The sequence below is a fragment of the Streptomyces sp. NPDC047042 genome (genome assembly GCF_040644035.1).
GTDB lineage: Bacteria > Actinomycetota > Actinomycetes > Streptomycetales > Streptomycetaceae > Streptomyces.
This window is the reverse complement of sequence record NZ_JBEYVP010000003.1, coordinates 114,868-172,538: the sequence shown is the minus strand read 5'-3', so window position 1 is coordinate 172,538 and position 57,671 is coordinate 114,868. Positions and strand designations below refer to the sequence as shown.

General features: G+C 70.6%; 48 protein-coding genes and 1 pseudogene (1 of these 49 running past the window's edge). 28 read left to right on the top strand and 21 right to left on the bottom strand.

Going from position 1 to position 57,671, the window contains the following annotated elements; all coding sequences use genetic code 11:
- Together ABZ855_RS04425 and ABZ855_RS04420 are read right to left on the bottom strand one after the other, a co-directional pair.
- Window positions 1-624, bottom strand: the 5' portion of a protein-coding gene (locus ABZ855_RS04425) for a DUF4231 domain-containing protein (RefSeq protein ID WP_360800696.1). The gene continues 291 nt to the left of window position 1, outside the view; only the first 624 of its 915 coding nucleotides appear in the window; its start codon is at window positions 622-624; its stop codon lies off the left edge, out of view.
- 279 nt (window positions 625-903) lie between these two features.
- Window positions 904-1,337 (bottom strand): annotated as a pseudogene (locus tag ABZ855_RS04420) (alpha/beta fold hydrolase); the annotation flags it as partial.
- 138 nt (window positions 1,338-1,475) lie between these two features.
- Between ABZ855_RS04420 and ABZ855_RS04415 the strand changes: the two are divergent.
- Window positions 1,476-2,573: a magnesium and cobalt transport protein CorA gene (locus tag ABZ855_RS04415; RefSeq protein WP_360800693.1), complete on the top strand. Its 1,098-nt coding sequence runs from the start codon at window positions 1,476-1,478 to the stop codon at window positions 2,571-2,573.
- A 73-nt stretch (window positions 2,574-2,646) separates the two neighbouring features.
- Complete coding sequence (locus ABZ855_RS04410) at window positions 2,647-3,132, top strand: hypothetical protein (protein ID WP_360800690.1); 486 nt, start codon at window positions 2,647-2,649, stop codon at window positions 3,130-3,132.
- A gap of 36 nt (window positions 3,133-3,168) precedes the next feature.
- On the opposite strand, the gene ABZ855_RS04405 is transcribed toward ABZ855_RS04410, so the two are convergent.
- The 4 genes from ABZ855_RS04405 to ABZ855_RS04390 all read right to left on the bottom strand — a co-directional run bounded on the left by ABZ855_RS04405 (window position 3,169) and on the right by ABZ855_RS04390 (window position 6,239).
- Entirely contained in the window at window positions 3,169-3,672 is a 504-nt protein-coding gene (locus tag ABZ855_RS04405; RefSeq protein WP_360800687.1) for a DUF6174 domain-containing protein, read from the bottom strand.
- Between the two features lie 137 nt (window positions 3,673-3,809).
- Window positions 3,810-4,562 carry a type 1 glutamine amidotransferase gene (locus ABZ855_RS04400; protein WP_360800684.1) on the bottom strand — a complete coding sequence of 251 codons (753 nt, stop codon included), beginning with the start codon at window positions 4,560-4,562 and terminating at the stop codon, window positions 3,810-3,812.
- A gap of 73 nt (window positions 4,563-4,635) precedes the next feature.
- On the bottom strand, window positions 4,636-5,205 hold the full coding sequence (locus ABZ855_RS04395; protein WP_319205006.1) for a MarR family winged helix-turn-helix transcriptional regulator: 570 nt from the start codon (window positions 5,203-5,205) through the stop codon (window positions 4,636-4,638).
- A 101-nt stretch (window positions 5,206-5,306) separates the two neighbouring features.
- On the bottom strand, window positions 5,307-6,239 hold the full coding sequence (locus ABZ855_RS04390; protein WP_360800680.1) for a TIGR03619 family F420-dependent LLM class oxidoreductase: 933 nt from the start codon (window positions 6,237-6,239) through the stop codon (window positions 5,307-5,309).
- A 309-nt stretch (window positions 6,240-6,548) separates the two neighbouring features.
- Here ABZ855_RS04390 and ABZ855_RS04385 point away from each other — a divergent pair, with 309 nt between their 5' ends.
- On the top strand, window positions 6,549-7,316 hold the full coding sequence (locus ABZ855_RS04385; RefSeq protein WP_360800677.1) for an NPP1 family protein: 768 nt from the start codon (window positions 6,549-6,551) through the stop codon (window positions 7,314-7,316).
- 373 nt (window positions 7,317-7,689) lie between these two features.
- Here ABZ855_RS04385 and ABZ855_RS04380 read toward each other — a convergent pair whose 3' ends face one another.
- The gene (locus tag ABZ855_RS04380) at window positions 7,690-7,875 is read right to left on the bottom strand and encodes a hypothetical protein (protein WP_360800674.1); all 186 of its coding nucleotides are present in this window, start codon (window positions 7,873-7,875) and stop codon (window positions 7,690-7,692) included.
- 416 nt (window positions 7,876-8,291) lie between these two features.
- Entirely contained in the window at window positions 8,292-9,338 is a 1,047-nt protein-coding gene (locus tag ABZ855_RS04375) for a LacI family DNA-binding transcriptional regulator (RefSeq protein ID WP_360800671.1), read from the bottom strand.
- Between the two features lie 200 nt (window positions 9,339-9,538).
- Between ABZ855_RS04375 and ABZ855_RS04370 the strand changes: the two genes are divergently transcribed.
- A complete protein-coding gene (locus ABZ855_RS04370; RefSeq protein WP_360800668.1) occupies window positions 9,539-10,651 on the top strand; it encodes a cellulase family glycosylhydrolase in 1,113 nt (370 codons plus the stop codon).
- Between the two features lie 30 nt (window positions 10,652-10,681).
- On the top strand, window positions 10,682-11,557 hold the full coding sequence (locus ABZ855_RS04365) for an LLM class flavin-dependent oxidoreductase (protein WP_360801136.1): 876 nt from the start codon (window positions 10,682-10,684) through the stop codon (window positions 11,555-11,557).
- An 8-nt stretch (window positions 11,558-11,565) separates the two neighbouring features.
- Here ABZ855_RS04365 and ABZ855_RS04360 read toward each other — a convergent pair whose 3' ends face one another.
- The gene (locus ABZ855_RS04360; RefSeq protein ID WP_360800665.1) at window positions 11,566-12,621 is read right to left on the bottom strand and encodes an expansin EXLX1 family cellulose-binding protein; all 1,056 of its coding nucleotides are present in this window, start codon (window positions 12,619-12,621) and stop codon (window positions 11,566-11,568) included.
- 158 nt (window positions 12,622-12,779) lie between these two features.
- On the opposite strand from ABZ855_RS04360, the gene ABZ855_RS04355 reads away from it, so the two are divergent.
- The gene (locus ABZ855_RS04355) at window positions 12,780-13,217 is read left to right on the top strand and encodes an Lrp/AsnC family transcriptional regulator (protein ID WP_360800662.1); all 438 of its coding nucleotides are present in this window, start codon (window positions 12,780-12,782) and stop codon (window positions 13,215-13,217) included.
- Between the two features lie 10 nt (window positions 13,218-13,227).
- On the opposite strand, the gene ABZ855_RS04350 is transcribed toward ABZ855_RS04355, so the two are convergent.
- Entirely contained in the window at window positions 13,228-14,019 is a 792-nt protein-coding gene (locus tag ABZ855_RS04350; protein WP_360800659.1) for a BTAD domain-containing putative transcriptional regulator, read from the bottom strand.
- Between the two features lie 251 nt (window positions 14,020-14,270).
- Between ABZ855_RS04350 and ABZ855_RS04345 the strand changes: the two genes are divergently transcribed.
- The gene (locus ABZ855_RS04345; RefSeq protein ID WP_360800655.1) at window positions 14,271-14,960 is read left to right on the top strand and encodes a precorrin-8X methylmutase; all 690 of its coding nucleotides are present in this window, start codon (window positions 14,271-14,273) and stop codon (window positions 14,958-14,960) included.
- Here ABZ855_RS04345 and ABZ855_RS04340 read toward each other — a convergent pair.
- Window positions 14,932-16,029: a HoxN/HupN/NixA family nickel/cobalt transporter gene (locus tag ABZ855_RS04340; protein ID WP_360801133.1), complete on the bottom strand. Its 1,098-nt coding sequence runs from the start codon at window positions 16,027-16,029 to the stop codon at window positions 14,932-14,934. The genes ABZ855_RS04345 and ABZ855_RS04340 overlap by 29 nt on opposite strands.
- A 109-nt stretch (window positions 16,030-16,138) precedes the next feature.
- Complete coding sequence (locus ABZ855_RS04335) at window positions 16,139-16,912, bottom strand: cobalt-precorrin-6A reductase (protein ID WP_360800653.1); 774 nt, start codon at window positions 16,910-16,912, stop codon at window positions 16,139-16,141.
- A 22-nt stretch (window positions 16,913-16,934) separates the two neighbouring features.
- On the opposite strand from ABZ855_RS04335, the gene ABZ855_RS04330 reads away from it, so the two are divergent.
- Window positions 16,935-18,077 carry a cobalt-precorrin-5B (C(1))-methyltransferase gene (locus tag ABZ855_RS04330; protein WP_360800650.1) on the top strand — a complete coding sequence of 381 codons (1,143 nt, stop codon included), beginning with the start codon at window positions 16,935-16,937 and terminating at the stop codon, window positions 18,075-18,077.
- 21 nt (window positions 18,078-18,098) lie between these two features.
- Here the strand turns inward: ABZ855_RS04330 and ABZ855_RS04325 are convergent, their stop codons facing one another.
- The 3 genes from ABZ855_RS04325 to ABZ855_RS04315 form a co-directional block, all read right to left on the bottom strand.
- Entirely contained in the window at window positions 18,099-18,743 is a 645-nt protein-coding gene (locus ABZ855_RS04325) for a sigma-70 family RNA polymerase sigma factor (protein WP_360800647.1), read from the bottom strand.
- Between the two features lie 214 nt (window positions 18,744-18,957).
- The gene (locus ABZ855_RS04320) at window positions 18,958-19,650 is read right to left on the bottom strand and encodes a hypothetical protein (RefSeq protein WP_360800644.1); all 693 of its coding nucleotides are present in this window, start codon (window positions 19,648-19,650) and stop codon (window positions 18,958-18,960) included.
- 103 nt (window positions 19,651-19,753) lie between these two features.
- On the bottom strand, window positions 19,754-20,308 hold the full coding sequence (locus ABZ855_RS04315) for a hypothetical protein (protein WP_360800641.1): 555 nt from the start codon (window positions 20,306-20,308) through the stop codon (window positions 19,754-19,756).
- Window positions 20,309-20,726: 418 nt separating this feature from the next.
- Here ABZ855_RS04315 and ABZ855_RS04310 point away from each other — a divergent pair, with 418 nt between their 5' ends.
- From ABZ855_RS04310 to ABZ855_RS04300, 3 genes are all read left to right on the top strand, one after another.
- Window positions 20,727-26,951 carry a DNRLRE domain-containing protein gene (locus ABZ855_RS04310; RefSeq protein ID WP_360800638.1) on the top strand — a complete coding sequence of 2,075 codons (6,225 nt, stop codon included), beginning with the start codon at window positions 20,727-20,729 and terminating at the stop codon, window positions 26,949-26,951.
- Window positions 26,952-27,038: 87 nt separating this feature from the next.
- Window positions 27,039-27,314 (top strand): hypothetical protein, encoded by a 276-nt coding sequence (locus ABZ855_RS04305; protein ID WP_360800635.1) that lies wholly within the window; start codon window positions 27,039-27,041, stop codon window positions 27,312-27,314.
- A 66-nt stretch (window positions 27,315-27,380) separates the two neighbouring features.
- Window positions 27,381-28,436: a LacI family DNA-binding transcriptional regulator gene (locus ABZ855_RS04300; RefSeq protein WP_360800632.1), complete on the top strand. Its 1,056-nt coding sequence runs from the start codon at window positions 27,381-27,383 to the stop codon at window positions 28,434-28,436.
- 82 nt (window positions 28,437-28,518) lie between these two features.
- On the opposite strand, the gene ABZ855_RS04295 is transcribed toward ABZ855_RS04300, so the two are convergent.
- Both ABZ855_RS04295 and ABZ855_RS04290 read right to left on the bottom strand, forming a co-directional pair.
- Window positions 28,519-30,006: a ricin-type beta-trefoil lectin domain protein gene (locus ABZ855_RS04295; protein WP_360800629.1), complete on the bottom strand. Its 1,488-nt coding sequence runs from the start codon at window positions 30,004-30,006 to the stop codon at window positions 28,519-28,521.
- Between the two features lie 263 nt (window positions 30,007-30,269).
- Entirely contained in the window at window positions 30,270-31,709 is a 1,440-nt protein-coding gene (locus ABZ855_RS04290; protein ID WP_360800625.1) for an amino acid permease, read from the bottom strand.
- A 554-nt stretch (window positions 31,710-32,263) separates the two neighbouring features.
- Between ABZ855_RS04290 and ABZ855_RS04285 the strand changes: the two genes are divergently transcribed.
- The 11 genes from ABZ855_RS04285 (at window position 32,264) to ABZ855_RS04235 (ending at window position 44,725) form a co-directional block, all read left to right on the top strand.
- Window positions 32,264-32,998 carry an FCD domain-containing protein gene (locus ABZ855_RS04285; protein ID WP_360800621.1) on the top strand — a complete coding sequence of 245 codons (735 nt, stop codon included), beginning with the start codon at window positions 32,264-32,266 and terminating at the stop codon, window positions 32,996-32,998.
- Window positions 32,999-33,108: 110 nt separating this feature from the next.
- Window positions 33,109-34,578, top strand: a complete 1,470-nt coding sequence (locus tag ABZ855_RS04280; protein ID WP_360800618.1) for an APC family permease — start codon at window positions 33,109-33,111, stop codon at window positions 34,576-34,578.
- A gap of 94 nt (window positions 34,579-34,672) precedes the next feature.
- Window positions 34,673-36,016 carry an amidohydrolase gene (locus tag ABZ855_RS04275; protein ID WP_360800616.1) on the top strand — a complete coding sequence of 448 codons (1,344 nt, stop codon included), beginning with the start codon at window positions 34,673-34,675 and terminating at the stop codon, window positions 36,014-36,016.
- The gene (locus ABZ855_RS04270) at window positions 36,006-37,064 is read left to right on the top strand and encodes a LacI family DNA-binding transcriptional regulator (RefSeq protein WP_360800614.1); all 1,059 of its coding nucleotides are present in this window, start codon (window positions 36,006-36,008) and stop codon (window positions 37,062-37,064) included. Before ABZ855_RS04275 ends, ABZ855_RS04270 begins: the two co-directional genes overlap by 11 nt.
- A 67-nt stretch (window positions 37,065-37,131) precedes the next feature.
- The gene (locus ABZ855_RS04265; RefSeq protein WP_360800612.1) at window positions 37,132-37,911 is read left to right on the top strand and encodes a glutamine amidotransferase; all 780 of its coding nucleotides are present in this window, start codon (window positions 37,132-37,134) and stop codon (window positions 37,909-37,911) included.
- Window positions 37,911-38,639: a purine-nucleoside phosphorylase gene (gene deoD, locus ABZ855_RS04260; RefSeq protein WP_360800609.1), complete on the top strand. Its 729-nt coding sequence runs from the start codon at window positions 37,911-37,913 to the stop codon at window positions 38,637-38,639. The genes ABZ855_RS04265 and deoD overlap by 1 nt, the downstream gene beginning before the upstream one ends.
- Before the next feature lie 100 nt (window positions 38,640-38,739).
- Complete coding sequence (locus ABZ855_RS04255; protein ID WP_360800606.1) at window positions 38,740-39,834, top strand: BMP family ABC transporter substrate-binding protein; 1,095 nt, start codon at window positions 38,740-38,742, stop codon at window positions 39,832-39,834.
- A 16-nt stretch (window positions 39,835-39,850) separates the two neighbouring features.
- Window positions 39,851-41,431, top strand: a complete 1,581-nt coding sequence (locus ABZ855_RS04250) for an ABC transporter ATP-binding protein (protein WP_360800602.1) — start codon at window positions 39,851-39,853, stop codon at window positions 41,429-41,431.
- A complete protein-coding gene (locus tag ABZ855_RS04245; protein WP_360800599.1) occupies window positions 41,428-42,567 on the top strand; it encodes an ABC transporter permease in 1,140 nt (379 codons plus the stop codon). Before ABZ855_RS04250 ends, ABZ855_RS04245 begins: the two co-directional genes overlap by 4 nt.
- The gene (locus ABZ855_RS04240; protein ID WP_360800597.1) at window positions 42,567-43,532 is read left to right on the top strand and encodes an ABC transporter permease; all 966 of its coding nucleotides are present in this window, start codon (window positions 42,567-42,569) and stop codon (window positions 43,530-43,532) included. Before ABZ855_RS04245 ends, ABZ855_RS04240 begins: the two co-directional genes overlap by 1 nt.
- Entirely contained in the window at window positions 43,529-44,725 is a 1,197-nt protein-coding gene (locus tag ABZ855_RS04235) for an esterase-like activity of phytase family protein (RefSeq protein WP_360800594.1), read from the top strand. Before ABZ855_RS04240 ends, ABZ855_RS04235 begins: the two co-directional genes overlap by 4 nt.
- Window positions 44,726-44,814: 89 nt before the next feature.
- On the opposite strand, the gene ABZ855_RS04230 is transcribed toward ABZ855_RS04235, so the two are convergent.
- The 4 genes from ABZ855_RS04230 to ABZ855_RS04215 all read right to left on the bottom strand — a co-directional run bounded on the left by ABZ855_RS04230 (window position 44,815) and on the right by ABZ855_RS04215 (window position 48,516).
- A complete protein-coding gene (locus tag ABZ855_RS04230) occupies window positions 44,815-45,285 on the bottom strand; it encodes an SPW repeat protein (RefSeq protein ID WP_360800590.1) in 471 nt (156 codons plus the stop codon).
- 82 nt (window positions 45,286-45,367) lie between these two features.
- Window positions 45,368-46,408, bottom strand: coding sequence for a LacI family DNA-binding transcriptional regulator (locus ABZ855_RS04225; RefSeq protein ID WP_360801130.1), 1,041 nt, complete (start codon window positions 46,406-46,408; stop codon window positions 45,368-45,370).
- A gap of 2 nt (window positions 46,409-46,410) precedes the next feature.
- On the bottom strand, window positions 46,411-47,463 hold the full coding sequence (locus ABZ855_RS04220) for a LacI family DNA-binding transcriptional regulator (RefSeq protein WP_360800587.1): 1,053 nt from the start codon (window positions 47,461-47,463) through the stop codon (window positions 46,411-46,413).
- Window positions 47,464-47,472: 9 nt separating this feature from the next.
- Entirely contained in the window at window positions 47,473-48,516 is a 1,044-nt protein-coding gene (locus ABZ855_RS04215; RefSeq protein WP_360800584.1) for a glycoside hydrolase family 43 protein, read from the bottom strand.
- A gap of 385 nt (window positions 48,517-48,901) precedes the next feature.
- On the opposite strand from ABZ855_RS04215, the gene ABZ855_RS04210 reads away from it, so the two are divergent.
- From ABZ855_RS04210 to ABZ855_RS04185, 6 genes are all read left to right on the top strand, one after another.
- The gene (locus ABZ855_RS04210) at window positions 48,902-49,867 is read left to right on the top strand and encodes a family 43 glycosylhydrolase (protein WP_360800581.1); all 966 of its coding nucleotides are present in this window, start codon (window positions 48,902-48,904) and stop codon (window positions 49,865-49,867) included.
- A gap of 813 nt (window positions 49,868-50,680) precedes the next feature.
- Window positions 50,681-51,973: an extracellular solute-binding protein gene (locus ABZ855_RS04205; RefSeq protein WP_360800578.1), complete on the top strand. Its 1,293-nt coding sequence runs from the start codon at window positions 50,681-50,683 to the stop codon at window positions 51,971-51,973.
- 19 nt (window positions 51,974-51,992) lie between these two features.
- Window positions 51,993-52,952: a sugar ABC transporter permease gene (locus ABZ855_RS04200; protein WP_360800575.1), complete on the top strand. Its 960-nt coding sequence runs from the start codon at window positions 51,993-51,995 to the stop codon at window positions 52,950-52,952.
- Window positions 52,949-53,785, top strand: coding sequence for a carbohydrate ABC transporter permease (locus ABZ855_RS04195; RefSeq protein ID WP_360800572.1), 837 nt, complete (start codon window positions 52,949-52,951; stop codon window positions 53,783-53,785). The genes ABZ855_RS04200 and ABZ855_RS04195 overlap by 4 nt, the downstream gene beginning before the upstream one ends.
- A 141-nt stretch (window positions 53,786-53,926) precedes the next feature.
- A complete protein-coding gene (locus ABZ855_RS04190) occupies window positions 53,927-56,728 on the top strand; it encodes a LamG-like jellyroll fold domain-containing protein (protein WP_360800569.1) in 2,802 nt (933 codons plus the stop codon).
- 79 nt (window positions 56,729-56,807) lie between these two features.
- Window positions 56,808-57,647 carry a hypothetical protein gene (locus ABZ855_RS04185; protein ID WP_360800566.1) on the top strand — a complete coding sequence of 280 codons (840 nt, stop codon included), beginning with the start codon at window positions 56,808-56,810 and terminating at the stop codon, window positions 57,645-57,647.
- Window positions 57,648-57,671 lie beyond the last annotated feature (24 nt).

Sequence of the window (57,671 nt, the reverse complement as noted above, 5' to 3'; positions counted from 1 at the left end):
CACGGCGGTGACGGACGACCACTGCACGGAGGACCGATGGGTCTGCGCGGTCTTGTTGCGGTACCAGACGAACTGTTCCAGGAGCCGGTCGCGGAGATAGATGTCCCGTCGCGCCTCGAAGGGCTTGGCGCGTACGGCCCGCATGGCCGGAGTGATCTGTCCCGCGCCCCGCGCCCGTGCCCCGCTGCGCGGGTCGACCCACCCCACCTTTCTCAGCTCCGCGAGCCGCCCTTCCAGCCGCTCCGCGAACAGCCCGTCGGGATCGACGACCCCGGCGTGGAAGGGCCCGCCGTGCACCATGTACTGCCAGGCCAGCGACTTGAGCAGCTCGGCGACGTCACGGTGGGCGCGCCAGTGGGCGCGGGCCCGGCGGCGTGCGATGCGCAGGCCGAAGCCGATGGTGAGGGCGTACAGCAGGGCCGCCAGTCCCGCCAGGACATGGTTGTCGAGGCGTTCGGCGACCATGGCGGCCCCGGTGGCGAAGAGCAGGGTGACGAGCTGTGTACGGACAGAGCGAAACGATTCGCCCTGGCGGGCCAGCGCGGACCGGTCGCTGTCCTGGAACAGCCGGGGCAGTTCCCGGTCGCTCACCGTCGTACTGGGTCCCGGCATCACACCTGACATGGCCCCTCCCCCGGTACCGTCAGTATCCGACCGGTTTCACCACTGCACCAGCCCCGCGCGCTATGGTCCGCGTGCCCAGATGCGCGCCGACCAGGCGCAGCACCTTCTCATCGCCCAAGGTCAGGTGCTTGAGACGGGTCCGGACGGCCACACCGGACGGACCGGACGCGACGAATGGCACCGCGATACTCCGCAGCTCACCCACCCCGCCACCCCCGGCGACGAAGCGACCGAGACCAGCAGCACTCACTCCCACTCACCAGAACGCCCTTGCGACGCCGCCATGCCGGCGAACCAGTCCAGCCCCTCTGCGTCCCGTGGGGCGAGACCCACCAGAGCGGCCGCGCGGGTCACCCGGCCGGGCAGCAGTGCGGCGCAGGCAAGGGCGTGCGGGGCGCCGCCCGAGCGGCCCACGACCGCGAACCGTTCCGGTCCGAGGGCGTCGGCGACATTGGTGACGTCCTGGACGACGTCCGCCACCTGACGGCCGGCCGGCGGTCCGAACCGCCGTATCCGGGGCGGTCGTAACTGATCAGACACGCACCGCGCTGGAACAGGAACATCGACCGGGGGCGCGGGCCGACGCGGCTGCCGGGCGTGCCGTGGAGCAGGAACGCGGCCCGCCCGCGCGGATCCCCGGACACTTCGAACCGCAGCCGCCGTCCGTCCGCCGTCCGCCGTCCGCCGTCCGCCGTCCGCACATGGTCAGGCACCACAGCGCCTCCCCTTCCCTGGCCCGTGGACCGGCACCACGAGACCACGAAACGAGTTCGCAGCTCAGACCAGGTGCACCCAACCGTCCGCTTACCACCACCTGGCACACTGTCCGCACCCGGAAAAGGAGCAACCGCATGTCGATGGTCGGCAGCCTGCGCAAAGTGGCACGCCTGGCTCGGCGTGGGCGGCGGCGGGTGGATCTCAGTCATCCCGCCCGTTCACCGCTCGGCTCGACCGTCGTCAACTGCGTCATCTACCGCGACGGGGTACGCCAGCCCACCGCCCCCACCGTCGAGGAGTCCCTCGCCCGGGTGCGCAAGCACGACCGCGGTTTCGTCTGGCTCGGGCTGCACGAACCCTCCGAGAGTGAGTTCGCCCACGTCGCCGAATTGTTCGGGCTGCATCCGCTGGCCGTGGAGAACGCCGTCCAGGCCCATCAGCGGCCCAAGGTGGAGCGGTACGGCGATGTCCTGTTCGCCGTGTTCAAGACGGTCTGCTACGTCGAGCACGAGGAGCTCACCGCGACCAGCGAGGTCGTCACCACCGGCGAGATCATGGTGTTCGCCGGCCCCGACTTCGTCGTCACCGTCCGGCACGGCCGGCACGGCTCGCTCGGCCCCCTGCGGGAGGATCTGGAGGCCGACCCGGAGCAGCTGCGCAGGGGCCCGGCCGCGGTGCTGCACGGGATCGCCGACCATGTCGTCGACGACTACCTGAACGTCACGGATTCCGTCCAGGACGACCTCGACCAGGTCGAGTCGGACGTGTTCTCGCCGCAGAGCCCGCGCACCGCCGACGCCGGCCGTATCTACCAGCTCAAGCGCGAGCTGCTCGAGCTGAAGCGGGCGGTGGTGCCGCTCGGCCGTCCCCTCCAGCAGCTGGCCACCGAGCCGATGCCGTCCGTCGAGCCGTCGATACAGGCCTACTTCCGGGACGTGTCCGACCATCTGATCCGCGCGACCGAGCAGATCCACGCCTTCGACGCCCTGCTCGACTCGATCCTGCAGGCCCACCTCGCACAGGTCACCGTCGGCCAGAACGAGGACATGCGGAAGATCACGGCATGGGCCGCGATCGTCGCCGTACCGACGATGGTCTGCGGGATCTACGGCATGAACTTCCAGCACATGCCCGAACTGCACTGGCGCTACGGCTATCCGCTGATCCTCTCCGTGATCGGCGCCGCCTGCTTCTTCGTGCACCGCGGTTTCAAACGCAACGGCTGGCTGTGAACGCGGCCCGGCGCCCGTCCGTACCTCCAGGCGAGTCGTACGTCCGCCGTGCCACCCGACCTGGAGCAGCTCAGTGTCCCAGCAGCAACCCCAGCGATCGTCCTCCCGCCGGGGCGTCGCACTCGCCGCGCTCCTGACGGCCCTCGCCCTGCCCCTGGCCACGGCGTGCACCTCGGACTCGGACCCGGCCTCGGACAAGGGGCAGAAGGCGTCGCCGTCCGCTTCCGAGTCCATGCCGCCCGCCCCCGTGGCCGCCGTGGTCGCGCCGGCCAAGGTCGAGGTGATCGCCAAGCTGACGGGCTGCGACGTGACGATCCGTACCGACGCGAAGGAACTGCGCGAGGGCATCTGCCACACCGCTGACGGCGACTACCTGATCACGACGTTCCCCGAGGAGAAGTACAAGCTCGTCTGGCTGGACAGCGCTGCCGTCTACGGCGGCAAGTACCTGGTCGGCAACAAGTGGGTCATCAGCGCGCCCCCGAAGCTCCAGGAGTCGCTGCGCCAGAAGGTCGGCGGCACGTTCGAGGACCTCAACGACCACGACGCCCAGAACTGACGCCCCAGAACTCACACCCGACACTGACGCCCGGAACTAGGGTCTCGGCTTCCGGATCTCGTAGCCGCTGATGACGTACGACTGCTCGTCGTCGACCGCGTCCTTCTCCGGGTCCAGGGTGATGCGTACGGGGTGTCCGTCGGGCGCGTACTCCGCCTCGGCCGTGTCCGCGCCCTCGTCGTGCGCCCGGGCCAGCTGGTCCAGCAGGCCCTTGATGGTGGGCACCTCCTCGGGCGCGCGTTCCACGGCCCACCGCGCGCTGTCGTCGAGCCCGACCGCCTTGGCCACCTTGCCGTCCCTGACCGTCACCCGGAACGTGCCGAGCAGGCTGCGCTCCCCCTCGCTCGACGTCAACGTGTAGACGTACGAGGCTGGTTCCTTCCAGGACTCCGCGAACGACGAGAACGACGAGGAGGGCGTCGGGGAGGACTTCGACGAGCCCTGCCCCGGTTCGGAGGACCCGGAATCCCCACAGCCCACGGCCGCGCACATCAGCCCCCCGGCCAGCACGACGGACGACAGCAATCGGACCGAAGCCATGGTGATCCCCCTGAACAAGTGAACGAGTACCGACTACTGCCAGGGCGTGTCCGTCGGACACGCCCAACCGGTACGACGCGGCTCCGCCGGAAAACGTTCACTCGAGAGCCGGAAGGTCCAGCAGCCCCCCGAAGCTCTCAGGCCGCGCGTCCCGGATCGTCGGCGGTCTCGGCCGCCGTCCCCACCCCGGCGATTTGCTCGAGGAACGCGTCCACGAGGTCGTACGCCCGCTGCCGTGACTCCTCGTGCCGGGCGCGGGTCTCCGCGAGCAGCCGGTCCGGGTCCTCGCCGTGGGCCCTCGCCTCGCGTCGGCCGCCCGAGTCCAGCCACTGGAGCAGCGTCTTCTCGTCGAGCTCGGGGTGGAACTGGACTCCGAGCGCCCGCCCGGCCCGGAACGCCTGCGGGCCGACCGCGCTGCGGGCCAGCTCGACGGCGCTTGGCGGGACCACGAACCGGTCGAAGTGCCACTGGAACCACGGCCCGGCGCCGATCAGTTCCGGCACGTCCGACTCGACGGCGCTCCAGCCGATCTCGTGCCGGGGCGCCGCCTCCACGCTGCCCCCGAGGGCGGTGGCGAGGGCCTGCGCCCCGAAACAGATGCCGAGCACGGGCAGTTCGGCGGCGTGCGCGGTGCGCAGCAGTTCCAGTTCGCCGTCGATCCAGGGCCCGACCGAGGCCCTGTCGTAGACCGACCAGGGCGCGCCGAGCAGCACGATCAGGTCGTAGCCGGCGCCGACCGGGTCGGGGAAGTCGAACTCCACCCCCGGGCGGTCGTACCGCTCGGCCGGCACGACGGTCAACTCGTCGATCTCATAGCCGAGTTGGGCTATCCGGTCACCGACGGGACCGGACAGCGAGAGATGGTCGTGACGTATGACGAGGGCGCGCACGTGGTTCTCCACTTCTCCGACGAGACTTTTCCGACGAGGCTTCTCCGACGAGACTTCTCCGACGAGGCTGGGGTCAGCTTTTGGGGCGGCGGCCGCTGCGGCGCGGGGCGGGGGCGGCGCCGTCGAGGAGTTCCAGGCGGCGGTCCTCGCCATGGGTCTCGACCTGGACGACGATCCTGCGCAGCGCGTCCGCCGTGGCCCGGCACTCCTCGGCGCTCAGCGGCGCGGCGACGAACGCCTCCTCCGCGTTGAAGTCGGGGAACAGCGTCCGCATCAGCGTCTCGCCCTCGTCCGTGAGGCCGAGCAGCACTCGCCGCCCGTCCGAGGGGTGCTCGCTGCGCCGGACCAGACCGCGCGACTCCAGCGTCCGGGCCACGCCGGTGAGCGTCCCCTTGGAGATCCCGGCCTCCTCGGCCACGAGGCGGGTCTCGGTCTCCCCCGAGATCCACACGACCCACAGCACGACGAACCCGGTCCAGGTCAGATCCGCGCCGCGCAGCACGGAGTTCTCGACGTGCTGGCGCACGGCGGAGGCGGCCCGGTGGATGTTCGCGACGACGGCCATCTGGTCGTGCCGGATCGAGATGTCCCCGAGCTTGGCCTTGACCAACTGCTCGGTCTCGGCAATCGGTCGCTGCGTCACCGGTGGTTCTCCCTCCACATGCCTGGTGTCGTTCGGCACCGAATTGTACGGAGGGTGCGGCGGGTCCCCCTTCACCCTTCGGGGGCGCGGGGTCCGTCCTGTCAGGCGGACACCCGCCGCATGACGTCCCGGCAGAACCCGCCGACCCCCGCCGGGTCGTCGATGAACTGGGAGGGTTTCACGCAGAAGGTCGTGAACCCCGCCTCCAGCTGCTCCGGGATCGTGGCCAGCGCCGCCCCGAGGTCGGCGCAGGACCGGTCGTCGGGGAACACCGCGCGCGTTCCGCCGATCATCTCCAGTTCGGAGAGGTCCCGGCCCGCCTCCTTCATCGCCTCGCCGAGCACCCGCAGCTCCTCGGTGGTCGGCCGCCCCAGCGGATTGAAGGCATGCCCGTACCGCACCAGGCGTCGCACCATCGCGGGATGCATGCCGGCGCCGCCGAAGCACAGGCGGGGGCCGTCCGCCCGATACGCCTTGGGTTCGAAGTACACGTCCTCGAACCGGTAGTGCTCGCCCTTGTGGGACACCGGCGACGGCCCCCACAACTTGGCCCAGACCTCGAGGTGTTCGTCCAGCAGCCGGCCGCGTCGGGTGAAGGGCACGCCGAGCGCGTCGTACTCGTCCCGGCTCCAGCTGACGTTGGGCAGCACCATCAGCCGCCCCTCGCTGAGGAGGTCGAGCGTGCCCAACTCCCTTGCCAGCAGCAGGGGATGACGCAGCGGAGCGATCACAGCCGAGGCGGCCAGCCGGACCCGTTCGGTGACCGAGGCGATCGCGGCGAGCAGGATCAGGGAGTTGGGCCAGGGCATGTACGGGTCCTGGTTGCCCGGCAGGGCCCAGTCGCGCGGGTTGCCCATGACGCCGTTCACGCCCGCGTCGGGGCCGAGCACGATGTGCTCGCTGAGCATCACCGAGTCGAATCCGGCGTCCTCGGCCTCCCGGGCCCAGCGCACCAGCAGCGGCAGGTCGACGCGCCCGCCGGTCATGGTCCAGTTCTCGCTGAGGACCAGTTGCATACGAGGAGTCGCGGTCATGGTCGTACGCACTCCGTTCTTTTATTTGATGCCAAACGATAAACGGATCGACGGCGAACGACAAGGGGCTCCGTCGGCACCGGCCGACCCGCCGAACCCCTGCGACCCCAACTCCCCCACGCGCACTGTTGGTTGAGTTTTCATCACAGTGACACCCGCCGACGATCGAACCGTCGGGCCGCGGGGCAACGTTGATCCGAGCACGCCAACCGGACCGTCACCTTCCGCACGCCCACATCTCTCCCCCCCTCTCCACCCCCCACGCGCACTTCCCCCTTCACCTCACCCCCATGGTCAACAGGAGCCGCAGTGAAGATCACCTCGCGTGTCCGCAGAGCCTCTCTGGTTCTCGGCAGCGCCGTCGCGCTGGTCGTCGCCGTTCCCGGCAGCGCCTTCGCCGCCCCGCCGACCGCGCTGCCCGCCAACGCGGACGACCTCGAGAAGACCTGGCAGCCGGCCTACGACTACGACACCGACGGCTGCTACCCCACTCCGGCCATCGGCCCCGACGGAACCATCAACGGCGGTCTCAACCCGACCGGTTCGCTCAGCGGGGAGTGCCACGACACCTCGGACCTCGACAACACCAACGGCTACTCGCGCGAGAAGTGCAACAACGGCTGGTGCGCGATCATGTACGGCCTCTACTTCGAGAAGGACCAGGCCGTCGCGGGCAGCAGCATCGGCGGGCACCGGCACGACTGGGAGCATGTCGTGGTGTGGGTGCAGGACGGCCAGGCCAAGTACGTGTCCACGTCCAACCACGGCGAGTTCACCGTCCACGCGGCCGCCGACGTCCGCTGGGACGGCAACCACCCCAAGATCGTCTACCACAAGGACGGCGTGGCCACGCACGACTTCCGCCTCGCGAACGCGAACGACGAGCCGCCGGAGAACGCCTACGGCACCTGGCGGTACCCGGCCCTGGTCGGCTGGAACGGCTACCCGGCGGGGCTGCGCGACAAGTTGAGCGCGTACGACTTCGGCAGCGCCAACTTCGGCCTCAAGGACGCCAACTTCGCCGCCCACCTCACCAAGGCGCTGCCGTCGGGCATCTCGTTCAACCCGAACGCCTGACCGCCCGGGCGGACGCGTACGGTGACCGTCCCGGGACCGAGCAGCCAGGGCTCACAAGGTCTCGCGGACGGTGACCGTCCCGGCCCCCAGCAGCAGACGCGCACCGCGTCACGCCAGGGGCCCGCCACAGCCAACGCCGAAGATCTCGCGAACGGTGACCGTCCCGGTCCCCAGCAACCGACGCCCGCCGCGTCACGCCCGGGGCCCACCACAGCCAACGCCGAGGGGACACGTCCAGGCGGGCAGACGCCAACGCCCGGCGCGCCACATCCCGGGCCCGCCACAGCCAACGCCCGCAAGGTCGGGCACATCCGGGCCGCCGCCCGGGCCCGCATGGTCACCTCCGGGTGCCGCCAACGCCCGCAAGGCCGCGTCACACCCGGGCCGCCACCCAGCCCCGCAAGGCCACCTCCGGCTCCCAGCCGCCGGCCGTCGAGGCCCGCAAGGCCACCTCCAGCACCGAGCCGCCAACGCCCGCAGGGCCGGGGCACACCCGGGCCGCCGCCCGGGCCCGCAAGGCCACCTCCGGGTCCCAGCCACCGGCCACCCAGGCCTGCATGGCCACCTCCAGCTCCGAGCCGCCAACGCCCGCAAGGCCGCGTCACACCCGGGCCGCCACCCAAGCCCACAAGGCCACCTCCAGGTCCCAGCCGCCAACGCCCACACGGCCGCGTCACACCCGGGCCACCACGCAGGCCCACAAGGCCACCCCCGGCTCCCAGCCACCGGCCACCCAGGCCCGCAAGGCCACCCCCGGCTCCCAGCCACCGGCCACCCAGGCCCACAAGGCCACATCCAGGTCCCAGCCGCCAACGCCCGCAGGGCCGGGGCACATCCGGGCCGCCGCGCGTGCCCGCAAGGCCACCCCCGGATCCCAGCCAACGCCCACACGGCCGCGTCACACCCGGGCCGCACCCCCCCCCAACCCCGCAAAGTCACCCCCGGCTCCCAGCCGCCAACAACCGGACGGTCAGGTCACACCCGGGGCGGGCAGCCGCACGACCCCCGGATCACCAGGCTGGACGGGAAGCGCCGGGTGCGGTTCCCGTCCAGTACAGGTGTGCCCGGGGCGGCCCCGCTCGGCTCCCCGTCGAGCGCGAGGTCTACGGCCGTGCGGGCCATGGCCTCGCGGTCGGAGGCGACCGTCGTCAGCGGTGGGTCGGTCATCGCCGCCTCCTTGACGTCGTCGAAGCCCGCCACCGCGAGTTCGCCGGGGACGTCGACGCCCAGTTCACGGGCGGCCCGCAGCAGTCCGATGGCCTGGTCGTCGGTCGCGCAGAAGACGGCGGTCGGACGGTCGGGGGCGGCGAGCATGCGCAGGGCCGCCTCGTAGGAGTCGTAACGGTTGTACGGGGCGTGAAAGAGGAGCCCCTCGGTGGAGCGGCCGGCATCCGCCATCGCCTTGCGCCAGCCCTCGACGTGGTCGGCGACGGGATCGCCCGCCAGGAGAGCCGACTCCGGTCCGCCGACGCAGGCCACGGCGGTGTGGCCGTGCTGGAGGAGATGCCGGGTGGCGAGCCGCGCGCCCTCGACGTCGTCCGTGACGACGGCGAACTTCCGTGGGGACGCGGACCGTTCGTGCATCAGCACCACCCGGGTGTCCGTGGTGTCGAGTTCGGCGGCGATCCGGTCGCCGAGCCCCAGACTGACCAGGATCAGCGCCGACACCCGCATCCCCAAAAAGGCGTGCAGGTAATGGATTTCGCGCTCCTCCTGGTAATCGGAGTTGCCGACGAGCACCATTTTCCCGCGGTCGGCGGCGGCACGTTCCAACGCGTGGGTGATTTCCCCGAAGAACGGCTGCCGGGCGTCCGGAACGATCAGCCCCAGCAGATCCGTACGGCGGCCGGCCATGGCCTGGGCCACCCGGTCGGGCCGGTATCCGAGTTCGCTGACGGCTTCGAGAACGCGTCTGCGTTTCTCCGCGGAAACAGGCCGGGGGCCGTTGTTGACGACGTAACTGACAACCGCGCTGGAAGTTCCCGCGCGCCTGGCGACGTCGTCCCGTGTCACCTTTGTCACCGGGGGAGTCTACGGGCGTCAACTCCCCTTCCGGGAAGGGATGTTGGCTTTCGGCCAGGCCGGACGTCCGGCCCGTCGTCGCTCGTCCCGTCCGGCGGACGCGTTACGCGTCGGAAACCTTGACGATCTCTGTGGGGGCTGCAACGATTCCGGCGCCGCGATGTTTACGTAAACATCGCCCCCCTCGGACCCCGTCCGGCATGCGAAAGGGCAAGTTGATGCGCAACGTCCTCGGCGGCACCCGCCCCTCCTCCCGGCTGCGCGCCACCCTCGTGGCGCTCGCGATCGCCGCGACCAGCGGTACGGCGGTCGCCGCCGGCCCCGCCTCCGCCTCCACCCCCGCCCAGGCCCTCGCCCCCACCGCCCACAGCGGACTGGCCAAGGACACGACCCAGTTCAAGGGGGTCAACTGGGCGGACCCGCGCGACAACTTCGCCGACGACCTGCTCCAGCTGTCCGGTCTGTCGACCTCCGACAACTACCGGCAGACCTACGCCAAGGCGACCCGGATCATCTCGGCGTTCCGCGCGAACCTCGGCGCCAACACCGTGCGGCTGCCGATCAACCCGTACACGGTCAACGGCGCCTACTGGAAGTCGTACCGCGGGGTCATCGACGCGGCGTCCGACAAGGGCTTCAAGGTGATCGTCTCCTACTGGGAGGGCACCGGCGCCCAGAAGGACGGCTTCATCGACGACCAGGCCACCTACTGGCCCATGTGGGACAGGGTCGTCAAGGCCTACAAGAACGACCGGCACGTCTACTTCGAGCCGATGAACGAGCCGCACGGCTACACCGACACCGAGTGGGCCGACATCGCGGCGAAGTGGCTCGCGACGTACAAGTCCGTGCCGCGCAACCAGGTGTTCGTCAGCGGCGCCGGGTACAACGACCACGTCACGTCCGTCTGCGCCGACCCGCGGCTGAAGGGCACCTACCTGTCGCTGCACCACTACGGCTTCTGGAAGGACTACGCGACCTACGACCAGTGGGTGGCCGACCTGAAGGTGCGCATCGGCGACTGCGCGAGCCGGACCGTCGCGGACGAGTTCGGGGCGTTCATGACCACGGGCCTCGACTACAACAAGAAGACCCCCGACAACAACTTCATCAACTTCATGCAGGCCGTCACCGACACCTTCCGCGAGCTGAAGATGGGCTCCGTGTACTGGCCCGGGCTGCGCACCGACGACATGTACTCGATCCAGAAGCTGACGGGCACCCCCGACCGCCCCTGGCTGGCCACCACCAACCAGTCCGGCGCCGACCGTCTCGCCTGGGGCTGGGGCCGCGGCAAGCCCGTCAAGGGCTGAGCCGGCGCCGGCTCGCGTAGGTTCATGACCATGACGAACCTACGGATCGGTGTGATGTACGACCGCGACTGGGCCCCGGAAGGGCTGCCCGGATTCGCACGGCAGGCCGAGGCCCTCGGCGTCGACGACCTGTGGGTGGTCGAGGACCTCGGCTGGAACGGCGGTGTGTCGGCGGCGGCCGTGGCGCTCGGCGCGACGGAACGCCTGCGGGTGGGCATCGGGATCACCCCCGCTCCCCTGCGCAGCCCGGCCCTGCTGGCGATGGAACTGGCCACGCTGGCCCGGGTGTTCCCGGGCCGGCTCGTGGCCGGGATCGGGCACGGGGTGCGCGACTGGATGGTCTCGGTCGGTGTCGCGCCCCGTTCCCCGCTGGCCCTCCTCGAGGAGACGATCACCTCCGTACGCGCCCTGCTGCGCGGCGAGCGGGTCGAACTGGAGGGCCGCGAAGTACGCCTGGACGGCGTCCAGTTGGTGCACCCGCCGACGGAAGTGCCGCCGGTGGTCGCCGGTGTGGTGCGCGCCCGCTCGCTGGAACTGTCCGGCCGGGTCGCGGACGGCACCCTGATCGCCGAGGGCCACGGTCCGCGCGACCTGGAGAACACCCGGGTGCTGACCGCGAAGGGCGGTGCGGGACCCGACCACATCCTGACGGTGTTCGCCTTCGCCTGTGTGGGCGACGACCCCGGCGAGGTCGCACGGACCCTGCACCCGCACACCGAGGGGCACGGCGAGTGGCTGGGCCGCCCGCAGGAGGACGTGTTCACCGTGTCCGGCAGCGCCCCGGAGGCTGCCGCGAACATCGGCGCCCTGTCGGCGGCCGGCGCGGACACGGTCGTACTCCGGATCGTGGGCGCCGAGCCGCTGCGTCAACTCGAGGCCGTGCTGGGGGCCTTGGGGCGTCGCTGACCGGTGGGTCAGTGTGCGGCGAACTGGACACGGGTGGGCTGTGCGACGTCCGGCCGTACCGCGATGCCGTCGACGGTCAGCTGCTCCCCGTAGATGTCGCTGATCCTGATCGCGCCGCCGCAACCGCTGCCCTGCTCGGAGAGGAAGTAGTTGAAGCTGGTGCGCGCCAGCCGGACCCATCCACTGCCGGTACGGACTTCGAGGCGCGCCAGCGGATTGCGGTGGCCGATGACCTGGATGCCACACCAGTACTGGCTGGACCCGGTCTTGTAGCGGATCGAGATCGGGTCGGCCGAGGCGGGGCTCAGCAGGCTCCAGGTGATCGGGATACGGCCGGTCACGGGGGCGGCGAGTTTGGCGAACGCCTGGGGACTGAGGTCGAGTTGGCCGGGGAGGCAGTCCCCGGGGCATTCGTTGGTGATCCGGACCGTGACGGTGGCCCCGCTCGCCGCGCGGACGAGGATGTACGCCCCGCACGCCATGGACGTCTCGTAGTCGGCGGTGTTCATCGCGGCGGTCATGGTGTCGGAGGTCGGTCCGTACAGACAGGCGCCGTCGCCGTTTCCGGTGTCGTAGAAGGTGGCGACGCCCTGGTAGGTCGCGCCGGGCCGGATCCGCCCCGCCAGGGGCGCCGTGCCGGAGGCAGGCCGGGCGGCCGAGCCGCTCCCGCCGCCACTCCCGCTACTCCCGCCACTCCTATCGCCCTCGCCGCCGCTCGCGGCCGTGGGCTTGGGCGTCGGTTCGGTCGCCGGTTGCCTGGGCTTGCCCTTCGGCGCGGTCGAGACGGTCGGGGTGGCCGTCGGCGTCGGGGACGGGCCGGCCGAGGGCTTCGCCGGGGACGGTGTCGGCTCCGGTGACGTGGTCGGGGCTGCCGTCCGGGCACCGGCGGCGGACGTGGCCACCTCCTGCCCGTCCCCGGTCTGGTCGTTGGGCCGCAGAGCCATGACCAGGGATATGACGAGGGCGACGGCCGCCACGGAGGCAGCGACGAGAACGCCCCGCCGCTGACGGAGCGGGCGGCGGGGAGAACGGCGCGGGGAACGGCGCGGGGAACGGGACGCCACGACAGAGGTCCTTACCTGGTCCGAAAACCATGTGCTCGACTGCTCGATACGAAACTCCGGTTGAGGCAGCTTCCGGCCCATAGTCTCCACGGCGCCCCAGAAGGTTGCCGGAACTCTGAAAATTGCCTGCCGGCGCCACCGCATGCAATCTTCTGTCTGTGGACGCGATCGATCTGGCAATCATTGCCGAGCTCGAGCAGGACGGGCGGCTGACCAACGTCGAGCTGGCGCAGCGGGTCGGGCTGACGACCGGGCCGTGTCTGCGGCGCGTTCAGCGGCTGGAGGCCGACGGTGTCATCCGCGGTTATCGGGCCGTCATCGACCCCGCCTCCGTGGGCCGTTCCTTCGAGGTGCTCATCGATCTCGGTCTCGAGGCGCAGGACGCGGAGACCGTCGAGCTTTTCGAGCAGACCCTCGCGCAGGCCGACGAGGTCGTCGAACTGCGGCGGATGTTCGGGAACCCGGACTACTTCGTGCGGGTGGCCGTCGCCGACCTGGCCGCCTACGAGGCCTTCCTCAGCCGGCGGGTCATGACCATCCCGCGGATCAAGAAAGTGACGTCCCACTTCACGATGAAGACCGTGAAACCGGCGTGACCGCTCGCCGTCACGTCCCCCTGCGCGGCAGCATCCCCGCGAACCGTGCCGAGGGTTCCAGGCCCAGTTCCTCGTTGATCAGCATCCGGAACGTCTCGTAGCGCCGGACGACCTCGACCATGTTGTTCTCGGCCAGATGAACGGCGGCCACCGCGCGGTGCGCGCTCTCGCGCAGCGGCTCCACGGTGACGCACATCAGGGCCGCCTCCAGGGCGAGCGCGTACCGGCCGTGCTCGGTCAGGAGGGCGCTCAGCGACTCCAGCGCGTGCAGACGGAGCTGACGCAGTCGCTCCCGCTCGAACAGGACCCATTCCTCGTCCCAACCGCACAGCAGTTCCCCGCCGTCGAGGACGACGGGCAGCGGCAGGTCGTCGCCGGGAGCGTGATCGGAGTTCGCGAGGCCCAGGGCGGCCCCGGTGAAGGCGTCGACGTCGACGCTCACCCCGTCCGCCAGACAGAGGGTGTCCCCGTGGGCCCCGACGATCGGCTGCCTCCCGCGGCGGAGCCGCCACAGTGCCGTACGCAGGCTGCCGTGCGCGTGTTCCTCCGTGACGTCGGGCCACAGGGCGCCCGCGACGACGGTTCGGGTGGCGCGCTTGTGCAGGCCGAGGAAGGCCAGCAGCCGCTGTGCGTTCGCCGGGACGGTGACGGTTCCGTCAGCGCCCTCCAACTGGAAGGTGCCGAGCAGACGTAACCGGGAATGGGCGCGCCCCGGCCCCGGCCCCGCCCCCGCTCCCGTCCCCGTCCCTGTCCTCGTCGTGCCGTTCGTCCGGGCAGCCGCGGTCGCCTCGTGCTGAGCCATCGTCGTGCACCATTCCCCCCGTGCGACGACCGCCCTGGACGGCGGTCCCCCTGCGCCGGACGCTCGGACCTGGCCGGCGGACAGCCAGAGTGGATCCGGCGGGAGCCGCCTGTCACGTGCCGTTCCGCTCAGCGGACCGGGATGCCTCCATGGCCGCCCCACGGCAGTCGTACGGCAGTCGTACGGAAGCTCCGGGAGCGTGTGAACCGCCATGTCCAGCGTCCTCGGTCGGGGGTGGGGAGGCGGTGGGTATGCTCGCCGCCGTGTCCGCGCCGGCCCGGCGGCGGCCCGCACCTCCGACCAGTAGGAGCACGGTGTTCGAGTACGAGAAGGACGGCGCGGCCATCTACCGCCAGTCCTTTGCCACCATCCGCGCCGAGGCCGATCTCACGGGTCTGCCCGCCGACGTCAGCCAGGTCGCGGTGCGGATGATCCACGCCTGCGGGATGGTCGACCTCGTACGGGACCTGGCCTACACGCCCGCCGTGGTGTCCCGCGCCCGCGAGGCGCTGCGCGCGGGAGCGCCGGTCTTCACCGACGTGAGCATGGTCGCCAGCGGGGTGACCCGGAAACGGCTGCCCGCCGGCAACGACGTGCTCTGCACGCTCTCCGACCCGTCCGTCCCGGACCTGGCGGCGAAGCTGGGCACCACGCGCAGCGCCGCCGCGCTGGAGCTGTGGCGGGACCGTCTCGAGGGCGCGGTGGTGGCGGTCGGCAACGCGCCGACGGCCCTCTTCCGCCTCCTGGAGATGATCGAGGAGGGGGGACCCCGCCCGGCGGCCGTCATCGGCGCCCCGGTCGGCTTCGTCGGAGCGGCGGAGTCCAAGGAGGCCTTGGCCGCACACCCATCGGGGCTCGAGTACCTGGTCGTACACGGCCGCCGCGGGGGCAGCGCGATCGCCGCCGCAGCGGTCAACGCGATCGCGAGCGAGAAGGAGTAGGAGTCGGAGTAGGGGTTAGGGCCAGGCCCGCTGTCCATTTCTCCTCGATTCGGCCGAACCGCCACACCAGCAGGGCGACGGCCCAGGTCGCGAAGAACAGGCCGACGATGACATAGCCGATGATGTTGAGGTCGAGGCCCGAGACCCAGTCCCAGAACGTGCCGTGCAGGTCCGCCTTCTCAGCGACCAGGCCCAGTAGTTCGACCGTACCGATGATGAGCGCGACGGCGACGGACAGGCCCGTGATGGTGAGGTTGTAGTAGACCTTGCGGACCGGCTTGGAGAACGCCCAGCCGTAGGCGAAGTTCATGAACGAACCGTCGATCGTGTCCAGCAGCGACATGCCGGCGGCGAACAGGACCGGCAGGCACAGGATCGCGTACCAGGGCAGCCCGGAGGCCGCGCCCGAGCCGGCCAGGACGAGGAGCGCGACCTCGGTGGCCGTGTCGAACCCGAGGCCGAACAGGACGCCCAGCGGATACATCTGCCACGGCTTGGTGATCGACTTCATGAGGCGGCCCAGGAGCCGGTTCATGAAGCCGCGCTTGTCGAGCTGTTCCTCCAGGGCGGCCTCGTCGAAGTGGCCCGAGCGCATCTGCCGGAAGACCTTCCAGATCCCGGCGAGGATCACGAGGTTGATGCCGGCGATGAGGTAGAGGAACGTCCCGGAGACGGTCGTACCGATCCAGCCGGTGATGCTGTGCAGGGTCGAGTCGTCGTTCTGGACCGGGCCCGCGAGCGCCTTGACGCCCAGGGAGAGCAGGAAGGTGAGCCCGAAGACGACGCTGGAGTGGCCGAGGGAGAACCAGAAGCCGACGGACAGGGGCCGTTGGTCCTCGTTCATGAGCTTGCGGGTCGTGTTGTCGATGGCGGCTATGTGGTCGGCGTCGAAGGCGTGCCGCATGCCCAGGGTGTAGGCGGTGACGCCGATGCCGATGCCGAAGGTCTTGGTGCCCAGGCTGTAGTGCTCGGGCGCGACGATCGCGACGAGGACGAACCAGCCGACGACGTGCAGCGCCAGGATGAACGCGGCCATCCCGCCGAGGCTCGCCCACTCCTTGCGGGTCATCGACGTACGGACGCGGTGCCATCTCGAATGATTGTTCTCAGCCACCCGCCCAGCTTGCTGCAAGCTATTTGCAGGTAGTAGCCAGACGCAGCAAAACTGAGGTCAGGATTCAGCCAGCGTCTGGAAAAGTGGGCTGGTGGAGGCGCCGGAGCCGTTTCCCGAGCCACTCGGCGGCCTCCTCGGGCCCCGCCACCACCGGCACCCCCTCGGGCACCGGCGGCCGGCGCACCACGACCACGGGCAGTCCGGCCTCGCGGGCCGCGGTCAGTTTCGGGGCGGTGGCCGCTCCCCCGCTGTCCTTCGTCACCACGACGTCCACGCGGTGGCGCCGCAGCAGCTCCCGCTCCCCTTCGAGCGTGAAGGGCCCCCGGTCGAGCAGGACCTCCGTGCGGGCCGGGACCGGTCCGTCCGGTGCCTCCACGGACCGTACGAGGAACCACAGGTCGTCGAGGGCGGCGAAGGCCGCCAGGCCCGTCCGGCCGGTGGTGAGGAACACCCGGCGGCCGAGCGAGGGCAGCAGTTCGGCGGCCTCCGCCGGCGAGCCCGCGTCGTACCAGACGTCACCCTCGACCGGGGCCCAGCCCGGGCGCCGCAGCGCGAGCAGGGGCACATGGGCGGTGGTGGCGGCCCGCGCCGCGTGGAAGCTGATCGTCGCGGCGAAGGGATGGGTGGCGTCGACGAGCACGTCCACGGCGTGCTCGCGCAGCCAGCCGGCCAGCCCCTCGGCGCCGCCGAAACCGCCGACGCGTACGGCGCCCGGGGGCAGCCGGGGGCCGGCCGTCCGCCCGGCCAGGGAGCTCGTCACTCGCAGGCCGGAGGTACCGTGCAGCAGTTCGGCCAGGCGCCGGGCTTCCGTCGTTCCGCCGAGTATCAGTACGTGCATCGCTTGGAGATCCGATCCGTTCATGAGCAGCGAAACGCAGGGCACCCCAGAGGCCGGGGCCGAGGGCGGTCGCGGCGCCCAACTCAAGCACACCGGCCTGCGGCCCGGCTGGACCACCGGTGCCTGTGCGACCGCGGCCACCACCGCCGCGTACACCGCCCTGCTGTCCGGCGAGTTCCCCGACCCGGTGACCATCACGCTGCCCAAGGGGCAGACGCCGTCCTTCGCGCTCGCGGCCGAGGAGCTGACCGGCGCGTACGCGATGGCGGGGATCGTGAAGGACGCCGGCGACGACCCGGACGTCACGCACGGCGCGCTGGTACGGGCGACGGTACGGAGGCTGCCCGCCGGGTCCGGGGTGGTCTTCAGGGCGGGGCCCGGCGTCGGGACGGTCACCCGCCCCGGGCTGCCCCTGCCGGTCGGCGAACCGGCCGTCAATCCCGTCCCGCGCCGGATGATGCGCGAACACGTCGCCCGGGTCGCCGAGCTGCACGGCGGCACCGGTGACGTCGAGATCACCCTCTCCGTCGACCACGGCGAGGAGATCGCCCGCTCCACCTGGAACCCCCGGCTCGGTATCCTCGGCGGGCTGTCCATCCTGGGCACGACGGGGATCGTCGTCCCGTACTCGTGCTCGGCGTGGATCGACTCGATCCGGCGGGGGGTGGACGTGGCCCGCGCGGCGGGTCGTACGCATGTCGCCGGGTGCACCGGCTCGACGTCGGAGAGGACCGTCGTCGCCGAGTACGGGCTTCCGCTGGACGCCCTGCTCGACATGGGCGACTTCGCGGGCGCGGTCCTGAAGTACGTCCGACGCCACCCCGTCGACCGGCTGACGATCTGCGGCGGCTTCGCCAAGCTCTCCAAGCTCGCCGTCGGCCATCTCGACCTGCACTCGGCCCGTTCCCAGGTGGACAAGGGGTTCCTCGCCGAACTGGCCCGGCGCGGCGGCGCGGACGAGACGCTGGCGGCCGGTGTCGCCGCCGCCAACACCGGCCTGGCCGCACTCCAGCTCTGCGAGGCCGCCGGGGTACCCCTCGGCGACCTGGTCGCGACGGCCGCCCGCGACGAGGCGCTGACCGTGCTGCGGGGCGCGCCGGTCGCCGTGGACGTCATCTGCATCGACCGGGCGGGCCGGGTCGTGGGGCGCAGCGAGGTCCGGTAGGCCCCCGACCCGGCCCGCACCTCACGCGGCCACGGCCTCCCGAGCCCCGGTCGGTCCCGCCCCTTCGGTTGCCTCTGCCTCGTCGAGGAGTTCGACGAGGGTCGCCCGGGCGCGTGCGACCCGGGAGCGGATCGTGCCGACCGGGCAGCCCCCGGCCTCGGCGGCCTCCTCGTAGGGCAGGCCGGTCAGTTGGGTGAGGACGAACGCCTCGCGGCGTTCGACGGGCAGCGCGTCCAGCAGGTCGAGCAGGGCCACGCCGTCGTCGAAGCCGGGCAGGCCTCGGGGTTGGGCACGTTCGGCGCAGGTCGTCCAGTCGTCCACGTCGGCCGAGCGCGGCCGGGTGGCGGCGTACCGCAGGTTGTCGATGACCGTACGGCGTGCGATCGACAGCAGCCAGGTGCGGGCCGAGGAGCGGCCCTCGAAGCGGTGCAGGCTGCCGAGCGCCCGCAGGAACGTGTCCTGCGCGAGGTCGTCGGCCAGTTGGCGGTCGGCGGAGAGATGGGTGACGTAGCGGACGACGTCCGGGTGCAGGGCCCGCACGAAGCGGTCCACGGCGTCGCGGTCGCCGGTGCGCGCGGCGAGGGCCCAGACAGTGGCCGGGTCGTCGGGCGCCTCGCGCTCCGCGTCGCGTTTCCTGGACGGCAGGGGGAGGACAGGAGTGATCACCTGATGTCCTTCTCGGGTGGTCCGGGACCGGCCGGCGCGTGAACTCAGGCGCTGCGGAAGGAAGGTCCCGGTACGGGAGGGCGGGAGAGGGAAGGGAAGGGAGCGGAACGGCGCGTACGTCGTACTCGTCCCGTGCCCGAAGCCGCGTACCTCGCGTACCCCGCGGAACCGGCAGACGCGGTACCGGCGGGACGGCCTCGGGAAGCCTGCTGTCTCAGCTGACAGCGGTCCCGGCCGGAGGCCCCCGAGAGATGATCGTGTGAGTGAGCGTCAGCCGCGGGATCCGCTCGGCGCGCTCGCGCGTCGGCCGCAGACGGGGGCGACGCGGTGGAACGGGCAGGGCGACAAGGGGCAGCCGCAGCGGGGCGGCCAGCCATCCGGCGACGGCCCGCAGGAGGCGGAAGGCGGCCCGCTCGCCGTACGCCAGCCACAGCCCGGTCAGCAGAGCGGCCAGCGTGTGGGCGGCGAGCATGCCGAGCGACGCCGTGACGCCACCACCATGGGACATGGTTCCCAAATGGGCCATGGGGTCCACAGGGTCCGCGTGCGCGGCATGCCCCATGTCCATGGAACCCATGGAACCCATGTCCATCGCATCCATGGACATGCCGCCCATGTCCCGCGCCTGGGCGCCCGCGCCCGATCCGGAAGACGCCTGCCCCGCCCACGAGAACGCCGAGTGCAGCGCCCCCTGGGCGACGACCACGACGGACACCACCAGCGGGAGTCCGCGCTCACGGCCCGCCAGGGTCCAGCCGACGGCGCTCGTGGCGGCGAAGCCGGCGGACAGGGTCCACCAGGACACCTTGGAGCCGGACATGAGGACGTGTCCGAGGGCAGCGAGCAGCACACACACGGCCGCGAACACCGCGGCTCGTATCGTGCGCGTTCCCCACCCGGCAGTCATGACGGCCTCATCCTCGCATCCGGGCTCCGCTCGTCATGGGTGAGTACGCGCAGGGCCCCGGTCCGCAACTCACCTCGAGGGAAGTGATACAGAACACACCCGGCTAGACGGTCACATGGGCGTACACCAGCGGCGCGCCCCGCTCGCTCTCGTCGACGGTCACCCGGGCCGAGCCGGCCCGGTCACCCTTCTCCGGGATGTCCGCGTAGAGACCCGCGAGGTGGTCCTCGGGTCCGATCCGCCAGGGAAGCCCGACGGAGTCGATGTCGTCCTGGTCCAGGACGGCTCTGCCGGTTGCCAGGTCCCTCGTCGTCTCGTCCAGGGAGGTCAGGAACTCCTTGAGGCCCTCGGGTGTGGTGCGGAAGCGGAGATAGAGGTCCTGGCCGCTCTCCGCGCTGCCGTCGCCCGGGACCACCAGATACGAGGTCTCCCCGGCCTTCGGCGGCACCGCGAGCCGGAAGGTGCGCTGGAGCACGGCACCCGGAACGCCCTGGCGCTCGCGCGGAGTCGCGGGCAGGGAGTCGTCCTCGAACCCCACAGGCCACAGCGGCCTCAGCAGGAGCGCCCCGCCGAACAGCAGCATGGCGCCGCACGCCACCACGAGAAGTACGCCGGACAGTCCGCGCCGTACGCGCTCCGGGCGGGTCGTGTCCCCCATCGGATTCTCTTCCTCTTCCTGAAGTGCCCTGATGACACCTCAAAAAAGAGTGACATCAGTTGATCATCGAATCCACACACCCTTTCCATGAATTGGAAAAGACAATGAACCTCTCCCGGACCCCGGTCCGCCGCTGATTCTCACGATCAGTAGCGACTTCACGGAACAAATACGGATGTCTGCACAGAAAGCATGCGCACACCCGCCGAACTGTTGAGCCCGGGTTGGTGATCGCTTTGCATTCATGGCGATCTGTCCGATCTGGTGCCCGTCACCCGGCGCGTCGATACTCACCTCCGGCTCCGGACGATCTTGCGTTCGGCCATCGAGAAGAGGGGGTGCTTCTGTGCGGAGCGATCGTGTTGGCGACCTTCGAAGAAGGCCGGGAAGCGGGTCGTCGCCAGGGCGGATCAGACCGGTGGGGGGTGCGCTCGCGCTGCTCATGGTGGCCGAGGCGGCGGTCATGCTCGCCTCGACCGGCCAGGCGCTCGCCCTTCCCGCGCGGCACCACGTCGCCGCGCCGTCCAAGGCTTCCCCGTCCGGTCCCCTGACCGCGCCCGATCTCGCGTCGGCGATCGCCACGGCCCGGTTGCGGGGACGCAGGGTCGAGGTGCTGGACGAGCGGACCGACCGGTCGACGACATGGGCGAACCCGAAGGGCACTCTCACCACCGACTCCTACGCGGCGCCGGTCCGCTTCAGGCGGGGCGGGGCGTGGGTGAACGTCGACACCACGTTGCGGGCCGCCTCCGGCGGAGCGGTGGCCCCGAAGGCGCAGCCGCAGGGTCTCGTACTCGCCCCGGGCGGCGGGAAGGCGTCCCTCGCGGCGGAGGGCACCGGCGCGCACCGGGTGGCCGTCGGCTGGAAGGGCACCCTGCCCAGGCCGAGGCTGAAGGGGAGCACCGCCACCTACGCGAACGTCTCCCCCGGCACGGATGTGACCGTGCAGGCCACGCGCACCGGATTCGAGGAGAACGTCGTCCTGCGCACGCGGCCCTCGGCCGGTTACCGGGTCGTCGTCCCGATCAGCGCGAAGGGCCTGACCGCCAAGCAGGCGAAGAACGGCTCGATCACCTTCACCGACTCCCACGGCAAGGTCGCGGGCACCATACCGGCCCCGGTCATGTGGGACGCCAGGGTCGACCCGGCGTCGCTGGAGCACACCCACCGCGCCCGGGTGAGGATGACCATGTCCCAGTCCGGTGACACGGTCGACCTCACCCTGACGCCGGACGCGAGGTTCCTCGCCGACCCCAGGACGAGTTACCCGGTCACCGTCGATCCCTCCACCAGCCTGTCCAGCGTGCTGGACACCTTCGTGGAGAACACCGACTCCACCGCGGAGTACACCTCCACGGACCTCAAGCTGGGCACCTACGACGCGGGCACCGACGTCGCCCGCTCCTTCCTCCAGTTCCCGGTCTCCCAGCTGGTCAACGCCCACGTCCTGTCCTCCTCGCTGAACCTCTACGAGTACTGGTCGGCCGACTGCGCCCCGGCCTCGTGGGAGCTGTGGCAGACCGGCGCCGCCTCCACCTCCACGGTCTGGTCCAACCAGCCGTCGTGGACGACGAAGTACGTCACGACGACACAGACGAAGGGCTATCCCTCCTCCTGCGGGGGATCCGTCCCGGAGGGCTGGGTGTCCGTCGACCCCAGTTCGTTCCTGCAGTACGCGGGTGACCACGGCTACACCTACGCCAACCTCGGGCTGCGGGCCACGGACGAGACCGACTCCGGCTCCTGGAAGCGGTTCTACTCCGCCAACGCGTCCTCCGACGTGCCCTATCTGTCGGTGACGTACAACTCGTACCCCATGACCTCGGCGCCCACGGTCGCGCCCGGCGTCTCCTCGGTCTCCGGGTCGACGACCACGCTGTACACGAACACGGCGACCCCGCAGCTGCAGGCGACGGTCACCGACGCCGACGGCGGCAACGTGATGGCGCAGTGGAACGTCTACGACACCACCGGCGGCGCCAACACCCAGGTCATCGCCAATCTGAACGGCTCCTGGACCGCCTCGGGCGGTACCTCCAGTGCCTCCGTACCCAGCGGGAAACTCGTGGACGGGCACACCTACACCGCCTGGCCGTGGGGGTACGACGGTTCGCTGTGGGCCCGTCAGACCGTGCCCAGCGGGCTGGTGTTCACCGTCGACACGACCCGGCCCAACGCTCCCTCCGTCGCCTCCACCGACTACCCGTCGGGCGGCTGGGCCAAGGGCGCGGGCCAGAGCGGCGCCTTCACCCTCACCCCGCCCGCCGGCGGCACCGGCACGGCCGGCGTCGTGTGGCAGCTCGACTCCGGTCAGCAGACCTTCGTGGCCACCACCGGCGCGGCCGTGACCGCCCAGGTGACCCCGGCCGCGGACGGCCCGCACACGCTGACCGTCTACACCCGGGACCTCGCGGGCAACCTCTCGGACGCGGCCACCTACCAGTTCGACGCGGGCGCCGGCGCCATCACCTCGCCGAAGGACGGCGGCCGCAGCGCGCGAAGGGCGACCCTGACCGCCGCAGGCCCCGCCACCGCCCAGTCCGTGCGACTCCAGTACCGCCGTGCCGGAGCGGACAGCTGGTCCGACATTCCCGTCGCGCAGGTCACCAACGGCGGCAGTGCCCTGGCCGCCTGGCCGGTGACGATGTCGAGCGGTGTCTCGCCGGATCTGGTGTGGGACGTCGCCGCCACCCTGGGGGACGACGGTTCCGTACAGGTCCGCGGTCACTTCACCGACTCGTCCGGCAGCGTCTACGACTCGTCGGCGGTGACCTTCACCCTGGACCGGAATTCCACCGACGCGGCGACCGAGCAGGTGGGCCCGGGTTCGGTGAATCTGTCCACCGGCGATTACGCCCTCTCCGCGACCGACACCTCCGGGCTCGGTCTGACGCTGGCCCGCAGCGCCTCCTCCCGCAATCCCGCCGGGGGCGCGCCGACCGGGCAGGCGGCGCCGTTCGGCCCGCAGTGGACCCTCGGCGAGCTCTCGGACACGGCCTCCACCGGCTACACCGAGATCCGGCCCGTGACCTCCAGCGCCGTCCAGCTCGTCACCTCCGACGGCAGCGAGGTGGCGTTCACCAAGGACGGCAGCGGAACCTGGAGCCCCGAGCCCGGCGCGGAGGACTACTCCCTCGCCTACAGCTCCTCGGCCGACCAGTACACGCTCACCGACACCGACGGCACGGTCACCGTGTTCGCCAAGTCCGCCGCGAACGCCGGGGTGTGGACGATCTCCTCCACGGCCCCCTCCGGCTCGGGGAACACCACCCGCTACCGGTTCGACACCGTCACCTCCGGCGGCACCACCACGGTGCGGCTGGCCCGGATGGTCGCCCCGACCTCGGCGATCTCGGATCTGAACGCCTCCTGCGTGACGCCGAGCACCCCGGCGACGGGCTGCCGGGCCCTGCAGTTCGACTACGCCACCGCCACCACCGCGACCGGCACCACGACGGGTGCGTTCGGCACCTACGCCGGCCGCGTCGCCTCCGTCACCCGGTGGGCGATCGACCCGGCCACCGGCACCGAGACCGCGACGGTGGTCGCCCAGTACTCGTACGACACCAACGGCATGCTCCGCGAGGAGTGGGACCCGCGCATCAGCCCGACCCTGGTCACGGCCTACGCCTACGACGCGGCCGGCCGGGTCACCTCGCTGACCCCGCCCGGTCAGCTGCCGTGGACCTTCGCCTACGGCACCGCGGGCACGGACGGCGACACCAACGCCGGACGCCTGCTCAGTGCCGGCCGCGCCACCCTCACTCCGGGGTCGGCCTCCACCACCAACGGCACCGCCACCACCAAGGTGGTCTACGACGTACCGCTGACCACCGGCTCCGGGGGCCCGTACGCCCTGGGCAGCAGTGATGTCGCCACCTGGGCGCAGAGCGACAGGCCCACCGACGCCACGGCCGTCTTCCCGGCCGACCAGGTGCCGTCGTCCAACACGGGCAGCGGACACCTGGCCTCCGGCGACTACAGCCGTGCCACCGTGCACTACCTGGACGTCAACGGGCGCGAGGTCGACACGGCGGTGCCGGGCGGGCACATCACGACCACCGAGTACGACACCTCGGGCAACACCGTCCGGGAACTCACCGCGGGCAACCGCGAACTGGCCCTGGCCGCGGGCTCCAACAGCGAGCTCAACGCGCTGGGCCTGGCCTCGGCGACCACCGCGCAGCGGGCGACCCAGCTGTCCACCCTGCACGTTTACGACAGCACCGGCCAGCAGGAGAAGGACACTTACGGGCCGCTGCACCAGGTCACCCTGGAGCACGCCCTGGCGGCCTCGGGCACGTCGGCCGCCCTGCCCGCCGGTTCGGTGGTCGCCGCACGGACCCACACGCACAACACCTTCGACGAGAACCGGCCCACGGACGGCTCCGCGAAGGTCTCCGACCAGATCACGACGTCGGTGATCGGAGCGGCCGTCACCGGGTACGCCGCCGACGCGGACGCCCGTACCAGCAAGACCTACTACGACTGGACCCTCGGGAAGCCGACCAAGACGGTCATCGACCCCTCGGGTTCGGCCATCACCACCCTCACCGGCTACAACACGGCCGGCCAGGTCACCAGCAGTTCCCAGCCCGCGTCGAACGGCTCGGACGCGGCCACCACCATCACCACCTACTACACCGCCGGCGGCTCGGCGCCCTGCGGCGGCCACCCCGAGTGGGCCGACATGGTCTGCCGGACCGCCCCCGCGGCCGACATCACCGGCGGCGGCTCCAACCCGGCGCAGCGGGTCACCTCCACGACCACCTACACGGCCTCGGGGCTGCCCCGCCAGGTCACCGACACGGCGGGCGGCGTCACCCGCACCACCACGACGACGTACGACAGCGCCGACCGCACGACCCAGACGGCGGTCTCCGGCGGTAGCGGCCAGGCCGTTCAGACCACCACCGTCTCCTACTCCTCCGGCACCGGTCTCGCGGCCGGGGCCTCGACTCCCGACGGGAAGGCCGTCGCCCAGACCTACGACCAGCTCGGCCGTCAGCTGTCCTACACCGACGCCGACGGCAACACGGCCACCACCCAGTACGACAGCCTCAACCGGCCCGTCAAGATCAGCGACTCGGCGCCGTCGACCCTGACGTACACCTATGACACGGCGAAGGACCCGCGAGGTGTGGTGACCTCCGAGACCGACTCCAACGCGGGAACCTTCAGCGCCACCTACGACGCGAACGGCACCCTGGCCACCGAGTCGCTGCCCGGCTCGGTCACCCTGACCGCGACCACGGACGAGGCCGGCCAGAACACCTCACGCACCTACACCGGCGCCTCCGGCAACGTCCTGCTCTCCGACCAGGCGGGCCACTCCGCCGCCGGTCAGGAAACCGGCAGGGCCCTGTCGACCTCCGGTGGTCTCGGTGTCGACGACACCTACACGTACGACAACGACAGCAGGCTCACCCACACCAACGAGACCGTCATCCAGGGGCAGGCGCAGAGCTGCACCGCCCGTACGTACACCTTCGACCAGGACAGCAACCGCAAGAGCCTGACCACGTCGACCGGCGCCACCACCACCGACGGCACCACCCCCAGCTGCCCGACCAGCGGAGGCACCACCACCAGCCACACCTACGACAGCGCGGACCGTCTGGTCGACAGCGGGTACACCTACGACGCCTTCGGCCGCCTCACCGGCGAGCCCGGCGGCATCAGCACCGCGTACTACGTCGACGACCTCGCCCGTCAGCAGACGAGCGGAAGTCAGCGCACCACCTGGCAGCTGGACCCCGCCGGACGTTTCCACTCCTCCACCACCGAGTCGAACTCCTCCGGCACCTGGACCCAGACCGCCTCCAGGACCAGCCACTTCGACGGACCGTCGGACCGTCCCGCGTGGACGGTCGAGAACACCTCCACCGGCGCCTACACGAGGAATGTGCCCGAGCTCGGCGGGGCACTGGGAGCGACGTACAGCTCGGCCAACGGCGATGTCGTCCTGCAGCTCACCGACCTGCACGGAGACGTCACGATGACCCTGCCCACCAACGACGCGAACACCGCCGTCGTCGTCACGGCCACGGACGAGTACGGCAATTCCGTGGCCGGCGCCGGCAGTGCCCGCTACCGCTGGCTCGGCGCCAAGGAACGCTCCGGCGAGACACCCACCGGCGACATCATGATGGGCGTCCGCCTGTACAACCCCGTCAACGGCCGCTTCCTCAGCACCGACCCGGTACCCGGCGGAAGCGCGAACGCCTACGACTACGCCGCCCAGGACCCGGTCAACAAGTTCGACCTCGACGGCAACATGATCGTCTGCGGCGACAACCGCACGGGAAGCCAGTGCACCGACGCCACCACGCCCTGGTACTACGAGGGCCGCTACACCCACATCACCGGCTGGAAGCCCTCTTTCTACAGCTCGATGCCCGGCCACATCCGTGCCATCTTCCAGACGCTGGAGGCCCGCTTCATGGCAGGCGTCTTCATCGAGGGAGCATATTGGCGGTACGACTATCACTACAGTTCGTACTGGCGGTACTACCACGGCCGGGTTCAGCACAAGACGGCCCACTGGGAGCTGTATGCCGATCAGCCCCGGCTGAAAATCTGGATCAATTTCTTCGGTGACTACACCATCACCGGCTACTGGAACGACCACGAGTACGACTGATTCACGACTGATTCCGTGTAGCGGAGGGGAGCGGGCGCACTCGCCCGCTCCCCTCCGCCCGAATCGTTTTCAAGACAGGGATTCCCATTGACTTACCTGCAGATCACGCTGGCGCTGGTGGAAATACTCTCCGCGGGCGCGGTCGTGTGGCAGCTCCGGGGAACGCGCGATCCTCTGTGGATTCCGTTTCTGATAATCCTGGCCGGGGCGGGAGTGCTGGTTCCCATGAACTACCCGATGGGCCACGCCACCGTCGTGTCCCTAGGCCTCCAGGCCGTCGCGGCGGCCGCACTTATCTGGCTCGCCCGGATCGGCCTCCGGCGGGTCTCCGGCGGTCGACGCGGACCGGCACCGACATCGTGATCCTTTCCCGGGTGGGCCTAGGCTGTTGTCAGGGCCCGAGAACAGGGGAAACGAAGGATCATGGTGATGGGGGACAAGCCCATGTCCAGGCCGCCCCGGCCGTCGATGGCGGACGTCGCCCGGCACGCCGGTGTCGCGCCGCAGACGGTGTCGCGCGTGTCGAACGGGCACACCAATGTCGACCCGGCGACCAGGCAGCGGGTCGTCGAGTCGATGCGGGCGCTGGGCTACCGGCCGAACGGAGCCGCACGCGCGCTCAAGAGCGGCCGGTTCAACACCATCGGTGTCATCACCTTCACGCTGAAGACGTTCGGAAACACCCGCACACTCGACGCCATCGCGGCGGAGGCCGCCCGCGCCAAGTACGCCGTCACCCTCATCCCCGTGTCCGACCCGACCATGGGCAGGATCTCCGGCGCCTACGACCGGCTCAGTGAGGCCGCCGTCGACGGGGTGATCCTGGTCTTCGAGGCCCATCTCCTGGACGACGCGGAGTTCAGCCTCCCGCCCGGGGTCCCGATGGTGGTCGTCGACTCGGACACCGGCCCCGGCTACACCGTGGTGGACACCGATCAGGCACTGGGCGCCCGCCAGGCGACGGAGCATCTGCTGGAACTCGGGCACCGGCAGGTCTGGCACATCGCCGGCCCCCCGACCTCGTACTCCGCCGCCCATCGGGTCGAGTCCTGGCAACGCACCCTGCGCGAGGCCGGCGTCGTCCCGCCCCCGGTGCTCTACGGCGACTGGACCACGCGGTCCGGGTACCGGCACGGGCTGGACCTGGGGCGAAGGCCGGAGGTCACGGCGATCTTCGCCGCGAACGACCACATGGCGCTCGGGGTCATGCGCGCCCTGCACGAGCTGGGCCGCCGCATCCCGGAGGACGTCAGCGTGGTGGGGTTCGACGACATGGAGGAGTCCCACGCCTTCTGGCCGCCACTGACGACCGTACGACAGGACTTCGCGGCGGTCGGCCGGCTCAGCCTGCGGAAACTGCTCAGCAAGATCGGCCGGACCGGGCCCGACGTGATCGACAAGACCCTGGTGCCGACCCGGCTCGTCGTACGCGCCAGCACCGGAACGCCGCCGCCCTCACCGGAGGGCGAGGAGCGGCGGCGCTGACCCGTACGCGTACGGGCCCGGCGATGGTGCTCGCCGGGCCCGTACGGTTCGGATCAGGAGTGCATGGCGACAGGCGCCGGTGTCAGCTCCGGGTCCACTGCTGGTTGGTGCTGCCGTTGCAGAACCAGACGTCGACCGACGTGCCGTTGCCGGTGCCGGCTCCGGCCGCGTCCAGGCAGAGCGCCGGGTTCGCGACGCTGGTCACGGAGAGGTCCGCGTTGACGTTCCACTGCTGTGCTGCCGTCGCGCCGGTGCAGTCGGCGATGACCACGGGGTCGCCCGCCGTCGCGCCGGTGCCTCCCACCGTCATGCACTTGTTGCCGTAGACGGTGAGCTGGTTGTCCGCGTTGTGGTTCCAGATCTGGTTGCCGCCGGAGTTGCAGTCCCAGAGGTCGAGCTGGGTTCCGCTCTTCGTGCTGAAGCCGGGCACGTCGACACAGCGGCCCGAGCCCACGCCGCGCAGGACCTCACCGGGAGGCGCCGGCGGCAGGTTGTTGACCGGCGGGGTCTTGCCGAAGCCGTAGCCCCAGCGCAGCAGGGCGACGCCGGTCTCGCTGTTGTCCACGAGGTTGCCGTCGGCGTCCAGCGACTCGATCGAGTAGGCGTCGTCGAACCGCAGGCCCGGCCAGTAGACGAGCCCCATCCCCTTGCTGCGGGCGGTGTTGGCCACGGCCGCGAGGTACGAGGTGTAGATGTTGCCGTTCCACGCGCCGTAGTTGAGGCCGATGGTCATCGGGGAGCCGGCCTCGTCGATGATGGTCCGGTCGGTGTACTTGCCGAGTCGCGCCTCGAGGTCGGCGGTCCACTCGGCCTGCGTGGTGTAGCTGTTCCAGAAGCCGTAGAAGTGCAGCGACAACAGCGTGCCGCGCAGTTCGCGGGCCGCGCCGACGCCGGTGACGTTGTCGTTGTAGCCCGTGCCGCTGATCACGACACGGCCGCGCGGAACGTCCTTGTGGCTCGACAGCCAGCCGCTGGTGACGGACACCCACTGGTCGAGGGTGTAGCCGTGCGGCTCGTTCATCGGCTCGAAGTAGACCCGCGGGTTGTGCTTGTACTCCCGCACCACGGTGTTCCACATCGTCTTCCAGGCGGCCGTGTCGTCGACCAGCCCGTCCTTGCTGGTGTTGGCCTCCCAGTAGCTGACGATGACCTTGTCGCCGGAGGCCGTGGCCGCGTCGATCGTCGCGCGGTACGACTTCCACCAGGTGGTGCCGACGGTCGCCGGGTTGATCGGCAGTCGCAGCGTGTTGGCGCCCAGGTTCTTCTTGAACCCGCTCACCATCTTCTGCGTGGTGCGGTACACGGTGCGGTAGCTGTCGGTCACCGACAGGCCGCTCGGCACCACGGCGTCCGTGGCGTAGTTGTCGCGCGGGTCTGCCCAGTTGACCCCGCGGAAGTCACTGGTGCCGCCCTTCGCGGGCTTGCCCGGCGCGTACGAGGCGGCCGACGCGTCGCCAACCGACTGGGTGAGGGCGGGGGCGGGGGCGGCGCCCAGGAACATGAGCGTGGCGCCGAAGCCGGCCATGAGCACACTGGCCAGTCTTCTCGACCTCGTCGGGGTCTTGGTCATCTCGTCTCCAGTGACGGGAGGGCGGAGTGCGGGTTCGTGCGGGTTCGTTCGTCACCTGAGCCGAGGCAATGATGAACCAAGGTCCGAAATAAGCCACTCGGACCCCTTTGAAACCAGCCATGGTTACGTAACCATGGCCGGACACTTGCACGACGCCCGCCCTGATGACAAGACCCGGGAACGGTCCGAAATCCCACAGTCCGTCGACCAGCGGTGGATCGGCCTCGTGGGGGCCCGGGTCCCGGGTCCCCACGAGGCGGTGATCAGCTCTGCCGGGCCTTCGGCGTCAGCCGGTTGCGGAGCAGCGCGAAGGCCACCACACCCACGGCCACCAGGGTGGACAGGACGACCTGGTCCCGGCCGCCGCCCGAGGCGGTGTCGGTGAGCATGTAGCCGAGCACGAACACGATCAGCGCGATCGTGGCCCATGTGAGGTACGGGAAGAGCCACATACGGACGACGAGCTTCTCCGGCGACTCGGCCTGGATGATGCGGCGCATGCGCAGCTGCGAGAAACAGATGACCAGCCAGACAAACAGGGCGATGGCACCCGAGGAGTTGAGCAGGAACAGGAAGACGGTGTCGGGCCAGGCGTAGTTGAAGAACACCGCGACGAAGCCGAAGACGACCGAGGCGAGAATCGCGGTCTGCGGCACACCCTGACGCTTGGTCCGGCCGAAGGCGGCGGGCGCGTCGCCGCGGCGGCCGAGGGAGAAGGCCATGCGGGAGGCGGTGTAGAGACCGGAGTTGAGGCAGGACAGCACCGAGGTGAGCACGATGAAGTTCATGACCTGACCGGCGTGCGCGATGCCGAGGGAGTCCAGGGCGGCGACGTACGAGCCGTCCTTGGTGATGGCCGGGGAGTTCCAGGGCAGCAGGGTCAGCACGATGAAGATCGAGCCGAGGTAGAAGACGGCGATCCGCCAGATGACGCTGTTGGTGGCCTTGGTGACCGCGCGCTGGGGGTCCTCGGACTCCCCGGCCGCCAGGGTGACGATCTCGCTGCCCATGAAGGAGAAGACGACCATCAGTACACCGGTGAGGATCTTGCCGGGTCCGTTGGGCAGGAAGCCGCCGTGCGCCGTGAGGTTGGACAGCCCCGCGGTGTCGCTGTGCGTGCCCGGCAGAATGCCGAAGACCGCCAGGAGACCGACCCCGATGAACGCGACGATCGCGACGACCTTGATCCCGGCGAACCAGAACTCGAACTCCCCGTAGGAGGCGACCGAGGCGAGGTTGGAGACGGTCAGCACGATCATCACGATCAGGGCCCAGGCCCACTGGGGCACGCCCGGGATCCAGCTCTCCAGGATCTTCGCGCCGGCGGTCGCCTCGACGGCGAGCACCACGACCCAGAAGAACCAGTACAGCCAGCCGATCGAGAACCCGGCCCAGCGGCCGAGCGCGCGGTCCGCGTAGGCGGAGAAGGAGCCGGAGGTCGGGTTGGCGGCGGCCATCTCACCCAGCATGCGCATCACGAGCACGACCAGGGCGCCCACGAGTGCGTACGACACGAGGATGCCGGGCCCCGCCGCGGCGATGCCGGAGCCGGAGCCGACGAACAGGCCCGCTCCGATCACACCGCCGATCGCGATCATCGACAGGTGACGGTTCTTCAGGCCGGCCTGCAGGCCGGATCCGGCTGGGGTGCTTTCAGTGGTGGTGACCGTGTCGGGGGCGGGGGCAGGGGGACGTGTTGTCATCTCGACATCCAGGGGACTGGCGGGGAATGGGGACGATTCCGTCGAAGCCGGACGGAGGTAGCCGTGCGGATTCCGCCGGGCGGGGTGCGCGGGGGTGCCGGGTCGGGGGTGGTGATCACGGACGCGGGGAGGGCATGGTGGACCACGACCGGAGGCCGGTGTCTGCCGTAGCGGCCACCCGGTGACGCTGAGGAAAATAGTTCAGGGCGATCAGAAAAAACAAGAGACCCAAAGCGCCCGAGCGGCGGCATCCGCGCGCCGCCCGACGGGGAAACGGCGCCCCCAGGCACACGCGCACACCCCCTCCACGCACCCCGCAGACGCACCCCTCCGGGCGTGAATCCCCAGCTCAGGGCCATGGCTTCGCGACCGCCTGAGCACCCTTCCCCGTTGCTGCCGGACCGGTCGCAGCAGGGTCTTGTTTAACTGTTCACCTTGCTCTAATTTTTTCCTCCAGCCGCCGTCCCCGCCCCTGGGAGCCCCTGTGCACCACACCCGCGCGAGCCCTCCTCCGGGGGCCGGGACCCCGTACAGCAGGCCGTTAGGGTGGCGTCGTGGTGAATGCAGCGGGCAAGTTCGGGCCTTACAACCAGCCGGGCCCGGCTCGGACGACGCCGGTCACCGGCGTGGGACACGCTCGCGCCCTGCCCGGCGGAGGCCAGAACGGATCGGATCTCGTCCGGTCGAGAATCGCTCTGCGGGTGCGCCTGCGCTCCGTTCGGCCTGGGGACCGGCTCCCCGACACGGGTGTCCTCGCCGAGGAACTCGGGATCAGCGAGATCACCGTCCGCCGCGCGCTGGAGGGCATGTGCCAGGACGGCCTCCTCGACCGCCGACGCGGCCGGGCGGGCGGAACGTTCGTCGCGCAGGACTGGGACACCGTCGTCGCCGTGATGCACGACGCCGAGGAGGCGGCTTCACTGGACGCCTTCCATCTGCTGCTCGAATGCGGCCTCGTGGCGCACAGTTCGGGAGAGATCCCGGCCGAGCGGCTGGCGGGTCTCCGAGCGCTGGTCGAGGAGATGGAACTGACGGATGATCCGGCCCAACTGGCCGAGTCGGAGGCCCGCTTCCACCTGGACCTCGCGGAGACGCTCGGCGGCGGGGGAATGCGCGAGTACGCCGCCGATCTGCTCGGCCGGCTCTGCCTGCTGCTGCCCGCGCCGCACCCCGCGGTGGTACGCGCGCAGAACCACTGCCACGCCGAACTGCTCACCGAACTGGGCCGAGGCGCGACCGACCCGGCCGTGCAGGCGGTGAAAGCACACCAGCGTTCCCGACACCGCTGACACCACTGACACCGCTGACACCGCTCGCGCCCGTCCCCCGACCGCCGAGAACCCGCGCCGACAGTCAATGCGGCGTCCCTCAGGTCACCACCGCACAAGGAGTTGCCGCCATGTCCGACCCCGGAGCCGGTCCGCTGCCCCCGCCGGGTCCTGTCGCCGGCGCCCCGCAGCGGCTGCGCGGCGGTGTCCTCGGCATGGCGGACATCGCCGCGGCCACGATGGCCAACGTCGGCCCGGCCATGAGCTTCTTCTTCGGTTTCGCCTTCCTGTCCACCACCGCCGGCGTGGCGTCACCCCTGACCATCGTCGCCGCGGGAATCGCGGTCGCGCTGCTCGGCAACACCCTGGCGGAGTTCTCCCGGGCCCACCCCTCGGCGGGCAGCTTCACCACCTTCGTGGGGAAGACCTTCGGGCCGGTCAGCGCGGTGACCACGGCGTTGCTCGCGGGGCTCGGCTACATCATCGCGATGGCCTCCGTCATCGCCATCTCCGGCGGGTTCGTCCAGATCACCCTGTACCACTACACCGGCGTGGACCTGCCGTGGATCATCTGGACACTGCTGCTGACCGGGCTGGCCGTGGGGCTGATGTTGCGCGGGATCGTGGTCTCCACCAAGTGGGCCGGCTACTTCTTCGGTGTCGAGATGCTGGTACTGGCCGTGGTCTCGGTCGCGGCGCTCGTGGAACACCGCGGCGGCCTCTCCCTCGATCCGTTCCTGCCCGGCCACATCAACCACGGCCTCAAGGGGCTGGCCGCGGGTTTCCCGCTCGCGGTGTACCTGTTCGTCGGCTGGGAGAACTCGGCCGCGCTCGCCGAGGAGACGGAGAACCCGCGGCGCAACGTCGGCCGCGCGGTGTTCTCCTCCGTCGCGATCATGACGGTGAGTTACGTCGTCTTCGCCTACGCCACGGTGACGGGCTTCGGCTACGACGTGAAGAGACTCGGGGCCTCCCCGATCCCCTTCGTCGAGGTGGCCCAGCACACCCTCGGCGCCCTGGCGTTCCTCACCTACCTGGGCGGTCTGACCTCCACGCTCGGCGTGCTGATCGCCGGCATCAACTCCCAGGCCCGCCTGGTGTTCAACGCCGGACGGGAGGGCCTGCTCCCGTCCTTCTTCGGCTATGTGCACCCCACCCGTCGTACTCCGAACAACGCGATCGTCACCTTCGCCGCGACCGCCCTGCTGATCATCGGCGGCTGGGGCCTGGGCCACCTGCTGGGATCCGGTGACGGCTCGATGAACCCGGTGGTCTTCTTCACCGAGTCCTCGACCCTCGGCACCATCCTGATCCTGCTGGTGTACCTCGCGTCCAACATCGCCCTGCCGCTGTACTACCGCCGCTACCGGCCGCAGGAGTTCCGGACGGTCCGGCACCTGGTGCTGCCCGCGCTCGGCGCCCTGGCCATCCTGGTCCCGCTGTACTACCTGGCCAAGCCGGGCCAGCCGGCCCCGTACAACTGGTTCCCCTACGCGGCACTGGCCACCCTGCTCGCCGCCGTCGGCTACGCGGCCCTCCTGGTCCGCCGCGATCCGACTCTGGCCGACCGGGTGGGGTCCGTGGTCGCTGACGCGGACTGAAGCGCGGGGTCACAGCTCCACGGCAGCCTCCTCGGACGGGGGTTGTGCAAAACGTTTTGGATCCTTAACGTCCGTTTCGAACGGAAGGATCCACATGACGCGCCGACTGATCGTGACCTCCTGCTCGGTGCTCGTCGTGCCCGAGCAGGGCCCCTGCAGGGTGGAGACCGACCAGGACATCCTGGTCGAGGACGGGGTGATCGCCTGGCTGGGCCCGGCGGGCTCCGGGCCGGAGGCGATCGGGGCCGAGACCGTCGACGGTACGGGACTGGTCGCCGTACCCGGACTCGTGAACTCCCACACCCACGGCCCGATGACGCTGATGCGCGGCGCCGCCGAGGACGTCAGCGTCGAGGACTGGTTCAACGAGCGGGTCTGGCCCATGGAGGTCAACCTCACCCCCGCCGACGTCGGACTCGGCGCGCAGCTGGCCTGTGCGGAGATGCTGCTCAGCGGGGTGACCACGTTCGCCGACCACTACTTCCACGCCGAGCGGATCGCCGACGCGGTCGTACGGACCGGAATCCGGGCCGACATCGCACCGACCTACTTCAGCAGCCGGGGTCGCGCGGCCCTGGAGGAGAGCGCCGAGACCGCCACCGCCCTGCACGGCATGGGCGACGGGCGGGTCACCGCGTCGCTGGGCCCGCACGCGCCGTACACCGTTGACGACGCCGACCTGGTCCGCCTCGCGGAGCTGGCGCGGGAGGCGGGCCTGCGGATCCACATCCACGCCGCCGAGCACCTGGAGCAGACCGAGTCGAGTCTCGCCCGGCGCGGCATCACCCCCGTCACGGTGCTGGAGCGGACCGGGGTGCTGGACGCGGGCGCGCTGATCGCGCACGGCTGCGGCATCGTCCCCGAGGACCTGCCGACGCTGGCGGCGCACCGGGACCGTACGGGCGTCGCCTGCTGCCCCAAGGTGTATCTGAAGCACGCGCTGCGTCCGCTCACCCCGGTACGGGGTCTGCTGGACGCCGGTGTCGCCGTCGGCGCCGGGACGGACGGGGCCGCCGGGCACAACACGCTCGACGTGTGGGAGGCGATGCGGCTGATCGCGCTGACCCAGAAGCAGGCCGAGCGGGACGCCACCTGGATGACGGTCTCCGACACCGTCCGGCTGGCCACGCGCGGCGGGGCCCGGGCACTCGGTCTCGGGGACCGGATCGGCGCCCTGGAGCCAGGCCGGGCCGCGGACATCGTGCTGGTCGACCTGGGCGGCGCGCACTGTCGGCCGGTCCACGACCCGGTGGCGGCCCTGGTCTACAGCGCCCGGGCGAGCGATGTCCGCACGGTCGTGGTGGACGGGCGGGTCGTCGTGCGCGACGGCCGGCTGCTGACCGTGGACCTGCCGGGTCTGCTGGCCGAGATCGAGGCACGCGTACCCGCCCTCCTCGACACCTCGCACGGCAGGGCGGTGCAGCACTATGACCCGTGAGCGGGACGAGGAAGCGGGCCGCCGCCGGGTGCGGCGACCCGCGTCGATCAAGGACGTGGCGGCCGCCGCCCGGGTCAGCCCGACCACGGTGTCCCATGTGCTGACCGGCAACCGGCCGGTCGCGGAGGAGACCGCCGAGCGGGTCCGCGCGGTCGTCAGCCGGCTGGGATACGTCCCGGCCTCCACGGCACGCAACCTCCAGGCCGGCTCGACCAACGTCATCGGGCTCCTGGTCCCCGACATCACCAACCAGTTCTTCGCCGAACTCGCCAAGGGCGTCGACGACGCGGCCCACGACCTGGGCTACGGCGTCATCCTGTGCAACACCGAGTTCGACCCGGACCGCGAGGACCGCTATCTGGAGATGCTCCGGGGCCGGTTCATCGACGGCATGGTGTACGCCTCCGGCTCACCGCCCTCGCGCGGCCGGCTGGCGTCGCTGCTCGGGCGGTTCCCCATCGCCCTGGCCGACGAGGTCGTCCCCGGGCTGCTGGAGCAGACCATCCTGGTCACCGCCGACCACCGCGCGGGCGGCCGGTTGATCGGGCAGCACCTGCGGGAGCTGGGCCACCGCCGGGTGCTGGCGATCAGCGGGCCGGTGGACCTGGTCAGCAGCCTGGAGCGGATCGCCGGTTTCCGGGAGGCGTTCGGCGACGCGGGCGTCACCGAGGTCGAGGGCGCGTTCGTCGAGCGGTCCGGTTACGACGTGGTCGCCGCTGCCCTGGACGGCGGCCGTCCGCGTCGCTTCACCGCCGTGTTCGCAGCCAACGACCTGATGGCGCTCGGCGCGGTCGCCGCCCTGGAGGACGCGGGACTGCGCGTCCCCGACGACGTCTCGGTGGCGGGCTTCGACGACATCATGCTCGCCTCCCGGGTCCACCCCCGCCTCACCACCGTCCACCAGCCCGCGTACGACGTCGGCCGCACGGCCGGCGCCCAGCTCCTCAGCTACGTCCACCGCGACGAGGTGCCCCCCGCCTCCCGGCACATCCTGCCGGTCCGGCTGAAGGTCCGCGCCAGCACGGCGCCCGTGCGCCCGGCCCCCTGACCGGGACACAGCCGCCCCGCCACCTCGCCATCTCAACACCCAACACCCCCTGTGAAAGACACCCCTTATGAAAGGCCGTACAGCGATGCCCCATGTCCTCGTCGTGGGTGAGTCCTGGTTCACCCACTCCGTCCACCAGAAGGGTTTCGACTCCTTCTTCACCTCCGAGTACGTCGAGGGCGCCCAGGTCTTCCTCGACGCGCTGCGCGACCGGGGTCACACGGTGACCTACGTCCCGGCGCACGAGATAGCGCGCAGAGTGCCCGCCACCGCCGAGGAACTGGACGCCTACGACGTCGTCGTGATCAGCGATGTCGGGGCCAACAGCTTCCAGCTCACCCCGCAGACCTTCGCCCATTCGATCCCCGCACCGGACCGCACAGAACTGCTCCGGGCGTACGTCGAGCGCGGCGGCGGCCTGCTGATGGTCGGCGGCTACCTCACCTTCACCGGCATCGACGCCAAGGCCCGCTGGGGCCGCACCCCGCTGGCCGCCGCGCTGCCGGTCGCCCTGCACGACCGGGACGACCGGGTGGAACTGCCCGCAGGCGCCGCACCCCGGGTTCTCGGCCGGCACCCGGTGGTCGACGGGCTGGACGCGACCTGGCCGGACCTGCTCGGCCTCAACGAGGTGGCGGTACGGGACGGCGCGGAGCTGCTCGTCGAGTGCGCGGGCCATCCGCTGCTGGCGGTGGGCGGTTACGGCGCGGGCAGGTCGGCGGCCTTCACGTCCGACCTGGCGCCGCACTGGGCCCCGCCCGCCTTCCTGGAGTGGGAGGGCTACCCCGAGGTGTGGGACCGCCTGGTCCGCTGGCTGGCCGGCACCCCGGCCGAGGAGGCGGTCTGATGGTCACCGCCCACATCGCGGCCTCCCCCGGTGACTTCGCGCCGGACGTGCTGATGCCCGGTGATCCGCGCCGGGCACGCCGGATCGCGGAAACGATCCTCCAGGACGCCCGGCTGGTCACCTCCGTGCGCGGCATCGAGGGGTACACCGGAACGTACCGAGGGATGCCTCTGTCCGTGCTGGCCTCGGGTATGGGGATGCCGTCCGTCACGATCTACGCGACCGAGCTGTTCCGCTTCTACGGCGTGCGCCGCATCGTGCGGGTGGGCACCGCGGGCGCCCTCCCCGCCTCGGTGGGCCTGCGGGACGTCGTCGTGGCCACCGCCGCCCACACCGACTCGGCGATGGGCAGCGGCCGTATCGACGGAGTGCACCTCAGTCACGCCGCCTCCTTCAGCCTGGCCGCTGCGGCCGCACGGGCCGCCGGGGACGAGGACGGAGCCGGACCGCGCACGCACATCGGGCCGGTGTTCACCACCGACCACTTCTATCTGGAGCGACCGGAGCTGTTCGAGCGGTTGGAGGCCCACGGGACCCTCGCCGTCGAGATGGAGGCCGCCGGCCTGTACGCGACCGCAGCCGCCGAGGGCGGCCAGGCGCTCGCCGTCCTGACGGTCAGCGACCACGTGCGCCACGCGCAGGCGCTCACCCCGGCCGAACGTGAGACCGACTTCGACAGGGCCGTCACCATCGCGGCCACCGCGCTGCTGCCGGAAACAATCTCCTAACGCGAAAGCACACAAAGACCCATAGCCAAAACGTTTTGCATTGCATAGCTTTCGGCCAATGGACAGGGAAAATCCTCGCAGTGAAAGGCAATCGCGAACGATGAACAAGATCAGAATTATGGGAGGCGTCGCGGCGCTCTCCCTCACCCTCGCCGCATGCGGCGCCTCGACGGACTCCGACTCTTCCTCCTCCGGTGATTCGGGCAAGCCGAGAATCAAGTTTGTCATCAACGGAAACCTCGGCGACCGTTCCTTCTTCGACTCCGCGTACGCGGGCCTGCAGAAGACGGAGAAGGACCTCGGCTACAGCCTGAAGGTCGTCGAGCTGGGCAGCGACCGCACCAAGTGGGCCTCCGGCTTCGAGGACGCCGCCGCCGGTGACGACTACGACGTGCTCGCGGCGGGCACCGTCGACACGGTCGACCTCATCTCCAAACTGGCCCCGGAATACCCGGACAAGAAGTTCTGGCTCTTCGACGGTTCCGTGGACTACACGGGCAAGAGCGGCTGTTCCAACAAGTGCGCGAACGTCTACTCGGTCACCTTCAAGCAGAACGAGGCCGCCTATCTCGCCGGATTCCTCGCCGACAAACTCGTCTCCGCCAAGTCCCTTCCCGGCAGCGCCGGAAACGGGAAGGTGGGGGTGATCGGCGGAGTGAAGATTCCCGTCATCGAGGACTTCGTCGTCGGCTTCAAGGCGGGCTTCGAGGCGGCGGGCGGAAATCCGTCCTCCGGTGTTCTCGTGCAGTACGTCGGCGGCGACAACCCGTTCGGCGACCCGGCGAAGGGCAAGCAGATCGCCTCGGCGATGTACGGGCAGGGCGCCGAACTGGTGTGGCCCGTCGCCGGATCCTCCGGACTCGGTGTGTTCGAGTCGGCAGTCGCCGCCAAGCGGTACGCCTTCGGTGTCGACTCCGACCAGTACAAGACGCTCACCGACCCCGCTCAGCGGGACACCGTCGTCACCTCCATCCTCAAGAACGCCGGCAACGCCCTCTACCTGGCGGCCAAGGCGAACAAGGCGGGCACGCTCGCCTACGGGAAGCCCGCCGCGGTGGGCCTGGCCGAGGACGGCGTGGGTTACGTGGACAACGCCAACTTCGACAAGCTCGTCCCCGCCGCCGTACGCGCCGAACTGGAGGCGCAGGCCGCGAAGGTCAAGTCCGGTGCCGTCAAGGTCCCTTCGGCCTTCTGACCTCCGAGGAACACTGGTGGAACCCATCGAGGAAAACGGCGCGACCGGGCACGGCGCCGCGGAGAAGGCCCCTCCCGCCCTTGCGGCCACGGGCCTGGGCAAGACCTACCCCAACGGCACCCGCGCCGTGATCGACGTCGACCTGTCGGTGCCCGTCGGCGAGATCAGGGCGATCGTCGGGCAGAACGGCGCCGGCAAGTCCACCCTGATGAAGCTGCTGTACGGGCTCGAACAGCCGTCGGCCGGCCGACTCAGCGTGCACGGCAGGCCGGTCAGGTTCTCCCGGCCGCAGGACGCCATCGCCCTCGGGGTCGGAATGGTCCACCAGAACCTCATGCTGGTGCCGTCGTTCACCATCGCCGAGAACGTCGTCCTCGGTGTCGAGCCGGGCCGGGCGGGCCGCGTCGACCGCGTGGCCGCCGCCGAACGTACCGCCGCGCTGGCCGAGGAGGCGGGGCTCGCCGTCGACCCGGAGGCCAGGGTCGACGCGGTGTCGGTGGGGATGCGCCAGCGCGCCGAGATCCTCAAGGCCCTGCACCGGGGCGCCCGCATCCTGATCCTCGACGAGCCCACCGCCGTGCTCACCCCTCAGGAGACCACCGATCTGTTCAGCGCGGTCCGCAGGCTGCGCGACGGGGGCATGACCGTGCTGTTCATCTCGCACAAGCTCAAGGAGGTACGGGAGATCAGCGACCGCGTCACCGTCATGCGCGCCGGTTCGATGATCGCGACCGTACGCACCGAGGAGGCGACCCCGGCGCAGCTCGCGTCCATGATGGTCGGCCGGGAGATGACCCTCGACGTGACCAAGCCCCCGGCCCGCCCCGGAGCGGGAGTGCTGCGGGTACGGGAACTCTCCGGCCCCTCGGTGCACGACGTGTCCCTCGACATCGCGGCCGGTGAAATCGTCGGCCTCGCGGGCGTCGAGGGCAACGGCCAGACCGAACTCGTCGAACTCCTCGCCGGACTGCGCCGCCCCACCGCCGGAACGGTCACCGTGGACGGCACCGACGTCACCCACCTCGACGCGGCGGGCCACCGCCGGGCCGGTGTCGCCCACGTACCCGAGGACCGGCTGTCCAACGGGGCCGCCCTCGACCGCTCCATCGCCGACAACCTGATCGTCGACCGCCACAACCGGCCCCCCGTCGCCCGCCGAGGCATCCTGCGCACCCGCCGCATCCGTGAACTGGCCGAGGACCTGATCGGCCGGTACGCGATCCGCGCCCCGCATCCCGACGCGACGGCCGGTTCACTGTCCGGCGGCAACCTGCAGAAGGTCGTCGTCGCCCGCGAACTGTCCGCCCGGCCACGCCTGTTGCTCGCCGCCCAGCTGACCCGGGGTGTCGACATCGGCGCCATGCAGTTCATGTACGAGCGGCTCGTCGAGGCCCGGGACGCGGGCGCGGCGGTGCTCCTTGTCTCCGCCGACCTCGGTGAACTGCTCGCGCTGTCCGACCGGTTGCTGGTCATCAAGGACGGCCGACTCGTCGCCCGCTTCGACGACCCGGCCGGGCTCACCGAGGAGGCCACCGGCCTGTACATGCTCGGCGTGGAGCGGCATTCCGACGAGCGGATCACGGCAGGTGTCCGATGACCTCGATCCTGAAACCCGGAGCGGACGCGGAACGGCAGGGGCGGCCCGAGGCGCAGGGACGCCGGGACTTTCTGGCCACCCGCCGCCGTACGGCCGTCGTCGAGCTGACGATGACCGTGCTGACCGTCGCCGTCGCCGTCCTCATCGCCTTCCTGGTGGTCCTCGCCACCGGCAAGGACGCCACCGGCGCGCTGAACGCCCTGCTCACCGGCCCGCTGGAGCGCACCCCCCGGATCGGCCGCTGGCTCGCCGACGCCACCACCCTGGCGCTGCTCGGCCTGTCCGTGTCGATCCCCTTCCGGGCCCGGCAGATCAGCCTCGGCGCGGAGAGCCAGGTGTACGTCGGCGCGCTGGCGAGCGCCCTGGTGGCGATCCATCTGCATCTGCCGCCGGTCGCCGCCATCGTGGTGCCGCTCGCTGTCGCCGCCCTCGCCGGGGGCGCGCTGGGCGCGGTCCCGGGGGTGATGAAGGCCCGCCTGGGTGCCAACGAGATCGTGGCGACCCTGATGCTGAACGCCGTCGTCGTACGCGTCTTCGACTACCTCCTCACCGACCACATCAAGGCGCCCGACAGCAGCGCCGTGCAGTCCGCCCCGGTACGGCCGGACTCAGCCCTGCCTCTCCTCTCCGACTTCTTCGGCGTCCCGCTGGACCAGGCGAACATCGGCCTGTTCGGGATGCTCGCGGTGGCCGCCGCCGTCTGGTTCCTGCTCGCCAGGACCCCGCTCGGCTACCGCATCCGGATCACCGGCTCCAACCCGGACTTCGCCCGCTACGGCGGCCTCGACGTGCCGCGCACCATCGAGTGGAGCTTCGTCATCGGCGGCGCGCTCGCCGGTCTCGCCGGGGCGCATCTCGCGCTCGGCGTCTACGGCGGGCTCCAGCCCGACATGGCCGGCGGTCTGGCCTTCGAGGGCATCGTCGTCGCCCTGCTGGGCCGCAACAACCCGGTCGGTGTGGTCGCCGCCGCGCTCCTCTACGCGTATCTGCGGGTCGGCGGCGATGTGATGGAGCAGCAGACCGACGTCGGCTCCGAGGCCGTGACCATCATCCAGGCGGTCATCGTGCTGCTCGTGACCGCCCGGGCGCTGCCCGAACTCGTCAAGCGGTACCTCGCCCGAAGGGAGGCCCGCTGATGGGCCCCGTCCTCGACGTCGTGCTCAGCACCGGATTCCTCGCGGCGATCCTCGGGGTGTCCACGCCGTACGTCCTCGCCGCCCTCGGGGGTCTGCTGGCCGAGCGGGCCGGCGTGCCCAACATCGCGCTGGAGGGCTCGATGCTGACCGCCGCCTGCACGGGTGCGCTGGTCGCCGGGTACAGCGGCTCGGTATGGGCGGGGGCCGCCTGCGGGATCGCCGGGGGCGCGCTCCTCGCGCTGCTGCTCGGCGTACTGCACCTGTACCTCGGCGCGGATCCCATCATCGCGGGCATCGGCCTCAACCTCCTGGCGGCGGGCGCGACGGCGTACACCGTGTACGCGCTCCTCGGTGACAAGGGCGGGACCAGCAGGCTGCACAGCGGGGCGCTGCCCTCGGTCCGGCTGCCGCTGATCGAGGACGTTCCCGGCCTGGGCGCGGTGCTCAGCGGGCAGAACGTGCTGACCTGGGCCGCGCTCGCCGCCGCCCCGGCGGTGGCCTGGCTGCTGTACCGGGCCCGGTTCGGCTTCCATCTGCGTGCGGTCGGTGAGCATCCCGAGGCGGCCCGCTCGGTGGGCATCCATGTGCACCGGGTCCAGTTCCGCGCCCTCGCGCTCAGCGGTGCGCTGGCCGGGGCGGCCGGGGTGTTCCTGAGCATGGGCGCGGTGTCGTTCTTCGTCACCGGTATGACCGCGGGCCGCGGCTACATCGCCCTGGCCGCCGTGTTCCTGGGTGCTCTGCGTCCCTGGGGTGTCTTCCTCGCCGCCCTCGGTTTCGGCACCGCCGAGGCCCTCGCCGTGCAGCTCGGCAACCTGGACATCCCGTCGCAGCTGGTCTCCGCGATCCCGTACGCCATCACCCTGCTCGCGCTCGCCTTCTTCGCCTGGCGACGCCGTCGCGCGTCCCGTACCGCGCCCGCGTCCCCGCCCGGCCTGCCCACCCCGCACCTTACGGAGACCCCATGAGCATCCGTGCCACCCGTGCCCGGATCATCGCCACCGCAGTCGCCCTGGCCGCACTTCCGGCCCTCTCCGGCGCCCCGGCCGCCGCCGCCCACGACAGCGGCGTACGGCTGGACTTCCTGGGTGAGCGGGAGCTGCCGAACGCCATGGCCTTCCAGGGCACCACCGTCGGCGGGCTTTCCGCCATCGGCTACGACGCGAAGTCCGGCACGTACTACGTGATCAGCGACGACCGGTCACAGACCGGCCCCGCCCGCTTCTACACCGCCCGCGTCGACCTCACCGGCGGCACCCTCAAGGGCGTCGAGCTCACCGGCACCCACCCCTGGCTCCGCCCGGACGGCACCACCTTCCCGCCCACCTCGACCGCCACCGCCACCGCCACCGCCACCGCCACCGCCACCGTCGCACCCGACCCGGAGGGCATCGCCGTAGACCCGCGTGACGGCGGCCTGGTCTGGACGAGCGAGGGCGAGCGCATCGTCCCGTCGGACGGCCCGGCCCTGCTCGGCGACCCCTGGATCCGCCGCGCCACCACGACCGGCGCCTACGCCGGACAGCTTCCACTCCCCCCGCAACTGCACATGAACTCCCAGGAGTTCGGCCCCCGAAGGAACCAGACCCTGGAAGGAGTCACCTTCACCCCGGACGGCCGGCGGATCGTGACCGCCATGGAGGACCCCCTCTACCAGGACGGCGACGACCCCACCCCCGAGCACGGCGCGCTCACCCGTATCACCGTCCACGACGCCCGCACGGGGCAGCCGCTGGCCCAGTACGCCTATCCGCTGGAGCCGCTGTTCGCCGCGACCCCGGCGGGCAGCACCGACACCAACGGGGTCAGCGACCTCGTGGCCCTCGGCCACGACCGCTTCCTGGTCCTGGAGCGCGCCTCGATCTTCGCCGACAACAACTGGAAGGCGCGGATCTATCTGGTCGACCTGCACGGCGCGACGGACGTCCTCGGCCGCGACTCGCTCACTGACGGGTCCGCACGACCCGTCCAACCGGTGCGCAAGACGCTGCTGAGCGACCTGTCGGACGTACCCGGCCTGTCCCGGGTCGACAACGTCGAGGGCATCACCCTCGGCCCGCGTCTCCCGGACGGCCGCCGCGCCGTCGTTCTGGTGTCCGACGACAACTTCGCCGCACGTGAGGTGACTCAGTTCATCGCCTTCGCGGCCCACGGCGTCTGAGCCGTCGGCCTCCGCGCGCGTGGGACCGGGACGGCGACCGCATGACCGCGGTCGCCGTCCCGCCTGCGGTCCGGTCGGCCCGGCCGCCGTCAGCGGGGCATCCGGGTCGAGCGGCCCCGGCTGCCCTTGTCGGCCGCCCCCGCCGCGGCGCTGGTCGCGAGCGCGAGCAGCAGGGCGACGATGCCGACGATGATGTTGTTGACCACGGTGCGGGTGGTGTCGACGTTCCCGGCCACGACCCACGGCGCGACGATGGTCCACAGGCCGAGCATCGCGCAGGCCCATGCCCTGGCGTGGGTGCGCCCATAGGCGTGGCCGAAGCCGCCCAGCAGCACCGCGAAGGCGATGCCCGTGATCAGGTTGTTCATGGCGAGGGTGTTGAAGCCGTCGAAACCCGCGATCCAGGGTGACGCGGCCAGATACAGCCCGGTGATGAGGGCCATCGCCTCGACGGCCTGGCCCTGCTGGGTCGTCACGGCGCGCTCGGCACGGGCATGGCGCTCCCGCATCTCCATGATGTCCGGGTGCGACTCCATGCTCGTATGAGTTTGGTCGGTCATGATCGTCCTCCAGATGGGAACGAGTGGGCGATAAGTCCCGTTCGTCCATCTGAGTACCCCCTGATCGGCAACCCTCCCGCGCTCAGCCGGAGCCGGTCCCGGAGGGGTCCGAGGAGGCCGAGGACGACGACCGGCGCACCCGCAGGACGAACCCCGCGCTGTCGCGGCGGCCGGGGAGGTCCCGGAAGTCCTCCAAATCCATGCGGGAGCGCAGGAGCGACACCGCTCTGCGGGCGATCGAAGCGCGCTGCGGGTCGACGGTGGTCAGGGGCGGTGAGGCGAAGCGGGCCGCCTCGATGTCGTCGAAGCCCGCCAGAGCCACGTCGTCCGGGACGGAGATCCCGCTGCGGGCCAGCACGGACAGCGCGCCGATGGCGACCACGTCGTTGTAGCAGAACAGGGCGTCGAAGCGGACGCGGGTGCGCAGCAGCCGGGCCACCGCGCCCGCGCCGGAGGACCACAGGTCGGCGTTGTCCACGCCGATCACCAGCGAGTCGTCATAGGCGACCCCGGCGTCCTCGAGCGCCCTGCGGTAGCCGTGCAGACGTCGGCCGCCGGCGCGCGGCGCCTCCTGTTCGCACAGGGCTGCGATACGGCGCCGGCCCTGCGCGAGCAGATGACCGACGGCCGCGTGCGCGCCCTGCTCGTCGGCGATCTCGACGTAGTCCAAAGGCATCCCGGCCGCCTGGGCGGGGCGCTCGCCGAGGACGACGGTGGGCTGGGTGAGGGGCAGGGGCAGGTACTCCGCGGGGGTGAGGGCCTGCGGTACGTAGATGACCCCGTCCACGAGTTCCTTGTGCGACGTGGACAGGACGGCTCGTTCCCGGTCGGCGTCCCCGCGGGTGGTCTCGACGACCACTTTCAGTCCCTGGGTCTCCGGCGCCCGGATGACCTGTTCGGCCAGCTCCGCGTTGAACGGCTGGTAGACGTTAGGGAGGACCAGCGCGATGGTGCCGGTGCGCTGTGAGCGCAGGCCGCGGGCGAAGGGGTTTATCTGGTAGCCGAGTTCCTCGACGGCCGCACGGACGCGGTGTTCCGTCTCCGGGCTGAAGGAGCCGGTGCCGTTGATGACGTTGGAGACCGTCTTCGTCGACACACCCGCCTTCTCGGCCACGGTACGCATGGTCACGCTCCGCCCCATGCGGCCATCCCTCCCAGAGTCGAATCACGGACGCTCAACTGGTGGTCGGCGACGACCAGTCGGCCGGAATCCCGCTCGACCGTACCGTTCGCCCGGTCGTTCATACGGTCGTTCAGCAGTGCCAGGGCCTCCCGGGCGATCTGGGCCCGGCCGGGGTCGATGGAGGTGAGCGACGGGTGGGCGTACCGGGCGTCGTCCGTGTCGTCGAACCCGGCGACGGCCACCTCGGCCGGGACCCTCACCCCCGCGTCCTGCAGGGTGTGCAGAGCACCTAGCGCGAGCGCGTCCGCGAAGGCGACCACGGCATCGAAGGGAACGTCCGCCTCGATCAGCCGGCGCATGCCGGCGGCTCCCTCCTGGCGGTTCCAGTGGGGGGTGCCCACTTCGAGGACCAGGTCGGGGAGGTAGGGCAGGCCGGCGTCGCGCAGTCCGTCCCGGTAGCCCTCCAGGCGCAGCTGGGCGGCGGCCCGCTCGGGCCTGCCGGTGTGGTCGGCGCCGAGGGCCGCGATCCGGGTGTAGCCCAGCGACACCATGTGCCCGACGAGGGCCCGGATGCCCTCCCGGTTGGCCATGGCGACCCGGTCGACGGGCGCCTCGTAGGCACGCTCGGAGACGAACACCGTCGGCACGGTCCGCGCCACGGTCAGGGCCTGGGCGTCCGACAGTCCCACCGGGTACATCAGCAGCCCGCCCAGGTGCGGACCGTGCTCGCGGACCAGTGCGAGTTCGGCCTCGGCGTCTCCCTCGGTGAGTTCGATCAGCACGGTGAGCCCATGGCGTTCCGCCTCGCGCATGATCTCCTCGGCGAGCGAGGAGAAGTAGGGCTGGGACAGATGGGGCAGGGCGAGTCCGACGAGGTCGATCCGGCCGGTGCGCAGATTGCGGGCGACCGAGTTGGGCCGGAAGTCCAGCTCGGCTATGGCGGCGTCGACTTTCCGCCGGGTCTGTTCGCTGACGTTGGGCTCGCCGTTGACCACACGGGAGACCGTCTTCAGTGACACCCCGGCCCGCTGGGCCACGTCATGCATCGTGGACATGACCGAACCTTAGGCTTCGGCCGGGGCGGGACCGCGCAGCCCCGCGCACTCGGCCTCGGTGAGCGCCAGCACCGAGCCGTGGCGAAGTCCCGGGGGCAGTACGCAGAATTCCGGGTCGGCCGCCGGGAGCCACTCGGGGCTGTCCAGACGGTCGGCCCTGAAGGGCACGTAGCCGCGCCCGAGGAACTCGTCCAGCAGGAGCAGCCAGCCCCGGCCGTCGGGTGCCGGCAGCACGATCGGCCCCTCGGCGTACTCCAGTCCCGGCAGTTCGTCGGTGCCACGGCCCACGCCCCGCGCGACGGGCTCGTAGTCCGTGGCGTGCAGGTCCCGGGAGCGCTCGACGAAGACGAACTTGGCGTCGGGGGCGTCCGGTGTGCCGGGCAGACGCTCGTCCTTGGTGAAGCGGTAGAACCATCCTTCGTGCTCCACCACGGTGGAGTCGATGACGGGGAACCCGTTGTCCACCCACACCCTGGGCTCGCCGAAGGTGCGGAAGTCCTTGGTGGTCGCGTAGTACATGCGCTGGTACGAGGGGCTCTCGTGCCCCGGGTCGTCGTCCGGGTAGACGGTGGACGCCCAGAACACCAGGTACTCCTCCCGTTCCGGGTCGTAGACGGCTTCCGGGGCCCAGACGCACCCGGCCTGCTCGGGCATGGCCTCGACCCGGTGCGGCCCGTCCCACTCGCGCAGGTCGGCCGAGTGCCACACCAGCAGGTCGCGGCTGCCGTGCGCGACCGCGTGTTCCCAGCCCTCGCTGCCGTGGATCCGTAGATCGGTGGCGAGCAGATGGAACCCGCTGCCGTCCGCGGCCCGCACCAGGAACGGGTCCCGCGCACCTCCGCCCTCGGGGGCGAGCGGGGGGATGCCGGTGAGCCGCGTCCAGCGGTTCATCCGGGGGCCGTCGCTGAGGGCGAACCGGATCCGCTCGCCGTCGGGCAGGTGTTCGCCGGTGAAGTGGGCGAAGAGGTAGCCGGCGGGCCGTTCGGGCCCCGCACCGAGGGACGGCTGTGCCGTACCTGTGGCTTGGTGGTCGAGGTGGGGGCTCTGAGGCACGGGGGCTGTCTCCATCGTCTGCGAGGGGGTTGGGGGGAGGGGAGGTGAGGTGAGGTGAGCTTCGCACCGCAGATTCATCGTTGTCAAAGGGCGGGAACCCCGGTGTCACACAGTGGCCTCATAGGCGACACGCCCAAGGACTGGAGGAATCGACGAAGAAGACGGCTGTGACCTGCGAGTGTCGTGAACTCGCTGGGGACGCACGGGGATGCCCTTCGATGTCGGTCTGTAAAAGGGACGGCAAAGGAGGGTTGACGACGATGTACCTGACGGACATCCTGATCCCGCTTCACCCAGCCGTAACACCCGGTTCATCCGGTTCATACGGTTCGCTCGACCTATTCCTCCCGACAAAGCCGGCACTCGCCGGCAGAAGAAGGTCGTCATGGCCTCCCTTGTCCCCGCCCCGGCGCCCCTGTACGAGGACCCTGTCCACGCGGGCCCGACCGATCCCGTCGTGCAGTACGACGGCCGGCAGTGGTGGATGTTCTACACACAGCGCCGCTCCGACGTGGCCGCGCCCGGCGTCGCCTGGGTGCACGGCACCGCGATCGGCGTCGCGACCAGCGTGGACGGTCGCGACTGGCTCTACCGCGGGGTGCTGGACAGCCTCCCGTTCGAGCCCGGCACCAACACGTTCTGGGCCCCGGAGATCGTGCGGGCGCCCGACGGGGTGTTCCACATGTACGTCAGCTACATCCGCGGTGTGCCGGACCGCTGGGAGGGACACGACCGGCGGATCCTGCACTACACCAGCGTCGACCTGTGGCACTGGGTGCAGGCGGGGCCGGTGGCCCTCAGTTCACGCCAGGTGATCGACGCCTGCGTCCACCCGCTGCCCGGCGGCTCGGGCTGGCGCATGTGGTACAAGGACGAGGCCCATGGTTCGCACACGTGGGCCGCCGACTCGGCCGACCTGTACGACTGGCGGGTACGGGGGCCTGTGCTGGAGCACCGGGCACACGAGGGACCCAACGTCTTCGAGCTGGACGGCCGGTACTGGATGGTCGTCGACTGCTGGGACGGCCAGGACGTGTTCCGCTCCGACGACCTCGACGAGTGGACGCCGGCGGGCCGCATCCTCGACGGATCCGGCACCCGCCCGGACGACCGGGGCATCGGCCACCACGCCGATGTCGTCGCGGGACCCGACGCGGCCTGGATCTTCTACTTCACCCACCCCGACCGGGACGGCGAAGGACCGGCACAGCGCCGCTCCGTGGTGCAACTCGCCCGACTCACAGCCGACGGCGACCGACTGCTGCTCGACCGCGACACGGTCCCGCTCGACACCCTGCCCCGCCCCGGACACCCGGCCCTCGCCGCTGATCCCTGCGTCTCCGGCCCCTGACACTCCCCGCCGGCGTCAAGCCCCCGCCCCACAGACGCGTCGACTGCGGCCCGTTGGACCCACCCCGACACCTCCCCCGGCGCCATGTGGCCTCACCTGGCCTCGCAGGGCGCTCACCTCGCCTCACCTGGCTTCGCGCAACCCCCCTTCCCCGGGCCTCACCTGGCCTCGCCTGACCGGGCGTTACCGCGCCCCACCTGGCCTCGCCCCAGCTCCCCTCGCCTGACTTCGCCGGACTTCTTTCCGCCTTACCGGGCTTCGCCTCAGTTCCCCTCGCCGGGCGTTACCGCGCCCCACCCGACCCCACCTCAACTCCCCTCGCCGGGCTTCGCCTCAACCCCTCGCCTGGATCCGCCGGGCCATACCCCGCCTTACCGGGCTTCGCCTCGACTCCCCTCGCCTGGCTTCGCCGGGCCTTACCCCGCCTTACCTGGCTTCGCGGGCCTTACCTCGGCCCCCTGCCTCGACTTCCCTCGTCTCCCTGGCCTCACCTGGCCCGTTCGCCCCGCTCGCCCCCGCCGGACCAACCCACACAGCTCGCCCCGCCGCCCCGCCCGGCCTCGCCGGGCCAACCCGCACAGCTCGGCCGCACCGGACCACCCGGCCCCACCCGCACAACTCCGCCACCCCGCCCGGCCCTGCCGGACCAACCCACACAGCTCGCCCCGCCCCACCGCCCCGCTCGACCCCGCCGCGCCGCCCCGCCCACCACCTCCACCCCGGCCGAGCCCCCGCCTCCGGCCCCCCGAACTCCCCCCGCACCGCCCGCGACACATCCGCCCCGCCCCCACGCTCACCCCGAGAGGAATCACCATGTCCGTCGACAGCACCAGCAACCGCACCCCCGAGCTCAGCAGACGACGCTTCGTTCAGGGCAGCCTCATGGCTGCCATCCTCGGTGGCACCGCCCTGGGTGCCTCCGCCTGCTCCACCAGCACCGCGGCGAGCGGTGGCGGCAAGGGCGCCGTGTCCTTCTTCTCCTGGGACACGCAGACCGTCATGAAGCCGGTCCTGGACCTGTTCACCAAGAAGACCGGCACCGGCGTCTCCTTCTCCTACGCCCCGCCGGTCCCGCAGTACGTCTCCACCCTGCAGACCCGCCTCCAGGCGCACACCGGCGCCGACGTCTTCATCCTCACCGCCGAGGACAAGCAGCTCGTCAGTGGCGGCTTCGTGAAGGACCTGACCGGCCAGAAGTTCCTGGACCCCATGAACTCCGCCAACAAGGACTTCATGACGGTCGACGGCAAGGTGTACGGACTGTCGATCTCCTCCTGGGCCGGCGGGATCATGTACAACAAGGAGCTGCTCGCCAAGGTCGGCGCGGACAAGCTGCCGGACAGCTGGGACGGGTTCCTGCAGCTGTGCCGCAAGCTCAAGGACAAGGGGATCACCCCCTACTACGACGCCGCCCACGACGGCAACTTCATGGCGCTGTGGGGCCTGCTCGGCGGCTACTTCGACAGCCAGGGCTCGTTCCCGGACGCGGACATCTTCGCGGGCAAGACCACCTTCGCCGACACGTGGACCGAACCGCTGGTCGCCTACTGCAAGCTGTACACGGACCAGCTCACGCCCAAGGCGATCCTGGGTCTGACCAGCGACCAGGTGGTCAGCGAGTTCGCCAACGGCCGGGTCGCCATGTTCGGCGCCGGCACCTGGAACGTCCCCGCGGTCCAGAAGAGCGCCCCGAACCTGTCCTTCCAGACCGAGGCCATCCCCGGCATGACCCAGGGCACCAGCTACTGGACCGGTGCCGCCAGCCCGGGCTACGCGATCAACGCCAAGGCCAAGAACCCCGAGGCCGCCCTGAAGTTCCTCGAGTTCCTGGCGAGCCCCGACGCGGTGAAGGCGTACGGCAAGTCGAGTGGGTCGATCACCACCACCAGCGACTACACGCCGTCCTTCGCGGAGAGCGTGACCAACCAGGCCCTGGGTGCCCGCTCCGGCAAGATCTACCTCCCCGTCGTCGCCTGGCCGCGCCACTCCAACGAGCTCATCCAGGAGTTCAACACCCAGATGCAGCAGATGGTCCAGGGGTCGGTCAAGCCCAAGGACATCCCCGCCGCACTGGACAAGAAGCTCAAGCAGCTCGACGCGAAGTAAGCGGGAAGCGACAGCTCTCATGGCCATACAGACCTCCGAACTCCCCACCAGGGCACGCGCCGCCGGCCCCGCGCCCGGCGGCGCCCGCCCCGGCCGGCGCCGGCTGCGCGAGCAGCTGACCACGCAGGCGTTCCTGCTGCCGATCGCGATCGTGCTGGTGGTGCTGTTCCTGGTGCCGCTCGCCGAGTCGGTGTACTACAGCTTCACCGACTACAGCGGCTCCTCCCCGACCCGGCATCTGGTCGGGCTGCGGAACTACCGGCAGATCTTCACCGACCCCTCGGTGCTGACCGGCCTCGGCTTCACCCTGCTGTACGCGGTGGCGACCACGCTGATCGTGACCGTCGTCGCCATCCCGCTCGCGGTGATCCTCAACCGCCGCTTCCCCGGCCGGAGTCTGGTCCGCGCGGCGTTCTTCTTCCCCGCGGTGCCCAGCATGGCGATCCTCGGCCTGGTGTGGACGTTCGTCCTGTCGCCGCTGTCCTCCGGGGTGATCAACTCCGTGGTGGGCGGTCTCTTCGGAGTCGGCCCGGTGCCGTGGCTGTCGGACAACACCCTGGCCAAGGTCTCGGTGATCGGGGTGGGGGTCTGGGCACAGGCCGGCTGGCACGCCGTCCTCTACCTCGCCTACCTGCAGTCCGTCCCCCGGGACTACTACGAGGCCGCCACCATCGACGGCGCCACGCCGCGGCAGCAGTTCTTCCGCATCACCCTGCCGCTGCTCGCACCGGCCATGACGGTCAGCCAGTTCCTGCTGCTCATCAACGGCCTCAGGGTGTACGACCTGCCGTTCACCCTCACCAACGGCGGCCCCGGCTACGACACCTACACCATGACCCAGATCCTCGTACAACGCGGTATCGCCGAGGGCAACTACGGGCTCGGCGCGGCGCTGGGCGTGATCTTCCTGATCGCGGTCGCCGCCGTGCTGTCCCTTCAGCTCTCAGTGACCCGCAGGCTGGAAAGGAGGTTCCGGTGACGGCGATCCTCTCCCGGCTTCGCGAACGGGGCTGGCTCACCAGCGCCTACATGCTGCCCGTCTCGGCGGTCATGGCGCTGCCCTTCTACTACGTCCTCGTCAACACCTTCAAGACGCAGGCGCAGACCACCGCTTCACCGCTGGCGCTGCCGACCTCACCGGACTTCTCCACCTACCGCCGGGTCCTGGACCAGGTCCCCGTCGCGGCGGCGTTCGCGAACACCCTCTACGTCACGGTGGTCTCGGTGGCCCTCATGGTGCTGATCGGCGCCATGGCCGCCTACGCCCTGACGATCCGCCCCACCAGGTTCAACCAGCGCTTCGGCAAGCTCCTGCTGCTCGCGTTCGTCGTGCCCACCCAGTCCACCCTCATCCCCGTCTACCAGATCTTCGTCAAACTGGGCCTGGTCAACAGCCTCAACGGCCTCGTGCTGGTCTACAGCGCCGGATCGATCTTCTGCTGGTTCATCATCCAGGGCTATATGGCCACCCTGCCGTTCGAGGTGATCGAGGCCGCCCGGCTGGACGGCTGCGGTCCCTGGCAGATCTTCTGGCGGATCGTGCTGCCGCTGATCCGGCCCATCCTGGCCACCGTCGCGGTGTTCCAGACCATGTGGGTCTGGAACGACTTCCTCAACCCCAACGTGTACCTCAGCGACCCGGCCAAGAGCACGATCGTGCTGGAGGTCTACACCTCGGTCGGACAGTTCCAGGTCGACTGGCCGGCCTTCCTGACCCTCAGTGTCATGGCCCTGGTCCCCATGGTGGTGTTCTTCATCGCGGTCCAGCGGCACATCGTGTCCGGCCTGCTCAGCGGCGCCGTCAAGGGCTGAGGCCCGCCGCCTCGCCAGTTCGACCGCCGCCCCTCAGACCGACCGGTGCGTTCGGCGTGCCCTCCTCCCCTTCTCCCCCGGCACGGCGTGCGCACCGGTCTGCTTCACCCCACTCATCCGCTCCGTTCGAAGAGGAACGCAATGCGAAGATGGCCACGCCGCCTCCTGGCGGCCCTGGGCAGCGCGACAGCCGCGCTGGGACTGGTGATCATCCCCAGCACGACCGCCCACGCGGCGACCTGCACCACCTATTACATCTCGTCGTCGTCCGGCAGCGACAGCAACGACGGATGCAGCACCGCCACCCCCTGGCAGACGCTCACGAACGTCAACTCGACGACGTTCACGGCCGGCAACCAGATCCTGTTCCAGGCAGGCGGTTCCTGGACCGGCGAACTCCAGCCCCAGGGTTCCGGCGCCGCCGGAAACCAGATCACGATTTCCAGCTACGGCTCCGGTGCCGCTCCCATCCTCAACGGAGGAGGTGCCGCGGCCACCATCTACCTGCACAACCAGCAGTACTGGACGGTGCAGAACCTGGAGATCACCAACCCGGCGTCCAGTGCGGCACTGCGCAGCGGCGTCCAGCTGGAGAACGACACCACCGGGATCCTCGCCGGGATCCACATCCTGAACAACAACATCCATGACGTGAAGGGCTACTGGGCGAACGTCGCGAACCCCGTGCAGCCTAGCCAGTCCTCCGGCATCGCCTTCGACGTCACGGACAACAACACCACCAGCGGCTGGGACGACGTCCAGATCAGCAACAACACGCTGACCCGTGACGACGCCGGCGGTATCTACATCGGTTCGCTCGTGGGCCTGAACCACAACATCAACACCACCAATGTCGTCATCGACGGCAACACGCTCACCGACATGGGCGGCAACGACATCGTCTGCGTGTTCTGCGCCTCCCCGGTGATCCAGAACAACGTGGCCACGGACAACGGCTACCGCTACTCCGGCGCCGGTCTGTGGAACGGCTGGACCACCAACGCGGTGTTCCAGAACAACGAGGTCTCCCGCCAGTACCGCAACTTCGTCGACGGCCAGGCCTTCGACATCGACAACAACAACTCCGGCACGGTCATCCAGTACAACTGGAGCCACGACAACCCGTTCGGCTTCACCGAGTGGTGCTGCCGCAGCGGCTTCGGCGCCAAGTCCTCGGTGATCCGCTACAACATCAGCCAGAACGACGGTGCCTCCAACGCGGTCTTCCCCGGCATGGGCGGCGTCGACAGCAACACCACCACCCAGGTGTACAACAACACGATCTACATGGGCGAGGGTGACAACGGCTGGGTGACCGGCGGTACCCCGAACAGCACGGTCGCCTTCTCGAACAACATCGTCTACAAGCTGGGCACCGGCAACTACGCCACCAACAGAACGACGTGGACCCACAACCTGTTCTACGGCCACCATCCCGCCAGTGAACCGGCCGACTCGGCGAAGATCACCGCGGACCCGCTGTTCGTGAACCCGGGTGCGGGCGGAACGGGCCGGGCCTCGGCCGCCGTATACAAACTCCGCAGCGGCTCGCCGGCCCTCGGCGCGGGCGCGGTCGTCTCCTCCAACGGCGGCCTGGACTACTTCGGCAACACGGTCTCCGCCACGGCCGCGCCCAACATCGGCGCGTACAACGGCCCGGCCGTCTCCGGGCCCACGGCCCACGCGGGCGCGTACTGGCCGCTCGAGGAGGGCTCCGGCACCGCCACCGCCGATCTGACCGGCGGCGCCAACAACGGCACGCTGCAGGCCGGCGCCTCCTGGACGAGCGGCAAGGTCGGCACGGGCGCGCTCAGCCTGACCGGGGCGAGCAACTCCTGGCTGGACGTCCCCACCGCCGCCCTCGACACCAGCGGCAGCTACACGGTCTCCGCGTGGGTGAAGCCGAACAGCCTCACCGGCAACCAGACCTACGCGAGCATCGACGGCTCGGCCATCAGCCCCTTCTACCTGCAGTTGTCGGGCGGCACCTTCGCCTTCACCGTCCGCAGCTCCGACTCGACCGGCGCCACGTACAAGCAGGTCACCGGCGGCAGCCCGGCCACCGGCACCTGGTACCACCTGACCGGTGTGTACGACAACAGCGCCCACACCATCGCGCTGTACGTCAACGGCCAGCTCCAGGGCAGCACGGCGTTCTCCTCGCCGTGGAAGGCCACCGGCCACACCACGATCGGCCGGGCCAAGTGGAACGGCGCCAACGCCGACTTCGCCAACGCGGCCATCGACGACGTACGCATGATCCCCCGGGCCCTCACCGCCCGCGAGGCGTACGCCCTCGGGACCGGCGCCGCCGGCTACTACCAGCTCGACGAGGGCAGCGGCCACACCGTCACCAACCTGCTCGGCAACACCGACGACGGCTACACCGAGGGCAACACCACCTGGGCGGGCAGCGGCAAGATCGGCAGCAACGCGCTCGCCTTCGACGGCAGCGCCGTCACCATGGCGGTCGTCCCCTCCTCGGTGATCGACACCGGGCAGAGCTACACGGTCGGCGCCTGGGTGAAGCTGAACTCCGTCAGCGGCAACAACCAGACCTTCGCCAGTCTCGTCGGCGGCAAGGTCAGCCCCTTCTATCTGCAACTGTCAGGAGGCAAGTTCACCTTCGTCACCCGGGCCTCCGACGCGAACAACTCCGCGGCCACGACGGTGACGGCCGGCTCCGCGGCGGCGACGGGCACCTGGTACCACGTCCTCGGCATGTACGACAGCGCCGCCCAGACGATCTCGCTGTACGTCAACGGCACGCTCCAGGGCAGCACGGCCTTCACCTCCCCCTGGACCGTGAACGGCGCGACGCTCATCGGCGCCGGTACCTACAACCAGGGGCCGGTGGACTTCACCAACGGCCAGATCGACGACGTCCACTTCTACAACCGGACGCTCAGCTCCGCTGAGATCCAGACACTCGCCACCGGCTGACCCGGCGGCGAAAACAGGACGGGTGCCCACCCGGGCACCCGTCCCACCCTCGGACGGCAGCACGAGAGAGGAGCCGGCGATGAGCACGTCGACCCACCGCCCCCGGACACCGGCAAAAGGCCGTCCGCGCGACATCCGCCCAACCACCCCGCCGCGCCCTACGGTCCCGCTCTGGCTGATCACCGTCACCGCGCTGGTGGCCGCGACCGCCATCGCCGCGGCGGTTCTCCTGTCCGGCACGCGACCGAGCCGTCCCCCGGCTCCCCCGGCGCCACCGGCTCCCCCGCTGACAGCCGTCGCGGCCACGATCGACGGCCAGGACATCCCCGTACGGGAACTGGCCCTCTACCTCGCCCAGGAGCGGGCGGCGACCTTCACCCACTTCCGGCAGAAGTACGGCGCCGAGGACGGCCCCGGCTTCTGGACCACCGAGCACGACGGCCGAACCCCCGCCGCCTACCTCCGCGAGCGGGCCCTCGCCGACGTCACCCGGACCACCGTCGAGCTGACCCTGGCCCACCGCCAGGGTCTCCTGGCGGATTCCGGCTACGACGCCTTCCTGCACAACTGGCAGACGGAGAACGCCCGTCGCCTGAAGGCCGTCACCGCCCACCAGGTCATCTACGGGCCGGTGCAGTACACCGAGTCGAACTACTTCACCTACGTCCTGAGCAACCTCGCCGCCGACCTCCGGAACAAGCTCACCGAGACGCGGGCCATCACGACATCGGACACCGCCCTCAGGTCCTACTTCACCGCCCACCGCGGCGACTTCCCGCACCAGTCGTTCGCCACGGCCCACGACTCGATCCGCCAGTCGTACGTCCTGGACCGCTACCGGGCGTTGCTCGACCGCCTGGCGGGCTCGGCTCAGGTCCGCGTGCACCGGGCGGTGTTCGACGCGGTCCCGGTCGACTGATCGGCCGACGGAACCTCCCTACGG

Excerpts from the sequence above, each read along its gene's own strand:
- ABZ855_RS04415 (WP_360800693.1), top strand. The coding sequence starts at position 1,476 with ATGTCGATGGTCGGCAGCCTGCGCAAAGTGGCACGCCTGGCTCGGCGT.
- ABZ855_RS04405 (WP_360800687.1), bottom strand. The coding sequence starts at position 3,672 with ATGGCTTCGGTCCGATTGCTGTCGTCCGTCGTGCTGGCCGGGGGGCTG.
- ABZ855_RS04390 (WP_360800680.1), bottom strand. The coding sequence starts at position 6,239 with ATGACCGCGACTCCTCGTATGCAACTGGTCCTCAGCGAGAACTGGACC.
- ABZ855_RS04380 (WP_360800674.1), bottom strand. The coding sequence starts at position 7,875 with ATGCAGGCCTGGGTGGCCGGTGGCTGGGACCCGGAGGTGGCCTTGCGG.
- ABZ855_RS04370 (WP_360800668.1), top strand. The coding sequence starts at position 9,539 with ATGCGAAAGGGCAAGTTGATGCGCAACGTCCTCGGCGGCACCCGCCCC.
- ABZ855_RS04365 (WP_360801136.1), top strand. The coding sequence starts at position 10,682 with ATGACGAACCTACGGATCGGTGTGATGTACGACCGCGACTGGGCCCCG.
- ABZ855_RS04350 (WP_360800659.1), bottom strand. The coding sequence starts at position 14,019 with ATGGCTCAGCACGAGGCGACCGCGGCTGCCCGGACGAACGGCACGACG.
- ABZ855_RS04345 (WP_360800655.1), top strand. The coding sequence starts at position 14,271 with ATGCTCGCCGCCGTGTCCGCGCCGGCCCGGCGGCGGCCCGCACCTCCG.
- ABZ855_RS04340 (WP_360801133.1), bottom strand. The coding sequence starts at position 16,029 with ATGACCCGCAAGGAGTGGGCGAGCCTCGGCGGGATGGCCGCGTTCATC.
- ABZ855_RS04335 (WP_360800653.1), bottom strand. The coding sequence starts at position 16,912 with ATGCACGTACTGATACTCGGCGGAACGACGGAAGCCCGGCGCCTGGCC.
- ABZ855_RS04330 (WP_360800650.1), top strand. The coding sequence starts at position 16,935 with ATGAGCAGCGAAACGCAGGGCACCCCAGAGGCCGGGGCCGAGGGCGGT.
- ABZ855_RS04320 (WP_360800644.1), bottom strand. The coding sequence starts at position 19,650 with ATGACTGCCGGGTGGGGAACGCGCACGATACGAGCCGCGGTGTTCGCG.
- ABZ855_RS04315 (WP_360800641.1), bottom strand. The coding sequence starts at position 20,308 with ATGGGGGACACGACCCGCCCGGAGCGCGTACGGCGCGGACTGTCCGGC.
- ABZ855_RS04300 (WP_360800632.1), top strand. The coding sequence starts at position 27,381 with ATGGGGGACAAGCCCATGTCCAGGCCGCCCCGGCCGTCGATGGCGGAC.
- ABZ855_RS04295 (WP_360800629.1), bottom strand. The coding sequence starts at position 30,006 with ATGACCAAGACCCCGACGAGGTCGAGAAGACTGGCCAGTGTGCTCATG.
- ABZ855_RS04290 (WP_360800625.1), bottom strand. The coding sequence starts at position 31,709 with ATGACAACACGTCCCCCTGCCCCCGCCCCCGACACGGTCACCACCACT.
- ABZ855_RS04280 (WP_360800618.1), top strand. The coding sequence starts at position 33,109 with ATGTCCGACCCCGGAGCCGGTCCGCTGCCCCCGCCGGGTCCTGTCGCC.
- ABZ855_RS04275 (WP_360800616.1), top strand. The coding sequence starts at position 34,673 with ATGACGCGCCGACTGATCGTGACCTCCTGCTCGGTGCTCGTCGTGCCC.
- ABZ855_RS04270 (WP_360800614.1), top strand. The coding sequence starts at position 36,006 with ATGACCCGTGAGCGGGACGAGGAAGCGGGCCGCCGCCGGGTGCGGCGA.
- ABZ855_RS04265 (WP_360800612.1), top strand. The coding sequence starts at position 37,132 with ATGAAAGGCCGTACAGCGATGCCCCATGTCCTCGTCGTGGGTGAGTCC.
- deoD (WP_360800609.1), top strand. The coding sequence starts at position 37,911 with ATGGTCACCGCCCACATCGCGGCCTCCCCCGGTGACTTCGCGCCGGAC.
- ABZ855_RS04255 (WP_360800606.1), top strand. The coding sequence starts at position 38,740 with ATGAACAAGATCAGAATTATGGGAGGCGTCGCGGCGCTCTCCCTCACC.
- ABZ855_RS04245 (WP_360800599.1), top strand. The coding sequence starts at position 41,428 with ATGACCTCGATCCTGAAACCCGGAGCGGACGCGGAACGGCAGGGGCGG.
- ABZ855_RS04240 (WP_360800597.1), top strand. The coding sequence starts at position 42,567 with ATGGGCCCCGTCCTCGACGTCGTGCTCAGCACCGGATTCCTCGCGGCG.
- ABZ855_RS04235 (WP_360800594.1), top strand. The coding sequence starts at position 43,529 with ATGAGCATCCGTGCCACCCGTGCCCGGATCATCGCCACCGCAGTCGCC.
- ABZ855_RS04230 (WP_360800590.1), bottom strand. The coding sequence starts at position 45,285 with ATGACCGACCAAACTCATACGAGCATGGAGTCGCACCCGGACATCATG.
- ABZ855_RS04225 (WP_360801130.1), bottom strand. The coding sequence starts at position 46,408 with ATGCGTACCGTGGCCGAGAAGGCGGGTGTGTCGACGAAGACGGTCTCC.
- ABZ855_RS04220 (WP_360800587.1), bottom strand. The coding sequence starts at position 47,463 with ATGTCCACGATGCATGACGTGGCCCAGCGGGCCGGGGTGTCACTGAAG.
- ABZ855_RS04210 (WP_360800581.1), top strand. The coding sequence starts at position 48,902 with ATGGCCTCCCTTGTCCCCGCCCCGGCGCCCCTGTACGAGGACCCTGTC.
- ABZ855_RS04205 (WP_360800578.1), top strand. The coding sequence starts at position 50,681 with ATGTCCGTCGACAGCACCAGCAACCGCACCCCCGAGCTCAGCAGACGA.
- ABZ855_RS04200 (WP_360800575.1), top strand. The coding sequence starts at position 51,993 with ATGGCCATACAGACCTCCGAACTCCCCACCAGGGCACGCGCCGCCGGC.
- ABZ855_RS04190 (WP_360800569.1), top strand. The coding sequence starts at position 53,927 with ATGCGAAGATGGCCACGCCGCCTCCTGGCGGCCCTGGGCAGCGCGACA.
- ABZ855_RS04185 (WP_360800566.1), top strand. The coding sequence starts at position 56,808 with ATGAGCACGTCGACCCACCGCCCCCGGACACCGGCAAAAGGCCGTCCG.